We start from the raw sequence: 57,671 nt of genomic DNA, 5'->3' as shown, positions 1-57,671 counted from the left end.
GAAACTTAGCTCTGTTATAGTACTTCCATATCGTAAAAAATATTTTTGGCGGCAACAAGTTCAAATCATCAGCTTTTACATCTTTAATAGTTTGATAAAAAGCATCTGATGATATAGCGATTGCTGCTTTAAGCTCTTCCCAACAATCCTTAAGCTCAGATTGATATGAAAACTTAGGTGTTCGAAAAATTAAGCCTGGATATACGTTTACTTTCATGAAAGGAATTGATAAGCGAAAATTACAAAGATTTAAGTTAATACATAGAATTAACCTGGTAAAGTTTAGTAGGATTTTATTTTCAGAAAACAATAAAGCCCTGCAAATTTCTTCGCAAGGCTTTGTTATCACTTAAATATTTTACTTTATTAAATTATACAACTCATCTAATTTTGGTGAAAGTACAATTTCAATTCTTCTGTTTTTACTTCTTCCATCAGTACCAGTATTTGGGCCTAAAGGTTGATACTCGCCTTTGCCTGTTGCGGTCATTCTAACACTCTCTACTTTCTCAATTTCGGTTAAATAACGTACAACAGAAGTAGAACGCAAAACGCTTAAATCCCAGTTATCTTTTATTTGACCTAAATTATTAACCTTTTGATTATCTGTATGGCCTTCCACAGCGATATTAATTTCTGGCTGCTCTTTTAAAACCTTAGCCAATTGCGCTAATGCTTTCTTACCATTTTCATCTATAATTATACTGCCAGATGGAAACAAAAGCTTATCCATAAGTGAAACATAAACTTTACCATTCTTGATTTCAACCGTTAAACCACTTTTAGTAAAACCTAACAAGGCTTGCTGTAATTTTTCTTTTAACTGATTTGTAGCTTCATCACGCTTACGAAGCACTTCTTCCACTTCCTTCAAGCGCTTTTCACGAGCAGCTAAATCGCCAGATAATTTAGAGATTTCAGTAGAACTATTGTTTTTAAGTTTATTGTAACTAGAATTTACATCACTAAAACGACTTTGTAAATCTCTAAGATCCTCGCCCATTAAGGTTGTATCTTTTTTTAGTTTTTTAACTTCGTCTTCCAGATTTTCGATTTTAATTAAGCCTTCATTAAATGCAGTATACAAAGAATCTTTAGTGCCCAATAAAGCTTTATATTTTTTAGGAGAAAGAACTACACAAGAAGTGAATGAGGTTACAAAAAGGGAAATCGCGAAGGCTAAAAAGATATTTTTCATTTTATGTTTAAAGGTTATATCAAAATTTAACTTATTAAATCTGATCAGTTAAATTAAAAATTATTGCTCAATGGCATTTCGTAAAAATGCAACTAATGGGCTTACTGTACTAAAAGAACTTACTAACTTATTAACGATATCGGGTTTTAAAAACTCTTCATCGTTCAAATTCATCGAAGCCTCAAAGCTTTTCAGTTTCAAATATTCAATATTTGGGTCGGCTGGATCGTAACCTTTTGGTGCATTTTTTAATGCTGCTCCTCCTCCGAATTTAAACTGAGTCTTAAAATTTTTGTTATTAATTATGTCTTTAAAATCGCCAATATTATAATCTATTTCCTGGCGGATAAGTTTTAAATGTGCCGCATCTGGCATCCAGTATCCTCCCGCAATAAAGCTTAAGCCTGGCTGAATGTGTAAATAATAACCTGGCTCATTTCCACCTTTACTTTTAGATGAAAACCACATCCCAAAATTATTCTTGTATGGATCCTTGTTCTTACTAAAACGAACATCGCGGTAAATCCGCAATAAACATTTCTTTGGGTCTAAATCGGGAGAAATAAGTGGATCTATTTTAGAAAGTTCTGGAATAATTGAGGCAACTAACTCCAAAACGTTAGCTTTCGATTCTTCGTATCTGTGCTTGTTTTCGGCAAACCACTCTCTATTGTTATTTTCAGCAACGTCTTTAATAAAACTGAGCGTATCTTTCTTTAACATGTAATTCTGTGTTCTTTTAATATATAGCTTCTAGCTTAATCGAAACTATGGATTATCGTAATATGGTTTATACTTTATATTGGGCGATAAAACATGGAGCAAAATCATTCTGGAATATCTATAATTGAATGGGTAAAGAATAAAGCATCCAGAAAAAATTGCAATTAAATAAGTCCAGAACGTATTATCTTCTAATGGGCCCACACATAAATAAGTAATGAAACTAACGATAAGCATTTCGATAACGTTCATTGCGTAACTTACATACATAGCCGCATAAAAATAGCCAGGTTCTATTTCTATTCGCTGACCACAGTGACTACAAATTTCTTTGGTGTGTTGAATATTGAAACCGTACATACTACCTGTAAAAATATTCCCTCTTCTGCAATGCGCACATTTTGCATGAACTATTGCATACAGTTTGGAAGTTTTTTCAGACATAATTCTAATTCATATTAATAGAATCTGATTTCATATTCAAATGAACATTTTTCTTACGATATTTTTTATACCAGATTATACCTACAACAGTTGCAAGCAAATAAGGAATAGCCAGTAAATACAAAACGCCAGTGTTTAATCCAGCAGCTTGAGTATTACCATTTTTAACACCTTGTTCGGCATTAATTGTGCACATAGCACACTGTGCATTAACTTTTGGAGAAATTGAAAAGATTAATGCGAATACTAATAAGATAAAAATTGCTTTTTTCTTCATCACCACAAATATACAGATAAACGCTTTGATGGACTTAAAAATTGTGTCATAAAAAAAGTCCAACTATAAAGTTGAACTTATTATTGTCTTATAGTGATTAATACTGATAATACGGCGATATCATCAGATAAACTACAACTCCTGTCACGGCTACATAAAGCCATAATGGAAAAGTAATTCTGGCTATTTTTCTGTGCCGATCAAATCTTTCTGCTAACGCCCTTACATAAGTTACCAAAACCAGCGGTATTATTGCAATTGATAAAAGTATATGTGTTAATAAAATGAAAAAGTAAACATATTTTATAGCTCCCTCTCCACCAAATTTTGTTGAAGGCGTTGTCATATGATAGGCGATGTACATCACTAAAAACAGTAAAGAACAGCCTATTGCTGTTTTCATTAAATTTTGATGTAACTGTATCTTTCCGTTTTTGATCGCCCAAACCGCAACCACTAATAATACAGCTGTTACACCATTAATACCTGCATAAATTGGTGGTAAAAATGGAAGTGGACTCACATCAAAACCTAAATCTTTTAGTTTAACTACGAAGAGAGCAGCAACTGCTACAGGTATAACAATTGATAATACAATGATCCACTTATTATATTTTTTTTCTATTGAGCTTTTTTCCATCAGATTAATAAACTTCAGGGATTTGATATTAATAATTTTGTTGGTTTGGTTTTATCTACCATCTTTTAAATTCCGCAGGTCTTCTGCAACAAGAACTTTGATTTCGTCGTCTAGTTTTGCTAAAGCATCAGGATTAGTTGGCTCATAGTAACCTCTAATTCTATGCTGATTATCTAAAAGGATAATTTTATTACCATAAATAAATTTAGTCTCCCCTGCTTCTTCATGATATATCATATCTAGTAGCAATCCATGGCGAATAAATGGATAGGTTAGCAAAGTATCTCCACTTAAAATATCCCATTTACCTGACTTTGCTTCTAAAGAAGAAACTAAATCTTTTAAGTTAGACGGGTTATCTTTAGGATTTACCGACAGGCTTAAAAACCTAATTAATGGATTTTTCTGGTATCCGTCAGCAATGCTTTTAACATTTTTATTTACATCTTTTAACGAGCTCTCTCTATAAAAAAGATTTAGAATAACAATTTTCCCTTTTAATGACGTCCAATTAATAGTCTCATTTTCCTGGTTAACTAAACTAAAATCTGGAACTGTATGGTAAATGGTATCAGGAATTTGTTTCCCTTTTACCGAATGAAAAGTTTTGGCAACAATCTTTTCGCCATAAATTGGAAGGCTCTTGTACCTGTTTTTAGCAAATTTGGGCAATAGGTAGAAAAACAAAAATCCTGGTATAGCTAATATGCTTACCAGGATTAAAGTTTTTTTTATTGAAATAGGTCTCATTAAAAATTAGGAGAATGATGGAATATAAAACCACCTTCTATTAGCATTAAAACTAAAAAGTAAATAATAAAAATAAATGTTACCGTTAATGCAAGTTGCAAACCTAGCTTTTCAAATTTTAAGTGCATAAAGTAAGCTACAATATAAAATGCTTTTACTAACGTTAAAGCGATATAAATATAGTTACCTATGTGTTGAGGGATATGTCCACCTGGAATTGCCCAAAGTGCGATAATAAACTCAATACCAGTGATTAAAGATAAAATACCTGCAACTTTCCAGATTTTAGCCTTATTCATTCCACCATGATCATCGTGCTCGTGACCTTCTGCTGTATTTGGATGTTCTGACATGTTAAATATTTTTAAAAATTAAAATTAAACCAAATAGAAGAATGTAAATACAAACACCCATACTAAATCTACGAAGTGCCAATATAAACCAACTTTTTCAACCATCAAATAATGACCTCTTTTTTCGAACGTACCATTAATCGTCATGACTAGAATAATGATATTAATCATTACACCACTAAATACGTGGAAACCGTGAAAACCTGTAATGGTGAAGAATAAGTTAGAAAACTGCTGAGCAGCTACTAAAGAAACATCTCCGTTAAATAAATGATGTAACTTTTCCGTAGTAGGAATTTCTCCCCATCCAAAACCTTCGTGGAATAAGTGAGTCCATTCTAATGCCTGACAGCCTAAGAACATAAAACCACCTATGATAGTTGCTACCATCCACCAAATAACTTCTTTCTTTGCACGACGGTGACCAGCCTCTACAGCCATTACCATAGTTACAGAACTTAAAATCAGGATAAAGGTCATGATACCTACAAAAACTAACGGTGCACCACTATCCATTACACCTGGAATTGATTGGAAAACCAAATCAGGATCAGGCCAGGTTAATTTAGAAAAACGCTGAGCGCCGTAGTAAATCAATAAAGATGAAAATGTAAAAGCATCTGATAAGAGGAAAAACCACATCATGATTTTACCATATTCTACCGACCACGGAGAACGACCGCCACTCCAAGGTCCGGTTTTAACTTGATCTAATTGTGATACTGAATTCATTGGGAAAAAGTATAATAGTTTGTTAACAAATTTAACGGTTCAAAAGTAAAAAAACATACAGATATATCCATAATATATCTACAAAATGCCAAAAAATAGAAGTAATTTCCATACGGAACTTATTTCTAGCTAAAGAAATATTCTTGTAGCTACCTACTAAGCTACTGGTTATAAAGCCTAAACCTGCAATAATATGAAATAAGTGCATTAAAGGCACTACATAAATAAATGATATCGCAGCATTATTTCCAACTAAAGTTGCACCAGTTTTAACCATGCTACCCCATGCGGCAAACTGCATAAAGCCAAAACCGAAGGCTAAAATAATGGTTAGCCAAAGCATTTTCCTCTGTAAACCAAAATTTAACTTTCTTAATGCTCTCGAAGCTAATGTTAAGGTAACACTGCTTGCTATAATTAATAACGTACTGTAAATAAAAGCATCTGGAAGCACTAATCCATGTCCTTTACCTTTCGAAGCTGCAAATACCAAATAATAACTGGTAAAACCGCCAAACATAATGGTAGATGAAACGACAAAAAGCCATACAATAAACTTCTTGGGCTTAGGGTCGAATATATCTGTTGTATTTTCCATTGTTAAAACCATAAATAATTATTTTGCTATAAAATCAAACATTAATACCAACTGTACCGCAGGTATATAAAAAAAAGAACAAAACATCAGCTTCTTTGCATCAACAAGTTCTCTACTCAAAAACAATTTAAAAGCTAACCAGCTAAAAATAGCTCCAGCTAAAATTGATAGTGCTGCAATGTAATAACCACCAAAACCATAAAAGGTAGGAAGTAAACTTACAGGAATTAATATTAATGTACTTACAAAGGTAACCAATGCGGTTGTTTTATCTCTTTTCTTTGTAGGAAGCAATCTAAAACCTGCTTTCTTGTAATCATCATCCAATACCCATGCAATTGACCAAAAATGTGGAAACTGCCAAACAAACTGAATGAGAAACAATATACCAGCAATGTAGTAATCAATTTCGTGAAACATTTCAGCCTTTAAGCTTCCAAATGCTGCCAAATAGCCAATAAGTGGAGGTAATGCACCTGGAATTGCTCCTACAAATACCGCAATTGGCGACTTTCTTTTCAATGGTGTATAAGCAAAGGCATATAATAATATCGAAAAGACTGAAAGTAATCCAGTTTCTAAATTTAGTTGTCCTAAAAGCCATGTACCTAAAAAGGCCATAAAAATGCCTAAAATCAAACCTTGTCCTGTAGTCATTCTTCCAGCAGGCATGGGTCTGTCTTTGGTGCGACTCATCAGTTTATCCAAATCAACCTCAATAATTTCATTAAAGCAATTTGCTGCTGCAGTAACCAAAAATCCACCAGCAATCAATATCAGCCAATTTCCCCAATCAATAGCAGGAATATGCCCTCTCCCAACCTGCATTTTCTGACCTATTAAAAAAGAAATAGATGCAGAGAACACTACCGTAAAGGAGAGTCTGAATTTAATGAGCTTAGAAAAATCTGAAAAAATTTGTTTCAACTTTCTTATTATTATTGTTTGTAAGTTCTTGTTCTATAAACCAACAGGAACAGATAAAACTGTAAACTAAATAGCATTGTCGAAAATAATATATGCAATGCTTGTGCAAATGGTGGTAAAGAAATATAAGCTAATATAAACCCGCTCAATACCTGAATTAGTAATGTTAATAGTATAAATCTAGCCGTTAATAAGGGAGCTGCTTTCCCACTAAATCTATCAATTACCATTTTATAAATTATACCGTTTGATATTACAACCAAAATGGCTAGGTCTCTATGGTAATTAAAAACTGATCCTACTTTAGAAATCCAAGTATTTCGTTCATTAAATAATAGCGACTTGGCAATAACATCAATAGCTTCTCGAACTTCAGTACCTAAAATAATCTGAGCAATACTAACGGCTAAAGTAAAAAACATAAAGCCTTTTAACCATGCTATTCGATACATAATAACCGAAGGCTCTTTGTGCAACTGCTTGGCGTAGTTGTAGGTGTAAATAGAGATTGCCAAAATCACTAAAGCCAAAAGCATATGAACAGTAACAACCCACTGCATTAAATTAGTTGAAACCACTATTGAACCTAGCCAAGCTTGATACCCAACTACAAAAACATTTAATACACTTAAAACAATTATTCGTTTGGCTGTTTTTTTATAAATAAACGAATAAGCAGCTGTAAGAAATAAAAATATTCCAGCTAAAACACCAGCTAATCTATTCAAATATTCAGTCCAAGTTTTAGCAGGATTAAATTCTTCAGGAACCGAAATAGTTTGATCGTGTCTAATACTATCTGCTAATTCCTTTTTGCCCATGCTTTCTAAATACTTGGCAAACTTCTCATTCTTCTTAATTCTTCCTGCTACATACTTTTCTTTGTAGTTTGCTGGCAATTGAGAAATATCAGTAGGTGGAATATACCGGTCGAAACATTTTGGCCAATCAGGACAACCCATACCTGAGCCAGTACTACGTACAATACCACCCGCAAGTATAACCAATAGCGTTACGATAATGGTTATAAGGTTAATTCTAATAAAACGTTGCTCCGATCTGCTGATCATATATCTATTAAGATGAAAAGGGTATCCGGATAAGCAGAAACTTAATCAGATACCCCTTTTAAAATTTTGTTAAAGCTATCTAACTAGCCCTTATTTTGTGTCACAGGATTGGCAGCTTCCCAGTCTTGTTGAATTTTTTCAGCTTCAGTATTTCCTTCAAAGTCATGAGGTAAGTTAGAGCTCATTGTTTGAGAGAAAGGAACCGTTTGAGGAATAAAATCTTCATCATGACCTGGTTTGCTATAATCGTATGGCCATCTGTAAACAGTTGGAATTTCACCTGGCCAGTTTCCGTGAATATGTTCTACTGGAGCAGTCCATTCTAATGTATTTGATTCCCAAGGATTTTGAGGTGCAACCTTTCCTTTGAAAACTGAGTAGAAGAAGTTAAATAAGAACGCTACCTGAGCCAAAGCAGCCAAAATAGCAGCCCAAGTTACAAATACGTTAACAGTTAACCATTTCTTCATAAATTCAAATTCTGTAAATGCATAGTAACGACGTGGAACACCATCTAAACCTAAGAAGTGTAATGGGAAGAAAACCAGATAGGCAGCAATAAAAGTTAACCAGAAATGCAGGTAACCTAATTTAGGATTCATCATTCTTCCAAACATTTTAGGAAACCAGTGATAAACACCTGCAAGCATACCAAATATAGCAGCAGAACCCATTACTAAGTGAAAGTGGGCAACTACAAAATACGTATCGTGTAAGTTAATATCTAATGATGCATTACCTAAGAATAATCCAGTTAAACCACCCGAAATAAAGAATGATACTAAACCAATGGCAAATAACATTGCTGGAGTGAAACGGATGTTACCTCTCCATAAAGTTGCTAAATAGTTGAATGTTTTTACAGCCGATGGTACAGCAATAATTAGCGTTGTAATCATAAATACGCCACCCAATAATGGATTCATACCTGTTACAAACATATGGTGACCCCAAACGATGAACGAAAGTACGGTAATACCAATTAATGAATAAACCATTGCATGGTAACCGAAAATTGGTTTGCGTGAATTTACTGAAATAACTTCTGATGAGATACCCAAAGCTGGCATAATTACAATGTACACCTCAGGGTGACCTAGGAACCAGAATAAGTGTTGCCATAAGATTGGAGAACCACCTTCATTAGGTAAAATATTCGTACCCATTACGATATCAGATAGGTAGAAACTTGTTCCAAAACTTCTATCGAATACTAATAATACAACACCAGCAACTAATACTGGGAATGATAAGATACCTAAAATAGCAGTTAAGAAGAAAGCCCAAATCGTTAAAGGCATTTTCCATAAATCCATACCTTTAGTACGCATATTTAAGATTGTACTAACATAGTTAATACCACCCATTAAAGATGATGCCACGAAAAGTACCATACTGATCAACCACATGGTCATACCTGTACCTGAACCTGGTATTGCCGTTGGAATGGCCGATAAAGGCGGATAAACGGTCCAACCGCCCGATGCAGGGCCAGTTTGAACAAAAAATGAACCCATCATAATCACACAGGCAACAAAGAAGAACCAGTATGAAAGCATATTAAGAAACGGCGATGCCATATCTCTAGCTCCAATTTGTAATGGGATTAATAAATTACTAAAAGTACCACTTAAGCCTGCGGTTAATACAAAGAATACCATGATGGTACCGTGAATGGTAACCAAAGCAAGATAGAAATCTGATTTGATACGACCACCTTCTGCCCATTTACCTAAAAAAGTTTCTAAGAATGGAAAGTTTTTATCTGGCCAAGCCAATTGAATACGGAATAAAATTGATAATACCATTGCAATAACAGCCATAATAATACCTGTTATCAAATATTGCTTGGCAATCATTTTATGGTCCATACTGAAGATATACTTCGAGATTAACGTCTCCTTATGGTGCCCGTGATCAGCGTGATCGTGATTGTGTTCGTCGTGTAATGCTATTGTTGACATAATTCTTTTCGCTCTTCGGTATATTATTTATTTAAGGCCATTTTGTTTGTATTCGCAGCTAATGAATCTGTAGCTGTCGAATCTGCTTCTGCTTTAACAGCAGTAGGTGCAACTGGCAAATTAAATTGTTTTCTTAAATCATCGTTTAAATACGTTTTCTGTTCTGCTAACCAGGTTTTGTATTCCTCTTCAGAAACTACACGTACAACTTTTTGCATATTATAGTGACCAGAACCGCAAATTTTAGCACAATAGAATAAGTAGTGAAAATTTGGATCGTTTGTTTTTTGCTGCATCTCTGCAGTAGTAATTGTAGGTGTAAACTCAAAAATAGTTTGCATACCTGGTACAGTATTTAATTGCACTCTGAAATGAGGCATATAGAAACTGTGGATAACATCTTTACTTGCTAAAAGAAGTTTTATTGGCTTACCTACAGGAATAACCATCTCATCAGCCATTTGATCATCACGAGATTTTATATCCTTAAAATCGATACCTAAAGTATTTGTAGCAGTAGTTAACTTATAGTTTTTATGACCTACAACTCCATCAGCTCCTGGATAGCGGATAGACCACTTAAACTGTTCTGAGGTAACTTCAATTTGAATCGGCATATTTTTAGGATCATCTACTTTGTAGAAAATAGATCTCCATGTTAAAAAGCCCATTAACACTAACACAGTTAAAACTAAAGCAGGAACTATCGTCCAGATTTTTTCAATTGTATTGTTGTGTGGATAGTAGTATGCTTTTCTTTTAGCAGAATATTTATACAAATAAGAAAAACCGAATAATAAGATGTGTGTAACTACGAAAACAATTGTTGTTATAATTAATGTTAAGTTAAACATCTCATCGATCCGTTTTCCGTGTACAGAAGCTGCATCAGGCAACAACATTGCGCCGTGAACTGTATATTCCCAATAAACACCATATAAACCTAAAACTAGGAATAACGCAAATAAACTTGCGTGTACTCTGTTCCAGTTAATGCCTACAGGCTTTCCTTGTGCTTCGCGGCTTAATTCATAAACTCTTATCGATTTACCGATAATTGCGATGAATAAACATACGGCCAGGAATATCAGTATATAAAATATTACTGATTTATAAACCTCGCCCATATCAACTTTTGTTGCCGCTGCAGCACCTGCTGCTGCATCTTGAGCAAATACGCTCGTGTTTGCAAAAACAGTAAGTAATACTGCTAGAGCTGCGGTCGTTTTATTCGTGATTAACTTTCTTAAACTCATTTTCTTAAAAGTAGTACGCTGTACTTCTATATAATAATTAAAATATTCGCTTTTATAAAATCATCAATTAAAGCTGATGATGCAAACTTTCTTGTAGTAAAGGGTGATTTTTTGCTATTAATGGTTTTTTACTAAGCGCTGTTAAAACCGTAAAGGTAAACAATCCTACAAAACCTATAGCAGTACCAATCTCAACAATTCCAAAACCGTTATGTCCATCTTCTACAGCACCTGGCATAATCATTTGATAATAATCTACCCAATGGCCTAATAATACGATGATGGAAACAAATAGTAACTTAACATCTGTTCTCTTATTATCTCTATCCATTAATAATAATACTGGCGCCAAGAAATTCATTGCAAGGTTTAAGAAGAACCAAAACTTGTAATATTCAAAACGTCTGTAGAAATAAACAGTTTCCTCTGGCATGTTTGCATAGTAAATTAACAAGAACTGTGCGAACCATACATAAGTCCAGAAGATAGAGAAACCAAAAATAAATTGCCCCAAGTTATGTAAGTGGCTATTGTTAACCCATTGCATATAACCTGCTCTTCTTAATAGAATAAGTATAATTGCAATAGTTGCTAAACTACTTACCCACATTGCTGCAAAGTTATACCAACCGAACATGGTAGAGAACCAGTGAGCCTCTAATGACATGATGGTATCGAAAGCAAAAATTGGAGTTGTAAAACCGTAAATCACTAAGAAGATACAAGCATTCTTAAAGCTCTTTCTGTACGAATTTAATCCACCTGCTAAATCTTCATTATATGAAAGCTTAACAAAAAGCATAGCAAAAATACTGTAAACACCTAAAAACACAACCTGACGCCCTAAAAAGAATGGTACGTTTAAGAATACTGATTTACCAGCGATGATAGAGTCATAGTGTGGACTGTTAGGGTCAGTTAAACCTTCAGCATTCCAGTGGTGATATAAGTTGTGTGTGTATAAACCTGCAGAAATAATTACAACAAGTATTACAGCAGCAATAGGCAATGTTTTTGCCATAGCTTGCGGTACACGTAAAATTGAAGCAGACCAGCCTGCCTGAGCAACAAATTGAATTGCTAGGAAAAACATACCAGACATACAAACGCATGCAAAGTAATATCCCATAAGCAACAGGTTGGCAAAAGTACGCTCGTGCATAACTTTATCACCAGCGATGAAACCATAAGCAACAGCAGCGATACCTAAAGCGATACCAACTATACTTAAAGTTTTAACTTTTCCTGTAAACTCAAATTGTTCACTAAAATTAATATTGTGAGTTCCCATTTATATTCTGCTTTACTTATTGTCCTTTTTGTAATTGTTGAACATACATCACCACTTTCCAACGATCTGTTGGCGAGATTTGCGAAGCATGCGAGCCCATGTTATTTACACCATATGTAATGGTATGATAAATTTTACCAGCGGTAAGATCTGCCATATTTCCACCTCTTGATGAAGCACCAGTTTGATAAGCAGGAACACCGTTAAATTTCTCAATTTTAACTAAATGACCTTGTCCATCTCCTTTTTCACCATGACATGGCGCACAGAAAACTACAAAAGAGTGTTTACCTTGTGCAAGGTTTGTACTATCTACTGGTAATGGATTTACCATTTTTGCACCAGCTTCATTGTAACCTTCTAAAGTATTAGGATATTTATCATATTCTTCAAAACCTACTGGTTTTGTATTTGCAGGTGGTAATTGTGCAGTTTTACCATCTTTAAAATTTTTGTTTGGCTGATCTGGATTGTAAGCAATCGGATCATACATGTTTCTGGCATATTCTAAACCAGTACTGCGTTTATCTTTACAAGCCGAAAAAGTAGCTGCAAAAGCGATAGCTAAAAACGCGGCATAAACAAATTTATTCTTATTCATAGCTAATGTACTTCCTTTCATTATACTTTACTTCTAAAGCACCGGCATCTTTTAATAAACCATCAATTACGGTGTGAGCTGCATTTTCGTGTGCATCTACTGCAATAACAAAGCGGTCATCAGTAGCACGTAAATCCATTACTCTTGGTGCTCTACCTGGAAATAAGTGTGTAGAAGCATAGTAAGTTAATACCATACCGAAAGCACAGAATAATACTGTAAGTTCGAACATTATCGGAATAAAATCCGGCAATGCAAATGATGGTTTACCACCTATGTTTACTTTCCAATCGATTACTGCACAAAAATAAATTAATGCAAAAGCTGCGCAGGTACCTGTAATACCAAAGCAAAATGCAGCGATATCAATTCTCGATCTTTTAACTCCTAATTTGGCTTCTATTCCGTGTATAGGCATTGGGGTATAAACATCATAAATACTGATGTTATTTTCCTGAAGTTTATCGATGCCATGCATCATTTCATCAGGATCGCCAAAGCTGCCTAAAATATATTTGATATCACTCATTGTTATATTTTTGCGTAATCTTCTTGTTTAACACTATCAAATTTTTCTAAAGACTCTATGTATTCTGCTACATACTCTTTATTCTCATGTCCTTCTTTAATTTGTTTCATCTTAGCCTGCTCACTTGCAGTTTTCAATAATAACTTAACCTCTGCTATAGCGATTGAAGGTAATACTCTTAAGAATAATAAGAACAAAGTAAAGAATAGTCCGATTGAACCCACGAACACACTTACATCAACCCATGTTGGATAAAACATTGCCCAACTTGAAGGAATATAATCACGGTGTAATGAAGTAACGATAATTACGAAACGTTCGAACCACATACCAATGTTTACTACAATTGATAAAATCCATGTTGCTCTGATGCTTAAACGGATTTTCTTAAACCAAAGTAATTGTGGAGAGATTACATTACAAGTCATCATCATCCAATATGCCCACCAGTAAGGACCGGTAGAACGGTTGATAAATGCATACTGCTCATATTCTGAACCAGAATACCATGCAATAAAGAATTCAGTTAAGTAAGCCACACCTACAATTGAACCGGTTAAGATGATGATTTTATTCATCGACTCAATGTGGAACATTGTGATGTAGTTTTCAAGACCTAATACTTTACGTGCAACCAATAATAAGGTTAACACCATCGCGAAGCCTGAGAAAATTGCACCTGCAACGAAGTAAGGAGGGAAAATTGTAGTGTGCCATCCTGGAATTACTGATGTTGCAAAGTCCATTGATACAATAGTGTGCACCGATAATACAAGTGGTGTAGAAATACCTGCAAGGATTAAAGACACAGCTTCGAAACGTTGCCAGGTTTTAACACTTCCACTCCATCCGAATGAAAAAATTGTATAAACCTTTTTGCGCATGCCTGTAGCACGGTCGCGAATGGTTGCAATATCTGGCAATAAACCTGTATACCAGAATAATAAGGATACAGAGAAATAAGTTGAGATTGCAAACATATCCCATACAAGTGGCGAGTTAAAGTTTACCCAAAGTGATCCAAATTGATTTGGTAAAGGTAAAACCCAATAAGCTAACCAAGGACGGCCCATGTGAGATACAACATAAGTTGCCGCACATATTACCGCAAAGATTGTCATCGCCTCTGCCGAGCGGTTAATGGAGTTACGCCAGTTTTGACGGAAGAGTAAAAGTACAGCTGAAATAAGTGTTCCGGCGTGACCGATACCTACCCACCATACGAAGCCGGTAATATCCCATGCCCAACCCACTGTTTTATTTAAACCCCATGCACCGATACCATTCCAGAAAGTGTAGCTTACTGCTACAACCCAAAGTAAAGCACCTAGTGAGGCAAAAATGAACCCAATCCACCAAGCTTTGTTTGGCTTATTTTCTACCGGCATTAAAATATCGTCCGTAATTTTTGCATACGTGATATTATCGCCGGTAATTAATGGTTCTCTAAGTATTGATTCGTTATGTCCTGACATAATTTGTATTTTCTTTATACTAAAGCTTACGCTTGTACTGTTGTATCTGTATTTCTAATTTTTGTCATATATCCGATACCTGGTTTCACGTTTATCTCTTCTAAAACGTAGTAGATACGCTCAGAACGTAAAGCTTTTGAAACCTCAGAATTAGGATCGTTTGCATCACCAAAAATGATTGCATTTGCTGAACAAGCTTCTTGACAAGCCATTTTAATATCGCCATCCTTTAATGGACGTTTCTCAATTTTAGCTTGTAATTTACCTGCCTGAATACGTTGAACGCACATTGAGCATTTTTCCATAACACCACGTGAACGTGTAGTTACATCAGGATTTAAAACCAATTGAGTAAACTCGTTATTTAAATAGTTATCGAAACGTGAATCGTTCCAGTAGTTGAACCAGTTAAAACGACGTACTTTGTATGGACAGTTATTCGCACAGTAACGAGTACCTACACAACGGTTATAAGCCATTTGGTTTAAACCATCTGATGAGTGTACCGTTGCCAATACAGGACAAACTGTTTCGCAAGGTGCGTGATCACAGTGTTGACATAACATTGGCTGGTGAACAACAGAAACGTGATCTAAATCTTCTAGATTAGCAATTTCTTTTTCTTTTGTAACATCACCAGTTGGTGTTTCGTAGCTATAATAACGATCGATACGAATCCAGTGCATTTCACGACGACGGCGAACCTCATCACGTCCTACAACAGGAATATTATTTTCTACGTTACAAGCCACAACACAAGAACCACAACCTGTACAAGCATTTAAATCGATAGCCATAACCCAGCTGTTACCTGGTTTCTCGTATTCATCCCAAAGGTCATAGTTTTTATGATCGCCCTTGTGATTACCTGCAGAACTATCTTTTAAGTATGCTGCGAATGTAGCTTCTTTAATTACTGCACGACCTTCGAAAGAGTGGTGAGTTTGTGTTTGTGCTAATTCGTAATATCCACCAGTTGGTGTAATGGTTACGTTAGTAGCATATTGCATTGTTCCATTTACAAACGAAATGAAAGGGAATGCGTTTTTACCAACATCATTACCTGCTTTACCAACTTTTGTACGACCGTAACCTAAAGCGATTGAAGCTGTTCCTTGCGCCTGGCCTGGTTGAATAAGTACTGGTAAGTCAACTGAATATCCGTTGCTTCCTTTAACAGTAACAACATCAAATTCTTTTATTTTTAATTTCTCTGCGAATTTAGGTGCAAGAGCAACATAGTTATCCCAAGTTACTTTTGAAACTGGATCAGGTAATTCTTGTAAGAATGCATTATTTGCATTTTTACCATCACGCATTGGGATGTTTTCGTAAACCTGTAATTCGATATCTTTTGTTAATGCTTTACTGCTATTTACAATTGAAGTTGCAACTGCTGCTAAAGACAGACTGAAGCTATATGCAGCTGCTGGTTTAGCAGTAGAAGTAACAACACCTTTTTCTAAAACATCAGACCAAGACATACCAAGTGCTGGTAACATTTTAGCCTCCCAGTTGCTGCGTACAAACTGATAGTAATCTTTAACTGGTGCATCAGCCCATGTTAATAAACTTTCTTCTGCCTGACGGCTGTTGAAAACTGGGTTGATTGTAGGCTGAACGATTGAATAATATCCTTCGTAAGCACTTGCATCACCCCACGATTCTAAATAGTTATGGTTAATCGCAATAGCATCACAAAGTGAAGCTGTTTCATCAGCTCTATCTGCGAAAGAGATTTTTGCAGGAACTTTAGCCAAGGCATCAGTAAATGCTTTTGTATTCATGAAATCGTAAGCAGGGTTGCTGTTTAAGAATAAAACAGCGCCAACTTCTCCACGGCTCATTTCAGCAACTAAACCATTAAATTCAGCATCGTTACCTGCGTATAAATAGCAAGGATTATCTAAATCGATGGTAGTACCATAACTACCGATAGCAGCGTTAATGGCATTTACTAAAATTTGAGTTGAAACATCGTTAGAACCACAAACTACTAACGATTTGCCTTTAGCTTGTGTAAGTTCTTTAGCAACTAATTTAATTACTTTATCAGCAGTAGTATTGTTACCCAAAGTTCCGCCTGGTAAAGATTGACCAGTAATTGCGTTATATAAAGCAATTAAAGCAGGACCTTCTTCTGATAATTTGATTGGTACACGTGTATCTGCATTTGTACCTGTTAAGCTCATTCCACTTTCAAATTGAATGTGGCGGCTCATTTTTTTACCTTCTAAAGATTTATAGTCACGGTTGGCAGTATATTGAGAAGTAAATTCCTCACCGCTAATCCATGTACCTAAGAAATCTGCTGCAAAACTTACAATTAAATCTGCTTTATCGAAATTGTATTTAGGTAAAACTGCTTTACCGAAACTATTTTGATTAGCCTGAATGATACCAGTATAAGAAACCGCATCGTATTGAACCAACTTAGCCGCTGGATATTTAGCAACAAACTGCGCTAAAACAGCATTTGTTGATGGACTGCTTACTGTTGATGCAACAATACGAATCTTTTTACCTGAAGCTTGTGCTTTTGCCAACTCGCCTTTTACAAAGCTGTCGATCTTCGCCCAAGTTGTTTCTTCATTTTTAAGAACTGGTGCTTTTAATTTGGATACATCGTATAAATCTAAAACCGAAGCTTGCGCTCTTGCATCCGTACCACAGTTAAATTTACCTGCGTTTGGATTTGGTTCTATTTTAATCGGACGACCTTCTCTTGTTTTAACTAAAATACTCTGGCCGTTAAAGCTAGAAGTATAGTAGTTAGGAATACCTGGAGTAACCTCTTCAGGTTTTACCAGGTAAGGAATAGATTTATGAATCGGGGCTGTTTGACATGCCGCCAAAGTAACTGCACCTAAACCAAAACCTAACGCCTTTAAAAAGTCGCGGCGTGGGGTAACGGTACTTAACCCTGCTTCATTTAAAACATCTTCTATTGGAAGTGGCTCGGCGAATTCGTTTTTGCTATTTTTAACAAAATCGGGTGTATTGTTATACTCCTCTAAGCCTTTCCAGTATTTTTTATTGCTTTCCATTTAAGCTATATTACTGTTTATCGAACGTTCTTACTAAAACTCTAACTATTAATAGTGGCACTTACCACACTCTAAACCACCCAATAACGCTGGTGTAATTTTCTCGCCTTTTTTAATTTTCTCATGCGCTTCGATAACCTTAGCGTAGAAAGCATTATTTTTCTGACCAGAAATATCAGTTTCCTTATGGCAGTTAATACACCATTTCATGGTTAATGGAGAATATTGATAAATTTCTTCCATTGTATTAACAGGACCATGACAAGCGAAACATACAGGCTCTGTTGGTTGTAATCCTTTTGCTTTACGAATTGCATCTTCTGCAACAACTACGTGTTGAGAGTGATTGAAGTAAGCGAAATCAGGAAGATTGTGTACACGTACCCACTCCATTGGTTTTTCTTTACTCTTATCGTATTTCTGCGTTTCAGGATCGTAACCCAAAGCATTGTAAATTTTCTTAATCTCAGGAGAAACTTGACCATCTTCCGTTCTTGCTTGTACCGCTTTGTGGCAGTTCATACAAACATTTAATGATGGAATTGAAGCGTTTTTAGATTTAAATGCACCCGAGTGACAGTACTGGCAATCGATTTGATTGATACCTGCGTGTAACTCGTGTGAGAATTTAATTGGTTGTACTGGTTGGTAACCTGTATGAACACCAGTGTTCCACATACCCATCCAACCCCAAGAACCTAAAGCAATGATTAAACACAAAATGAAGAACATAACAAATTTCTTGTTTTTGAACATTTTGCGAACACCAACCTTTAATGGCACATCTTCTTCAATCTCGATACCTTGTTTTTGTAGAATTAAGCGTTCTAATAATTTAGAAGCACGACCTAAGATTACTAAAATCACGATTGCAACTAAAACTATTGCAACGATACCCGCAATAGATAAACCTGAAGTGGTATCATCTTTTGGAGCAGCAGCACCTTCAGCACCAGCTTTCGGCTTAGGCTCGCCTTCCTTAATGTAAGCTAAAATGTCTTTAACCTTCGCTTCGTCCAATTCTGGAAAAGCAGTCATTGCTATTTTACCATTCTCATTGAAAAGCTTAACAGCTGCAGGATCGCCAGAAGCAATTAATGCACCACTGTTCGGAATCCACTTTAAAAGAAAATCTTCAGGGTGACGATCGCTCACACCTGTTAAGGCAGGACCAATCATTTTTGCATCTAATGCATGGCATGATGTACACTTCGCCTTGAAAAGTGTTCGTCCAGCTGCAGCATCTTGTGCATTAACGGTAGAAACCGCAATTACAGAAATGGCTGAAAACAGGAATAACGACTTCCAAACGTTTTTTAAAATCATCGAGATATCTCTCATAATGAACACTTTATACTTATTTAATTTACTTTTTGTTGTGAAATTGATGCTTGGGATGCAATATCCCCATCAAAACTTGAACAAAAGTATAACTTATTAATAAATCCCATGACATAATACTGACTTGAAATACAATTTATAATCATTCTAAACAAATGCAGTTTCAAGCCAATCAGTAAACAAAAATGCCTATTTTCGAAGTTAATCTCCAATAGGCATACTCAAAACCAATTTGGTTTTGACATAAATTCTGATTATTGTTTTAATATCCAGGCAAACATTAAAGGCGCTACGATTGTAGCATCACTTTCTACAATGAATTTAGGTGTATGAATATCTAATTTACCCCAGGTGATCTTTTCGTTCGGTACAGCACCAGAATATGAACCGTAAGAAGTTGTCGAATCAGAGATCTGGCAGAAGTAACTCCAGAAAGGAATATTTTCCATTTCCATATCCTGATAAAGCATAGGAACAACGCAAATCGGGAAATCGCCAGCAATACCGCCACCGATTTGGAAGAAACCGATTCCTTTTCCACCGCTGTTAGCAATATACCAGTCGGCTAACCAACCCATATATTCAATACCGCCTTTAACCGTTGTAGCAGTTAGCTCTTTTTTCATTACGTAAGAAGCAAAAATATTACCCATTGTAGAATCTTCCCATCCAGGTACAACAATTGGCAAATTCTTTTCAGCAGCAGCAAGCATCCACGAATTTTTTGGATCAATTTCATAGTATTGCTCCAAATCACCGCTCAAAAGCATTTTATACATAAATTCGTGAGGAAAATAGCGCTCACCAGCCGCTTCCGCATCCATCCATATTTTTTGAATGTGCTTTTGTAAACGACGGAAAGCCTCTTCTTCAGGTATACAAGTATCGGTAACGCGGTTGTAATGGTTTTCTAATAAATCCCACTCATCCTGCGGACTTAAATCTCTGTAATTAGGTACACGTTTGTAGTGTGAGTGCGCAACAAGATTCATAATATCTTCTTCCAGGTTTGCACCTGTACAAGAAATAATAGCCACTTTATCCTGACGAATCATTTCTGCAAGTGAAATACCCAATTCGGCTGTACTCATTGCACCAGCTAAAGTGATCATCATTTTCCCACCCTCATCCAAGTGTGTCTCATAACCTTTAGCTGCATCCATCATTGCTGCAGCATTAAAATGGAGGTAATTACGCTCCATGAACTGAGATATTGGTCCTCTTGTATTACTCATTTTGTTTTGTATTGTTTGCCGCAAAAATAGGCAAACCGTTTGCAATTTGCAATTCGCTTTCACTTATTGGATTTAATGATCCATTTGTTACAAATAGAATTGGCAAGCAGCTCACCCAATACTCATAATTAGATTTTGATTGGGCTGACCTTAAAAACATATTCCATAATATCAATACCAGAGAAATCATCCGATGACAAACGAACTAAAATATTTTCTTTTCTTTGCACTATGAAAAAACTGGTTATTTTACTTTCTTTAAGTCTGTTTTCTTTTTCGGGTTGGGCACAAATGAAATTGATTAAGAAAATGCTGTCGAATGAGAAAGATACAACACGAAAAGCCAGTTTTTTACCAATACCTGCTTTTGGTTATTCTCAAGAAACAGGCTTTGAATTTGGTCTTGGCGCTATTTACTCTTATTATACGGATAGAAAGGATACAATCACTAGAAGTTCCAATTTCTCGGTAAATGGCACTTACTCAACAAAAAAAACCTATAATGTTGCCTTAAAAGGAGATGCTTGGTCGCCTGGAAATAAATACCATTTTATTGGCGATGTTCGTTTTAAAGAAATGCCTTTTAACTTTTATGGAATAGGAAATACAACGCAAAAAACGGACGAAGATAAATTGGTTATGAACCAGTTTAAAATGCTGTTTGATGCAGAAAAAAATCTTTTAAAAAATGCTTACACTGGTGTATCCTTGGGTTTTGAAACTTATAAATTTACTGATCAGGTAACTGGAGGAATTTTCAGCAACAACCCTGCAATTTTAGATAAAGATGGTGGCTCGGTTGCTTACCTTGGCTTAAGCCAAAGTTACGACACGAGAAATTCGAACAATTACCCGAGTAAAGGTTTCTTCGGTAGAGTTACTTATCAATATGCGCCAGATTTTTTTGGTGGAGATAGTTTTACAGGAAGCCAGATTAAGGTCGACCTTAGAAGTTTCTGGTCGATTAGTAAAAAGGTTATTTTAGGTGTACAAGGAATTTATTACACCATACAAAGCTCTAAAACACCATTCTACTTACTTCAGCAATTAGGGAATGACCAAATTATGCGGGGTTATTATGGCGGCCGCTACCGTGATGAGAATCTAATGGCATCGCAATTAGAATTACGTTATCGTTTTATGAACCGCTTTGGAATCGTAGCCTTCGCAGGTGCGGGTAAAGTTTTCAATAATGGAAATTTTGATTTTAAAAGCTTGAAACCTAATTATGGTTTTGGCGGAAGATATTTCTTCGACACTGCAAAAGGACTTAGCGTACGTGTTGATTACGGAATAGGTGAAAAACTAGTAAATGAAAAACGTCAAAGTGGCTTTTACATCAGTTTGGCCGAAGCATTTTAACAGCGGGATTTTCACATCAAATTATTGGCTTCTTCTTCGCTCCTCTTCGTTACCTGCTTTGGCAGTTCTCTGTTTAAGCTTATCGCTTCCAAAATTATACCTAATGGTTAATCTTAGCTGACGGCTATCGTAATAGTTGTTGTACTCCTGTTTAAGGTTATTAATCAAACTACTAAAACGATACTTATTCGTTTTTAAAACATCAGTAGCATTCAAAGCAATTTGCAGCGTTTTATTCATCAATATTGTTTTCAAACCTAAATCTAAATTATACTGACTTTTATTTTTATTCAAACCATCTATAGTTGGAAACTGATACCAGAAACTTACATCGCCCAAAAATGTTTTGGATTGGTTAAATCTGAATTGATTTATAGTCGATACGTAAGCCCCATAACCTTCTACCCTATTTAAGGTTTGCGGAATATTGGATTTAAAAACAGAGTAGAATACATCAAGCTGATTTGTACTATCAAACCATTTTATTTCGCTAAAAGTAACAGCATTACTAATTTGATAATTGTAACCCGTTATAAAGTTAACGGGCTTCAAAACCTGAATATTTGAATTCGCATTAATAAAATTAACATCGTTATAACCGTTGGATGTATGGCTATAAGTGAACGTAGTTGAAAAAACACTGGCGTAATTATGTGCTATTTCTATATTATTATTGTAAGATGGCTGCAATTGAGGATTACCTTCTGCATAAGCATATTGATTACTATACCACCTAAAAGGATTAAGTTTTTTATAAGCTGGTCGGTTAATTCTTCTGCCATAATTTACTGAAAATGTACTTTTATCATTTAACTTATAACTGAGGAAAGCGGTTGGAAAAAGTTTAAAATAATTGTTAGAATTAATGTTGTCTAACGAAACGCCTTTGATCTGCGTATGTTCTCCACGTAATCCAAGTTGAAAACTCCAATTTTTTACACTCTTATTCAGATCAAAATAAAGCGCCTGTGTATTTTCCTGGTAGTCGAATAAGTTGCTCTGTTCGGGATTTAATTTATAAATATCATTTACCGATTGATAAAACGCAACATCGCTTTCGTTTTTAATAAAACTGAGTTTGGAACCGAATGATAAAGTAAAAGGTTTGTAAGGCAAATCAACATCTATCTTTAAAGTAAATAAGTCTATATTTTGTTTACTTGTGGATAGATATTCAGCAAATGAACCAGGAATAACCAATCCATTTCCAGTATAACTTGTATTATCAAACTGTCTGCTTTTATCATCTTTATACTTAAACCAGTCGCCATTTATGGTAATTTGTTTACCTGCAGAATCTAAGGCTTGTTTAAAATAAATATTTACAGCATTATAATGAGAGCGAATTTTTGCATTTGCATCCGAATTAAGGAGTGAATCTAAACTTGATGCGTTATTAAAAATGCTGGTAACAATTTTCTCCTCTGAATGAAAATTGGTAAACCCGCCATTATAGGACAATCCTAAAATCGCTTTCTTAGATAGTTGATAATCTATTCCTATTTGGCCAGAAGGAACCGTCCTGAAATTTCGATCCTTATTAATAATGTTCCAGGTTTGGTTTGGGTAAAAAACATTACTTTGTTCAAAAGGAACAAGCGATCCCTTTCTAAAATTAAGGTTCGAAAAAATGGTAATTTTATTCTTTCGGAAATTTAAATTTCCTCCAGAAGAAAAAGTAGGATGAGCAGCTTGGTTAAAGCCCGCATTAACGGAACCGCTAAAAAGTTCAGTTGAAACCTTTTTTAATACGATATTAATTAAACCACTGTTTCCCTGGGCATCATATTTGGCAGGCGGATTAGTTATAATCTCTATTTTTGAAATATTATCTGAGGAAATAGATTTCAGATAATCAGATAAATCATCAGCGGTTAACTGAATGAGCCGATCGTTAATCATTACATTAACAGTGCCCTTCCCTACTAAAGAAACTTTATCATTTAACACCCTAACCCCAGGTATTTTGGCAAGTAGTTCTAATGCATCGGTTCCAATTGCTGCAATACTATTTTCGGCATTGAAAACAGTTCTATCTATTTTCCTTTCAATTATATTTTTCCTGAAACTGATGTTTACATCTTTAAGGTTGTTCGAAATTTCATCAACAGTTACATTGATAATCGTATCGCTTTTTAAATTGATAATCCTTTTCTTTTCCGTAATAAATAAACCTGAGTAGAGGACTGAATATGCTCCTTCTTTCAGATTATTTAAATTGTAAACGCCTAAACTATCTGTTTGGCTATAGCTTATTTGCTTATCCCCATTAAAAATTTTAACAATTACAAATGGCAAATCATCATTTTTAGCATTTGTAACCTTACCCGAAATTTTAAATTGCGCCTGAGCGTTTAAAATATTGAGAAATAAAAAAGATAGAAGTATAAATCCTTTCATTAACACTTCGTGGTCAAGGTTTGCATTGCCGTTAACATCCCGCTTTAAAGAAAGATTCAAAACCATCTAAAATTAAGTTGCTAATTCGACGTATGTTCTTCTCATTGTTAATATAATTTAAACTCTTTCCATCGGCAATATTGCCCATTTCGATTAAAACAGAAGGCATTTTAGAATCTCTTAACAAAAGTAAATTAACATTCCCTAAAGAATCTCTTACCGCCATTCCGTCAAGGCGATTAAGTTTACTCAAAATACCAGTTCCTAATCTTTCGGCACCTTTAATATTTCTATTTAATTTTGAAACATAAACTTCGATACCGTCAAAAGCTTTATTTGCAGTTATCGGCTTTGAATTATGGTGAATGGATATAAATGCAGTTCCCTGCTGCTTAGGTAAACGATCTCTCAGAGATAGAAATCTGTCGTCGCTTCTCGTTAACACAACCTTTATTCCTCTTTTTAACGCTTCTTCTTTTAAAAACATAACAGCCCTTAAATTCAAATCCTTTTCTTTTTGGCCATCTAATGCTACCGAGCTATTATCCTCGCCTCCATGTCCAGCATCAATAATAAGTACCTGCTCTTCCATTAAGTTATTGTTTTCAACAATACCATTACTTAGAAAGTAATTCGTTTTTGAAAAATCTACCTTTCGCGTGCTTTGTAGTTGGTTTGACATCCGTTCTTTTTCTACTATAACTTCTTTACGATTAACAAAAGCAAAAGAACAAACTAACACCAAAGGAATTACAGCAAAATAGGTAAGTCTTTTAACTGGATTGTTTGGCTTTTTGTACATCATCATAATTCGATTTTTTAGTGGAAGTTTACTAAAGTTATTTGCAACAGAATTATTAGTTTGACTCGCCAGATTTAGCAATAATGAAGCATAAACATTTTTATCAATGGTTTCAGAAGCCTCTTCATCAGCTAAAAACTCATGATTATTATCTATCGCTATTCTCCATAAATAAATTATAGGATTAAACCATAAGATACAACAAGCTATATTGACCAGTAACTTATCGAAGCCGTGCCCTTGCTTAACATGTACCGATTCATGCCTGATAACCATTTTTTGTTCTTCTATAGTAAGCGAAGAATCGATAATTATCTTATTTAGAAAAGTGCAGTTTTTTATTTTCGAATTCTTTTTAACAAAAACAACTGAACCTAATTTCAACATTTCGAACTTGTTAATGGCATACCTGATGTAACCCATTGTGAGCAAAATCCTTAATAGAAAAGCGATTAAAACTGCATAATAACCATATTCAACGATCTGTTTCCAGTTATGAGGTTGAGCGACATTGGCATTATCATCATTAATATTTTCCTCGAAAGAAATATAGTTGCCGTAAGCAGCTTTTAATTCAGTCGCTTTATTATCAACACTCACTTCACGTTTGTTCTCGATGGTTAATGCTGGAATAATGAAACTAACCATAAGCGCAAACAGCAAATATGTTCTGTTTAACTTAAAAAAGGTAAGCTTTGCCAGCAGCAATTGGTAAGCTGCGAAAAATATTGCGATACAAGCCGAAACTTTTAACAGATAAATTAACATCATAACATAGAATTTTGGTCGATAATTCTCTTTATTTCTTCAATATCCTTTTCATTAAGCTTTTCTTCTTTTACCATAAACGATAATAAACTAGCTGGTGAACTATCAAAATAGCTCGAAAACATCTTAGAAAAAGTTGTCTTAGCATATTCATCTTTCGTAATAGCAGGAAAGTATTCGTAAGTTTTTCCGTAAGCTTTATAGCTTAAATAACCTTTTTTTTCTAAAAGCCTTACTATCGAAGAAATGGTATTGTATGGTGGCTTTGGCTCTTCATCGAGTTCTTCGATTACATCTTTAACAAATGCCTTTTGCAATTTCCAAAAAACCTGCATAATGCGTTCTTCGGTTTTGGTTAATTCTTCCATAACCCAAACTTATAACTTATTTTTCAGGTATACAACTTAAAAATAAGTTACATTACTGATTTTTAAGTTAAAAAAATAATAAACTGATATTTAGATAATTAATTTGAATATTTAGAGAACGAAAGAACATGTAATTCTTCGCAGCTGTAGTCCTGCCATTTGCTATAGCCCTGGAAAAAACCAGGGGCTGCCACTTCTGTCCCGTAGGCTTGAGAAAGATTCTTCTACTGGTTGGTGCCTCAACAACCGAAAAATTAAGAGGCCTTATCCCGAAAAAAAAGGCAAAAGCCAAACTATGCGTATCATCTATCGGTTGGTGTCTCACTAACCGAAAAATTAAGAAGCCATCATCCCGAAAAAAGCCAAAAATCGAACTGTAGAAGCTAAACCTTTTAATAAGAAATCAATATATTAAAAGACTTATAACTGTGAGCGAGAAGATAAGTTAAAGCCAATTACTTACTTAAACCAGCAAGTGCGTTTATAGTTAACGCAACAATAACAGTATTAAAAATGAAAGCAATTAAACTATGCAAAAGTGAAAGTCTGCGGATTTTTCTGGAAGAAATCTCCACGTCGGAAACTTGAAAAGTCATCCCCAAAACAAACGAGAAATACGCAAAATCGATAAAATCAGGCTCATCGTTACCTGGAAAATCTAAACCAGAGCCTTTGTTTGTTTTGCTATCGCCATAATAAAGATGAGCGTATCTCATACCAAAAGTTGTATGAACCAAAAACCAAGATAAAAACATACCAGATATGGCGACAATAAGATCGATCGGTTCTATGTCTTTATTAATCAGCAATAAAATTACAGCTAGTAATCCTGCAAAAGTTGATATTAGCACGATTGCAAAAATTTCACTCCGTGTTTCATCCTGCATTTTTGCCTTTATATGTGTTTCGGCGGCCGAAGTATGAAAAAACATATACCAATGCAGGCTAATCAACAGGATGCAGAATACATCCCACCCTAACATAACATGGGTTAGCGTACCCATAGTGATAAAAAGCGAACCAAAATAAACAGTAATCCCTACAAAAAAGCTTAACAGCAAAATGCGCAATGCCGATAATTTTTGAATACCTTTTAATTTTGGTTCCATCTTAATGTTTAAATTTTCAGCTTAAAATGTTCTTTTGCCTGTCCTTTTTTGAAATAAACCAATCCAATCCAAAATAAATCGACGGTAATGGTAACGTCGGGATGATTTTTAATCTCTTCCCATGCCTCCTTCATCCCCTGGCTCCAATAAATATCATCAAAAATCAGCAATGAATCTTCAGTTATTTTGGGCAAGCACCATTTAAAATAATTCAAAGTTGCTTCTTTTCGATGGTTCCCATCAATGTATACAAAATCTAAAGTTGCTTGCTTCGCAATAATTTCTGGCAAAATTAAATCGAAGTTACCAACGTGCAAGTCTATATTATTTATGTCTAAATCTGTAAAATTTTTCTTTGCAACACCAGCAGTTTCAGGGCAACCTTCAATTGTAATAATTTCTGCATTAGGGCAAGCCTTCGATAAATAAGCAGAAGTAATACCCAGACAAGTACCCAGTTCGATAGCCGATTTTGGTTTAGTGTGTTCTGCTAATCGATAGATTAGCTGAGCTAGTTTTGGGCTTTTTAGTGCATTTTCAGCAATCTGACTAACTTTTTTTGTGCGGTTTTTATTTAAATGAGAGCCCGCACCAAGGTCTGTAACCGTGATTGTAGAATCGTCATTAAAAAGTTTTTTTCGCTGAGCTTCTATATTTTTATATTCAGATTTGTTGGTAAAATCGTAAATTACCTCGTCTGCTAGCTTGTAAACGAATGGTGAATGCGTTCCGTGCCGAGTTTTAGCAGTTAAACGGTGTTTTAGGTAGTCTGTAATAAATTGAATTATCATATATATTGCAAAAGTAATTAAACACCGCAAACGTTGTATATTTTATGGAAAATAACGCAGAGATAAGTGCCTTAGTTAAATTGCTTGATGATCCTGATGAAGAGGTTTACCACCATGTTGAGCAAAAACTGCTGGAATATGGCGGAGAAGTTATCAATTTCTTAGAAAATGCCTGGGAACAATCTTTTGATGGGCTCTTGCAAGAACGTATTGAAAATATCGTTCATCAAATTCAGTTTAAAACGGTTAAAGAAGATTTAAATCTGTGGCATTTAAGTGGCGCTTTTGATTTATTGCATGGTGCTTTGATTATTAATCGCTACCAATACCCCGATTTGGATGAACAAAAAATCATTATTCAGTTAGAAGACATTAAGCGTGAGATCTGGCTTGGCCTACAATATGAAATGAGTTCGGTTGAAAAGGTTAAACTGATCAACCATGTTTTATACCAGCAATTTGGCTTTGGCGGAAACACCAAAAATCATCACGATCCTCAAAACTCTTACCTGAATCAGGTTTTAGAAAGTAAAAAAGGAAATCAAATTTCGCTTGCCATAATTTATTCTACAATTGCTCAAAAACTCGATTTGCCAATTTATGGCATCAATTTACCCCAGCATTTCATATTGGGTTTTATTGATGAGAGTAAACAGGAAAGCACTGAGTATGGCGTTTTATTTTATATAAATGCATTTAATAAGGGCAATATTTTTGGCAAACATGATGTAGATCAATTTCTTCGCCAGTTAAATTTAGACCCAATGCCAGAGTATTATCGCCCTTGTACGAATACCGATATTATTCGACGTGTAATCAGAAATTTGATTTCGGCTTATGAGAATGCTGGAGCAACAGAAAAAGTTGCAGAACTTAATGAACTACAAGAGATTATAAAAGAAGAGCACAAACCAGAATAAACCCCATCGGAAATGCAAATTAAACTGAACAACGCCCTATTTATTCCAATAGTAATAATTTGCACCTTGCTATTTAGCTTAAATCTAAAGGCACAGAAAACAATTAAACCCAATGTTATTGCTTACTACACAGGCGGCGGCGGAACAGTGATCGATAGTTTCCCAGTTGAAAAAATTAGCCACCTGATTTACAGTTTTGGGCATTTAAAAGGCGATAGCTTAAATATCCATTCTGCTAAAGATTCTGCTTTAATTACCCGTATGGTTGGTTTAAAAAAACGTAATCCAGAATTAAAGGTTATGATTGCTATGGGCGGTTGGAGTGCCTGTCAAAATTGCTCTGAAGTTTTTAGTAGAAACGATGGTAGAAAAACTTTCGCAAAAACGACTAAAGACTTACTCGATTACTTTAATGCCGATGGTATAGATATCGACTGGGAATATCCTGCGGTAGTTGGTTATCCTGGGCATCGATATACCGAGGCGGATAAACAAAATTTCACTTTATTAATTAAAGAACTGAGGAAGAAATTGGGCAAGAAATCCGAAATCAGCTTCGCAGCTGGCGGCACAAAAAACTGTCTGGATTCTTGTTTTGAGTGGAGTAAGGTAATGCCTTTGGTAAATCGGGTTAATTTAATGAGTTACGACTTAGTTAGTGGATATGCTACAACAAGCGGGCATCATACACCGCTTTACAACTCGACCCAACAAGAACTTTCGGCAGATTACGCGATTAAAGTAATGAACAATTACGGTGTACCATCGAATAAAATTGCCCTTGGTGCTGCTTTTTACGCAAGAGTATTCGAAAATACAACGGATGCAAACCAGGGCTTATATCAACCAACTAAATTTATCAGGGGCGTTTCTTATAAAAACTTCAACACTAATTTTGCAGTAGAAAATGGCTTTAAATATTACTGGGATGACACTACAAAAGCACCCTATTATTATAATGCCACTACTAAAAATTTAGCAACATTTGATGACCCCAAATCGATAGATTTAAAAACAAAATATGTTATTAAAAATAAGCTTAATGGCATTATGTTTTGGGAATTAAGCGATGATGCTTACTCGAATGGTTTATTAGATGTTATAGATCGTACAATTAAAGAGTAGTATATCTTCAAGTCCAACAACATGCTTATTTGTTGGCACCTATATCAATGAACTGGCGAGTGAGTTAGATTAAGCTATAGGCAATTCGTAAAGCCTTTATTTTATACCTAATTAATACTTGAAGCAACTATCATTAATTATATTACACCTAAACTATAGTGTTTTATGAGTATTTGTTAACCCTTTGTTAACCCTCAGGGTAAGCATAGGGTTAATAAGGGGTTAACAAAGGGTTAAAAATGGGTACAGAAAGGGTAAACAAGGGGATAACAAATCTGCACCAAAGGGTTAACAAATTTAGAAGTATTACTTTTCTTTAATACATAACTCTTTAGCTTATAATTAAATGGATGAATTTGTTTCAGGGCTTTGATTTGATGAATATGCTGAAATAATTTCAGCATGGCCAATGAACGGATTGCGATCAAAAAAACAGAAAAAAAAGGTCAATTCCTGCTAAAGAAATTGACCCATTTTTATATTTTGAATCCGATGCTTAAAATTTATTTCTCTTCAGCCATTCAGCTAATAAATTAAACCAATCTACATCAGAGGTTTTATTTTTTAAGCCAAAGCCATGGCCACCTTGTTCGTAAAGATAGATTTCAGTTTTAACACCATGGCTTTTCAAAGCATCATTTAATAAAATACTGTTGGCCACTGGCACCGATTTGTCGTCTTTTGCATGAACCAAAAAAGTGGGTGGTGTTTTTTTATTTACATTTTGATCAGCAGAAAAATAATGCTTCAACTGCTCTCCAGGATTAGGGCCTAATAAATTTTTCATCGTTCCAGTATGTACCGATTGTTCGAAACTGATTACAGGGTAAATTAATGCAGCAAAATCAGGTCGAAGATTAATCTTTTCCGCATCCGTAATTTTAATATCGGTATAATGAGCTAATAAGGTAGAAGCCAAATGCCCTCCAGCCGAAAAACCCATTATGCCGATTTTATTTGATTTTATACGATACTTTTTCGCATTTTTTCTAACCAGGTAAATCGCTTGCTCCGCATCCTGTAAAAGTGCATAGGTTTTATCTACCATGATTTCATCACTTGGTAAACGATATTTTAAAACGAATGCGGTAACGCCAATTTCACTGAATCGTTTTGCAACATTATAACCTTCATGATCGATTGCAAGAATGCCATAACCACCACCAGGACAAATGATCACTGCCGTTCCATTTGGTTTGTCGGCCGATGGCGAAAATACCGTTAATGTTGGCGTAACTACCTTGCTTACTCTCGAAATTCCATCAGTACCTTTAACCGTTTCTTCAATATAGGTAGCAGAATTTTTAGCACCAGGAATAGCACCATCATAAAGCGGAATAACCTCCTGAGCTTTTAAAGAAACCGTTACCATAGTAAATAAGCTTAAGATAATTGATAATTTCATCGTGAATATTATTTTTAAAACTCCATTAAATACGCTTTTAAGAACTCGTCAATATCACCATCAAGCACCGCTTGTGGATTAGAGGTTTGATAATTTGTACGGTGGTCTTTTACACGTCGATCATCCAGAACATAACTTCTGATTTGCGAACCCCATTCAATTTTCTTTTTAGAACCTTCTATTGCAGCAATTTCTTCATTACGTTTTCTTTGCTCAATTTCGTAAAGCTGCGACTTTAATAAACGCAGTGCATTTTCCTTATTCTGTAATTGCGATCGCGATTCCTGATTTTTGATGATAATACCAGATGGTTTATGATATAAGCGAACGGCTGTTTCAACCTTGTTCACATTTTGACCACCTGCACCACCAGCTCTGAATGTTTCAAATTCAACATCGGCAGGATTGATGTAAATCTCTATGGTTTCATCAACCAAAGGATAAACATATACCGATGCAAAAGAGGTGTGCCTGCGGGCATTCGAATCGAAAGGTGAAATACGCACTAAGCGGTGAACGCCGTTTTCGCCCTTTAAATAGCCGTAAGAAAACTCACCGTCGAACTGTAAAGTAACGGTCTTTATACCTGCAATATCCCCTTCCTGGCTATCTTGCTCGGTAATTTTGTATCCATTCTTTTCGCCCCACATCATGTACATACGCATGAGCATATAGGCCCAATCGCAACTTTCAGTTCCACCTGCACCAGCCGTAATTTGCATTACCGCAGAAAGCTGATCTTCTTTTGTACGAAGCATATTTTTAAGCTCCAGATCGGCAACAGCTTGTTTGCTTAAATCAAATTGCTCTTGCAGTTCTTCTTCCGAAGCATCGCCAGATTGAAAAAAATCAAACATTACGGCTGCATCTTCTACCGCATTGTTTGTTTTTTCAAAACCATCCGTCCATTTTTTCTTTGAACTTATTTCTGCAAGAATTTTTTCTGCCTTTTTAGGATCATCCCAGAAATTGGGCGCCATTGTTAATTTTTCCTCTTCGCGAATAGCGTAAAGTAGCTCTTCGACGTCAAAGATGCCTCCTCAGAGACGTTATTCTGTCTCTTAAATCCTGTATTTGTTCTTTGGTCATAATGGCAAATGTAACCAATTAAAAATTTTATCTATTGTTATAATTAGATAGTTGTCGTTTTGAGCCTGTCTAAGACCTTTTAAATTACCAACAAGGCAGTTCGACAAACCCAATGTGACACTGTATTAAACAGCTTATTCACACTAATATTTTTTACTTTTTCATCGCCATATAATCCAAAGTTAGATTTGATAACAGCTTAACTCCCAAAACAAAACCACTTTCATCCAGGTAAAAATCTGGGGTATGGTGCGAAGGTGCTTTTAAAGGATCTTTTCCTTTAGGCATCCCCCCTAAAAACACAAATAAACCAGGGATTTTTTCCTGAAAGAAAGAAAAATCTTCTGCACCAGTTACAGGCGGTTTCAGTTTCACATGATCTTTTCCTGCTGTAGCTTGCATGCTTGGTAACATTTTTTCTGTTAAAGCCACATTATTAAAGGTTACGGGATAATGGTTGCTGTAAGGAATTTTAACTTCCGCCTTTCCACCACCTGCTTCGGCAGTTTTAATAGCAATGGTTTTAATCCTTTCGATAAACATCGCCTCATCTTCTTTGCTGAAGTTTCTAACGGTACCGAGCATTTCTACCTTTTCAGGTATGATGTTCGAACGAACACCCCCATTAATTGCACCGATGGTTACAACACCTGGGTTCTCTGTTACGTTTAAATTTCGACTAACTATAGTTTGAAGATTATTTACAATTTGTGCTGAAATTACTATCGGATCGATACTACTCCATGGATAAGCACCGTGGGCCTGGCGACCAGTAACCGTTATTTTCATATCATTTACCGCAGCCATTGTTCCGCCAGGGCGATAGGTTACATCGCCAACTTCTGTTTGCGAATTAATATGCAGGCCGAAAATGACATCAACTTTAGGATTTTCTAAAACGCCTTCTTTTATCATTAAAGCAGCTCCACCCTCTTCACCTGCAGAAACACCTTCTTCGGCTGGCTGGAAGATAAACTTCACAGTACCTGCTAAATCCTTCTGCATAGAGGCCAATACTTCTGCTACGCCCATTAAAATGGCTACGTGACTATCATGACCGCAAGCATGCATAACGCCAACTTCCTGCCCGTTATATTGTGTTTTTACTTTGGATGCGAAAGGAATATTAACACGTTCAGTAACAGGTAAGCCATCCATATCTGCTCTTAAAGCAACTACTGGTCCAGGTTTGCCCCCTTTTAAAATCCCAACAACTCCTGTTTTTGCTACACCTGTTGTAACTTTCAAACCTAATCCTTCTAAATGTTTTGCAATAATACCAGCCGTTCTAACTTCGTTATTGCCAAGTTCTGGGTGTTCGTGAAAATCTCTGCGCCAGGAAATCACTTTTTGCTCAATTGCATCCGCTTTTTTAGAAACGATTGGCTTTAAATCTGATTTTTGTGCAAAAGCACCTGAAGATATTACAAGAAGATAAAGAATGTAGATTTTTTTCATATTGGATAATTTCTTTAGTGGTTAAGTTATAAAAAAAGCCTTATGCAATGCATAAAGCTTTTAATTATTTTAGTTAAATAAGCCTTTTAGCTTATCCATAATCCCGCCCGATTCAGCCGTTTCACCAGCTTTAGCCTGGCCGCCACCATTAAACATTCCGATCACATCGCTAACATCGAATTTACCGTCGGAACCACCTGCAAGTTTTCCTAAAACATCTTGAATGTTAAAAGAACTATCATTTGGGTCGGCCGTTTTCTGCGTTAGTTTCCCTAAAATCACTGGAATTATCGATGCGGCTAAGCCTTTAGCTGTTTCTGCATTTATGCCTAATCCAGCCAATTTATCAGTGAAATTTCCAGCAGCTTGTGCCGTAACAGCCGAACCTTCGGTATTACCTGTATTAAAAATCTCTGCCAAGCCACCAACATTCCCCGATGATAACTGATCTTTAAGCGTGTCGAAAATAGAACCTGATGCCGCTTGAATTACTGCTTCATTTTGCTCATTTGGTACAGCAGCATTATTTACAACTGTTTCTTGTACGTTTGCACGTACTAATTCATTTAAGTTTTCTAACATAATTTCCTTAATTAATAATTACAAAACAGGATGCTCAAATTAACGGGATGTTATATGCAAGTTAACTGCTTTAAAAGAAATAATGAAATGAATTTTTTGAACATTAAAAAGACGATTTTAACTATTTGCTTTATTACTTTTACAAAAACGAAAAGATTATGTTACCAAAAATAAATTTTACAGAAACCGAAGCCTATAAATATTTGGCCGATCATTTTATAGATATTAACCAGAAAAGCATTAAAGATCTTTTCTCGGAAGATGCAGATCGTTTTAACAAATTTTCAGTTTTTTTTGAAGACATTTTATTGGATTACAGTAAAAACAGAATTACTGACGAAACTTTGGCTTTATTAATTCAACTTGCCCGCGAGTGTAAATTAGACGAAGCGATTAAATCTATGTACAATGGAGATAAAATCAACGAAACAGAAGATCGTTCGGTGCTTCACATCGCTTTGCGTAATTTAAGTAACACGCCAATTTTAGTAGATGGTAAAGATGTAATGCCAGATGTGAATGCTGTACTTGTTAAAATGGAGAAGTTTAGCAACAGTATTATCAGCGGCGAATGGAAAGGTTATACTGGAAAAGCAATCACCGATATTGTAAATATTGGAATCGGCGGTTCTGATTTAGGCCCAGTAATGGTTACTGAAGCTTTAAAGCATTATAAAAACCACTTAAATATTCATTTCGTTTCTAATATTGACGGAACCCATATTGCAGAAACACTTTCTGATTTAGATGCTGAAACTACTTTATTTTTAGTTGCATCGAAAACTTTTACTACACAGGAAACCATGACAAATGCGCATTCTGCACGTTCATGGTTTTTAGAAAAAGGTGGTAAAGAAAATGATATTGCAAAGCATTTCGCAGCCCTATCTACTAATGCAAAAGATGTTTCGGCATTTGGTATAGATACCGAAAATATGTTCGAATTCTGGGATTGGGTTGGCGGTCGTTACTCTTTATGGAGTGCCATTGGCCTATCTATCTCTTTGAGTATTGGTTTTGATAACTTTAAACAATTGCTTGCTGGTGCACACGCAACTGATAACCATTTTAAAACGGCAGAATTTGAGAGCAATCTACCTGTAATTTTAGGTTTATTAGGTGTTTGGTATATCAATTTCTACAATGCAGAAACGCAGGTTATTTTACCTTACGATCAATATATGCATCGCTTTGCAGCCTATTTCCAACAGGGCGATATGGAGAGTAACGGTAAACATGTAGATAGAAATGGTAATGAAGTAGATTATGAAACTGGCCCGATTATCTGGGGTGAACCAGGTACAAATGGTCAGCATGCATTTTATCAGCTAATTCACCAGGGTACGAGAATTATTCCTGCTGATTTTATTGCTCCTGCGCAAAGTTTAAACCCGCTTGGCGATCATCATCCAATTTTATTATCAAATTTCTTTGCTCAAACAGAAGCCTTAATGAATGGGAAAACCGATGAAGAGGTTTCATCAGAATTAAAGAAAGATGGCAAAAACGAAGGAGAAATTGCAAAACTTGCGCCATTTAAAGTTTTTGAAGGAAACAGACCAACCAATTCAATCTTGCTAAAAAAAGTTACGCCTTACACTTTAGGCAGTTTAGTTGCCATGTACGAGCATAAAATATTTGTTCAGGGGGTGATTTGGAATATTTTTAGTTTCGACCAATGGGGTGTAGAATTAGGCAAGCAATTAGCTAAGAAAATTTTACCTGAACTAGAAGGTGATGGAAAGGTTTCTAGCCACGACAGTTCAACCAATGGCCTAATTAACCAATATAAAGCCTGGAGATAATTAATAAATAAAAGCGAGCTAAACACTCGCTTTTTTTATTAGAATTATTACTTTAGCAAAAATCTCCTGCATGTTTAGTTTTCAACTCAAACAAACAATAACTTATTATTAAAAAACTAGATTCAGGGCAATGTTATGCCTGTTTTTAAAAACAAATTATCTAATGAAAAAAAGAATTCTTTTTGCTCTGGCCATTTCTGGTTTGTGCTTTAGTGCTTCGGCCCAGAAAGTGCAATTTACCGAATACGATTTGGACAACGGTCTTCATGTTATTTTACATCAAGACAAAACTGCTCCCGTTGTAGCTGTATCTGTTATGTACCATGTTGGTTCGAAAGATGAAGACACCACACGTACAGGTTTTGCTCACTTCTTCGAACACCTTTTATTTGAAGGCTCTAAAAACATTAAAAAAGGTGAGTTTATGAAACTGGTAAGTAGCAATGGCGGACAAAACAACGCTAACACGAGTCAGGATCGTACTTTTTATTACGAAGTTTTTCCGTCGAACCAATTGGAGTTAGGTTTGTGGTTAGAAAGCGAGCGTATGCTGCACCCAATTATTAATGAAGGTGGTGTTAAAACACAAAATGAAGTTGTTAAAGAAGAAAAGCGTTTACGTGTAGATAACTCGCCTTATGGTAAGTTTACAGAAAAAATATTTACGCACTTATTTGAAGGTCATCCTTACAGATGGCAGCCCATTGGCTCTATGGAGCATTTAGATGCGGCAAAGCTTGATGAGTTTATCGCATTCTTTAAAAAATATTATGTTCCAAATAATGCTGTTTTAACCATTACTGGCGATTTGGACATCGACAAAACAAAAGGATTGATTAAACAGTACTTCAGTGAGGTTCCAAAAGGTGCGCCAATTGTTAGAAAAGAGTTTATATTGCCAGAAATCAAAAAAGAAATTATTGATACGGCTTATGATGCAAACATCCAGATACCAGCAATTTTTGCAGCCTACCGAGTTCCTGGTATGAAAAGCAGAGAGAATAAGGTTTTGGGTATGATTAGCTCGATCCTATCAGGTGGTGGTAGCTCGAGATTAAGCACTAAAATGGTTGATGAAAAGAAAACTGCATTACAAGTTGCAGCATTTAATTACACGCTTGAAGATTACGGCGCTTACATCACTTTAGCACTCCCAAACAAGAATACGCCACTTAACGATTTGTTAAAGGATATTGATGAAGAAGTTTTACGCTTGCAAACGGATTTGATTAGTGAAAGCGATTATAAAAAACTACAAAATCAATTTGAAAATAGTTATGTAAGCGCTAACAGCAGAATGTTAGGTGTTGCAGAAAATTTAGCAAATGGTTATACTTTCCACAATAAGGATACCAATGATATTAACAAAGAGCTTGATGTTATTAAATCCATTACTCGCGAAGAAATCAGAGAGGTTGCTAAAAAATATCTAAACAAAAATCAAAGAATTGTTTTGTATTATTTACCAAAAAAATAACCGCAGTTTCATATTACATTATTTAAAAACATGAAAAAATTATTCATAATAGCTGCAGTTTCCTTATTAGCTCAAGGTATTTCAGCTCAAACAATAGATCGTAGCTATAAACCAAAACCTGGTCCAGCGCCAGTAATTACCATTGGCGACCCAGTTATTTATAAATTAGCTAACGGAATAACTGTTTTGGTGGTCGAAAACCATAAACTTCCAAAAGTATCTGCAAATTTTAGCATCGATGCTGGTCCGATTACAGAAGGTGCAAAAGCTGGCGTAATAAGTTTAATGGGTAGTATGTTAAACGAAGGAACCACAACTAAAACAAAGGCACAATTTGACGAAGCTGTAGATCAGCTTGGTGCCGATGTTAATGCCAGTTCAAACGGTGGTTCGGTATCTGCATTAACCCGCTACTTCAGCCCTGCGTTTTTGTTAATGGCAGAAAGTATTCGCCAGCCTTCGTTCCCTGCTGCGTCGTTCGAAAAACTTAAATCGCAAACAATTACGGGTTTAAAATCAAGCGAGAAAAGTGCAAAGGCAATTTCAACCCGCGTTGTTAATGCTTTAGCTTATGGAAAAAATCATCCAAATGGAGAATTTACTACTGAGGCTTCGGTAAACGGAATTACTTTAGACGATGTTAAAACTGCCTACAAGAAATACATAACACCATCGAGAGGTTATTTAACTTTTGTTGGTGATATTAAGCCTGAGGCTGCTAAAGCACTGGCAGAAAAAGCTTTCGGCGATTGGAAAGGTACAGCTTTAACTTTACCTGTTTTGGCAAAAGTTAGTAACCCAGCTAAAACAGAAGTTGATGTGGTTAATGTAAGTAACGCAGTTCAATCAGAAATTACAGTTACTAATCTTTTAGATTTACCATTAACCAGTCCTGATTATTTTGCTGTTCTATTGGCAAATCAAATTTTGGGTGGTGGTGCAGAGTCGAGGTTATTTATGAATCTTCGTGAGAAACATGGTTTTACATACGGCGCTTATGCAAGTACAGGATCTGGTCGTTTCCAATCGAAGTTTTCTGCTACGGCTGCCGTTAGAAATGAAAAAGTGGATAGTGCTGTTGTAGAGTTTCTAAAAGAGATAAATATTATTCGTACTGTAAAAGTTTCTGCCGAAGAGTTACAAAATGCTAAGAATCTTTACAACGGTTCATTTGCATTAGGTTTAGAAAATCCTGCCCGTACAGCTAGCTTCGCAAGCAATATCTTAATTAATGGTTTACCAAAAGATTTCTATCGTACTTATTTGCAAAAGCTAAATGCAGTAACTACTGATGATATTTTAAGAGTGGCTAAAAAATACTTTAACCATGATAACACCCGTGTTGTTGTTGTAGGTAAAACCGATGCCTTTGTGGCGGGTTTAACTAAAGCTGGTTTTACGGTTAATGCATACGATAATTATGCAACTCCAGTGTCGGCAACAGCAGCTACCGCAACAGCTCCAGCTAAATCTGCAAAAGATATAATTAACAGTTATATTACAGCTATTGGAGGCGAAACTGCCTTGAAAAAAGTTACTGCAATACAGCAAAGCGGAGAAATGGATATGCAAGGAAATAAATTAGGTGTTGCTTTTAAGAAAATGGCACCAAATTTAACTAGCATGGAAATGTCGATGGGCGGGCAAACCGTGGTTAAGCAAACTTTTAATGGTACCTCAGGTTATCAAATGCAGATGGGTCAGAAAGCCGAAATGAAAGCTGATGAAATTGCAGAAGCGAAAGCAGATAAAGGACTATTTAACCAATTGTTTTACACAACCGACGGCAGTAAACTTGAGGTTGCAGGCATAACAAAAGTTGGCACTGCAAATGCTTATAAGTTAGTGGTAACTTCGGCATCTGGTAAAAAGAAAACTGAATACTATGATGTAAACTCGGGATTGCTATTGAAAGAAGAAAGTACTACAACTAAACAGGGTACAGAAATTACACAATCAACAGAGTATGCTGATTACAAAAAAGTGGGCGATGTTTTGTTTCCTCATTCATTAGTTCAAAGCATTCAAACTGCTAAAGGCGGACAAGAATTCAATATTGTAATTAAAGAAATTAAGGTTAATCCAGCTTTACAAGCTTCAGATTTTAACTAAAATTATTTTTATATCGAAAGCCGTTCTGAATTAATTTTCAGAACGGCTTTTTTATGTCAAAACTTGAAAGTCCTGCATTAAAATTGGTTATATTTATATAGGTATTTGAAACAAAACACTGTCAATTTATGGAAATAAGCAAACTCCGTCATCTTTAAATTGTTAAACATTCAAAACACCAAAAATGAAATACACTAAATTATTTTTGAGTTTATTTTTCACAGTAATTATAACTCAGGCATTTGCCCAAACAGATAAAGAAACTACCGCTAAAATAGTAGGTAATAAAAACTATGTTTTTGTAGCAAATTCTGCCACGCCATTAGCCAATAACGAAGTAAACCAAGTGCTGAGAAGTTTTCCTGGTGCACAGGGTGGCGGAACGATTAATCTTTCTGGCGCTCAATATGATCTTGTTGTAAAACCAGATAGTTTAATTGCTTATTTACCTTATTATGGAAGATCATTTTCTGCGCCGTATAACCCATCCGAAGGAGGAATTAAGTTTACATCTAAAGATTTTACCTACAAGGAAACCAAGAATAAAAAGGGTGGGTACACTATAAATATCCGTACTAACGATTTAAAAATAGAGAACTACCAGCTGGTTTTAAATATTTCTCAAAACGGATATGCAACCTTAATGGCTTACAGCAATAATAAACAAACCATAAATTTTAATGGCTATCTGGATGAGGTAAAGAAAAAATAAACAAGATTTTTAGATTTAAGGATAAATAAGATTTTAAGACTGATTTATCCTTAAATTGATTTATTTAACCCTGGAGATTTGGATCTGGAAAATATACGGCCATTTCTTGCCCGCTACAAAAAGTCGCTTTCCAGCTTGATCGTAAGCAATACCGTTTAATACATTATTACCTCTTGCATCGTCTGTTTTAAAATAATCTGCAACGGGGAACAGCCCAGTTAAATCTATTTTGCCTTCAACAGCTCCGTTTTCTGGATTGATAATTACAATCGTATTGGTTTGATAAACATTTGCGTAAATTTTACCGTCGATATATTCCAATTCATTTAAACTTCTTATTTCTCCTTTGTCATCATAAACATCAATTGAACCTATTTGTTGATAGTTATCTTTATCCAGGAAATAAATGGTATTTGAACCATCAGAAGTTAGAATTTTCTGCCCGTCAAATGCCAAACCCCAACCTTCTCGGTTATAGGTTAGTTCAGCTAATTGCTTGAAAGTATCCTTGTCGTAAACAAAGGCTTTTTTATCCATCCAGGTTAACTGTAAGATTTTGTTGCCAATTATGGTTATTCCCTCACCAAATAAAGCCGTATCCAATCTTGCCCTTTGTAAAACTTTCCCATTTTGTACATTAACCTTACGCAAATCAGAACTCCCCTTTTCTCCTGTTCCTTCGTAGAAAAATCCATTATGATACTCTAAACCTTCTACGTAGGCAGAAGTATCGTGAGGAAGTTTTGAAATAACTTTATACGTATACAAATCGGGTTCTTTAGCTGCAAGGATATTAATATTCGACGTTAAATCTTCCGATTCGCCAGCATTGTAAATTTTAGCTGTTAGCAAATGGTTTCCAAGTTTTAAATCCGTTGTTGTAAGCTTAATTGCCGTAGTATCTGTTTTCGAAATTGCTTTAACAGTATCAATTAAGTAAACTACAGAATCTACCTTATTTTCTTTACCAAAGAGTATTTTTACATCAAAATCGTTTCCAGATTTTACGTTTAATCCTACTAATGGCGAAATAAAACTTCTGTAGGTAGCTTTTGTAGAAGAGTTGCTACATGAACTTGCAAGGCTAATTACAATTGCAATAAAGAGTAATGTTTTAAGTTGGTTAATCTTCTGGCCAAAATGCATCTTCAATATGGTTTAAAATGTAAGTACTATCTTTTCTAAATGTTATTGCAATAATATCAAAACGAATTTCATTTTGATGATTCATAATTTCGATATAAGCTAATGAAGCTATTTCCATTTGTTTTTGCTTTGCTTTCTGTACAAATTCTTCAGGTTGCCCAAAAGCAACCGAACTTCTACTTTTTACCTCAACAAAAACCATGATGCCTTCTTTATAAACAATCAAGTCAACTTCGGCCTTTCCAGATACCCAGTTCTCATCAAGAATTTCATATCCATTTTTCTCCAGATATGATTTGGCCAGTTCTTCGCCCTTTCGTCCTAAATCGTTGTGAACCGCCATGTGTATAAATGAGTGAATTTAGATTTTTGAATGGTTAAAATAACGGCTAAAACCCCTTATTTCTATTTAACGATAACAGAGCCAAGGAACTTTGATATTTCACGCTCAACGCCTTTAATTACGCCATAACGCTGCATTAAAATCATTTGATTGTCGTTATCCTTTTCATCTTTAATTTCCTTTAAAAGGTTTGATAAAATTTTATCGACCTTACGTTTTTTTAAGTGAAAAATACCACCCAAAATAGTTGCTTTTAAATGCATGGATTCATCTTTAACATAAATCTGATGTTTATTTAACCAGTTCTCACTTAAAGCATATTCTGACGTGGAAAGGGTAATTGCCAAATCGGCAATATCTCGATCTTCATGTTTAACAAAGTGATTTGCAGTAGGCAAACGGCCATTGTCGATTTCCGACTTATAATACTCTATAATCTTCTTACAAAGAAGATTTTCAAATTCTACATCAGCCAGATTTTGCATGATGAAAGAACCGATCACCATATCATCAATATTATCCCAATTTACAAATTCATGGCCATAAGCTAACAATAGGCGAATGATTTCCTTTTCCTGGTTTTCATCCGTTTCAACCGCCTGACCAGGAATAGAAGGCCCTGCCTGGTCATCCCATAAATCATCTGGTGGACCAAGTGGCTCTGGCGGACCCGATGAATATGGATTACCGCTGTTATTATTATTTGCTCTTTGATTACTTTCGAAAGTCTTTTTACTTTTAGCTGAACGCATTTTATTGAGCTCAGAGAGCAAAATACTTTCTTCAATTTGCAACAAGCTGCTACTTTCCCTTATAAAAACCGATGCTTTTATCGGATCGGGAATTTTAGCAATACTTTCTACAATATCACGAATAATGCCTGCCCTTTTTATTGGGTCGTTTCCAGCTTCTTTAAGCAAAACATTGGCTTTATAAAGGATGAAATCTTTGCGATTATCTTCTATATAAGTTTTAAAAGCACCAGCGCCTACGTGATGCATATACGAATCGGGATCGTGACCATCGGGAAAAGAAACGATTTTTACGTTTAATCCTTCTTCCAAAATCATATCTAAACCCCGAAGTGAAGCCTTAATCCCCGCTGCATCACCATCAAAAAGAATGGTTACGTTTTGCGTAAAACGACCAATTAATTTAATCTGCTCAACAGTTAACGATGTTCCTGATGAGGCTACAACGTTTTCTATGCCCGCCTGATGAACGGAAAGTACATCGGCATAACCTTCGGCCAGATAACAGTTATCCAAATCGCGAATTGCTTTCTTAGCATGAAACAAGCCATAAAGCACATTCGATTTATGGTAAATTTCGCTTTCTGGAGAATTTACATATTTGGGAACATTTTTATCTGTTTTTAACGTTCTTCCTCCAAAACCAATTACTCTTCCCGTAAAGTTGTGAATTGGGAACATTACACGACCGCGAAAGCGATCGTAAATTTTGCCATTATCGTTTTTAATGGATAAACCTGTTTGTTCTAAAAATTCTAATTTATGACCTTCTCTTATAGCACTTTGTGTCATTGCATCCCAAACATCGGGCGAATAACCTACTTCGAATTTCTTTAATATATCTTCTCTAAAACCTCGCTCTTTAAAATAGCTTAAACCTATGCTTTTACCTTCGTCGGTTTCCCAAAGTTGCTTTACAAAAAAGGCTGCTGCAAATTGAGAAACGATATATAAACTTTCCTTTGCATTTTGAGCTTCCGCATCCTGAGGAGATAATTCTGCCTCTTCAACTTCTATATTGTATTTGTTAGCTAAAAACTTAAGTGCTTCGGGATAAGAGTATTTCTCATGATCCATTATAAAACGGACAGAATCGCCCCCTTTACCACAACCAAAACACTTATATATCCCCTTAGTTACCGATACGTGAAATGACGGTGTTTTCTCGCCATGAAAAGGACAGTTTCCGATTAAACTTGTTCCGCGTTTTTTTAAGTGCACAAAATCCCCTACTACCTCCTCTATACGGGCGGTATCCATTATCTTATCTATTGTTTCGCGGTTTATCAAAATAGTATCAAGTAGTTAGTATCAAGACTGGGCTTTTAACACCGCTCTGTCTTTACATCAAATCCCTAAAAGGGCTTTTCTTTTATATGTTTATTTTTAATTGTGAAAAACATGCCTCCGATTTGTATTAACCCCCTTCGGGGGATTAGGAGGTTACTTTACTAGAGGCAATAACTGATCTGCAACCAGCTTATTACCAGTTTCATTTAGGTGTACCCGATCAACGGTTAAAATACCCTTCTCTTTATCTTCTGGATTATTTTTGGCTTCGTACTCGGCAAATACCTTTCTTAAATCGCATACTGGTAAATTGTTTTTAGCGGCTAGTTGTCTGATTCCTTCTGCGTATTTATTTAAGTCAGTATCAAGTTCATTTGTACCGTCTTTTTTTTCGCCAACAACCGAAGGCGTTACCAATACAACTTTACTTCCAACGCCTTGAATTTTGTTAATCAGTGCCTGGTAGAATTTTAAGTATTTATCGTAATCGGTTCCTGTATGCGAAGACTGCTTATGCCATACATCGTTAATACCAACATAAATTACCACTAAATCTGGTTTTTTATTCAATACATCATCTTCCAAGCGCAGGTATAAATCATAAACTTTATTACCACCAATACCCGCACCAATTACATTGTATTTGGTAGAATCAAGTGCTTTTTTAATTAACGTAACATAACCATTGGCCGATACACCTTGTTGTGTTATTGAATCGCCAAAAAAGATAATGCGTTTCGGTTTAAATGTCATTGAGGTTAAAAATAGGACGCATACAGAAAAGAATAATGTAATTTTTAGTGTGGTTCTCATGGTATGATTATTTGGTTTTTTTAAAATCTAAATCCTGGAAATCAAAGCTAAAATCTGTTAGCGGCGAAATTGCTGCTATTTTAAATCCGTTTGCGTTTGCGTTATTATCAAGCGTGAAATTCACAAAAGCATCGGCATCTAAGCTTCTATCGTACCATTTTACAATAAAAGTATTGCCTTTATAAAAAGTCAGATCTCCTTTTAGCTTTGGTGCGTTTTTAGCTTGAAAATGCATTTTTCCATTAACTTCACTAATGATAACCTGCCCAAACCAGGCGTCATTATAGGTACCAAAATAGCTTTTTACATCTGGCTTAATGGTATTATTCTTTTGTTGTGATTCAATATCGCTAGAAACTTTAGCTACCATTTCACTAGCCTGCTTCTCATTTTTAAGTCTGTTATCGTTATAGGTTTTAATCCTGTCTTGCCCTTTAATACCTAAATAGCCATCTCTAATGGAACTTGTTATTGAATTAAATGCAGCTCCAGATTGTTGATTGGTTAAGACTATAATGCCCAACTTCATTTCAGGAATAATGGTAACCTGTGTTACAATACCCGATAAGCCGCCAGTATGTGTGGCCTGAAATTTTCCGTTAACATTACTTAGAAACCAGCCTAACCCATAACTACTAAAGCTCGATGGATTTCCTCCGGCAATAATGGTTTGTGGTGTCCACAATTCTCTGTGTATTGCAGAACTAAAAAGTGATTTATCCAATTGATCACCATATTTACCACCATTAATCATAGCGGTAACCCATTTACTCATATCGGTTACGTTAGAATAAATTCCGCCAGCAGCATTTGCAACCTCACCAAAGCTTAAACCTACAGGGAGTAACTTTCCTTCGTACGGTGCATGTCCGTCGATTACGTTCGACTTATCCTTTAAACGATACCAGGATGCAGCAGTTTTGCTCATTCCAAGTGGTTTAAAAAATCTGGTTTCTATAAAATCTTCGTAAGTGATGCCCGAAACTCTTGCAACTACATCGCCTGCTACAATGTACAATAGGTTATCGTAATCATATTTTGTACGGAAAGATGAAACAGGTTTTAAATATCGAAGATTATGGATAAGTTGTTTTTTATCAACAGTTGACGAATCTGGCCAAATCATCAAATCGCCAGCACCTAAGCCTAAACCGCTACGGTGTGTAAGCAAGTCGCGAATGGTAAATTCTGAAGTTACAAATGCATCATACATCTTAAACTCGGGGATTACATCGGTAACTTTTGTATCCCAGGTAATCTTTTTTTCATCAACCAACATACCTAATGCAGCTGCTGTAAATGCCTTGGTATTCGATGCTACACCAAAAAGTGTATTTTCATCAACTTTCTGGTTGGTTTTGATAGAGCGAACACCATAACCTTTCAAATGAACGACTTTGCCATCTTTAATTACAGAAACAGCAATTCCAGGGACATTAAAAGTGCTTAAGGTTTTTTCTACAACACTATCAATCTGTTTTGAAGTTAAAACCTGTGCCTGTAAGGTAGTTGCTAAAATAAAAGCTAATAGAAATGTTAGCTTAATTTTAGAAGAAATGAATGAATGCATTTATCGATTATTTTGAAGGTTAAAGATAATAAATCTTTTTATCCGATAAACGATCCTACTTTCCGAGCTTGTAATCTTTATGTACAATTAAAAAACTGGCCCGTTCTTCCTTTTTAAAAGGATAATCCCAGTTGCCCTGATAAGTAATTTTGGTTGGCAATTTATCCTCCCCAAAATAACCCATTTCAATGTTCATCTGCACATTAAAATCGAACAGCATATTGCCATACTTCATATCTACATAGCGACCAAGAATATTGAAATTACGTTTATCAAAAATGGTTACCAATTCCTTAATCATAATTCCATCTTTAGTCCAGCTGCTCAAATCGGGCTTAACTGCAACTTTAAAACGATATACAGGAATAGAATCCAGATAAGTTCCGCTAGTAAAAGAGTAATCGTAATACTGACGCATATTCGCGGTGAATATTTCAGTTTTACTGCCTATAAATGGAACCTTAACTGGTCGGCCAGGATTAAAAATTAAGGTTTTCAATTTTGCTTTATAACCTTCGTTTGTTCCACCTTTACCATCTTCTGCTGGTGCGTTGGGTACAAAATCGGTATTATAAGCATTCATGAAGATATAATCGAACATTTCAACGGTATAAAGCTGATATTTTCCATTCTTCTTATACATTTTCCCTTCATCTTCTTTAACAAGGTATTCCATTTTATAAGGACCATTGTTATTGTGTCTTATTTTACGGTAAATTCGGCCATCTACTTTGTTCTTTTTATCGTAGCTGTAAATTCTGTTTTCGGCAATAAAACTGTAACGCTTCATATCTCTGAAAGATTGATAGAACGACGTATCGTTAATTACCTTATTTATAAAAGTTTCAATATTCAGCTTTTCTGCTTTAATATTAACACTCGAATCGAGGGTAATGGTTTTAATGGTATCGGGATTAAAACGATCGATTATCTGACTATATCCTGTAAAGAAAAATGATGATAATGCTATAATTAACAGTAATTTTTTCATGTAGTGCTCTGTATTCAAAAATGATGCCCTTTTTGAGATTGAAAATGGATGATGGGATACGGATGATCGAGAAAGTCAGGTTGAAAAAGTAATGTATTGATTCAACTAATTATACCATCTCCAATTTTACATAATTCTCTCTTTATATTAATTCCCCAGCTGTTTAAGTGCAATATAAGCCATTAAACCTGTTGAAATTTTAAGTGCATCTTCATCAATATCAAACTTAGGTGTATGTACCGAATATTCTGTGTCTTTAATCTTGTTTCCTGTTCCTAAACGATAAAAACAAGCGTCTGTTACTTGTGAGTAGAAAGAAAAATCTTCGGCAGCCATCCAGATATCTAAATCAACAACATTTTCCTTGCCCAAAAAATCTTCGGCAAAACCTTTGGCATTTGCGGTTAATTTTTCTTCATTGATTAAAAATGGATAACCTTTATGAATATCAAAATCACAGCTTCCGCCCATGCTTTCGGCCATACCTTCAGCCATTTTTTTCATTCGCTTATGTGCTTCTGCTCTCCAGTTTTCATCCAGGGTTCTAAACGTACCTTCTATCTTAACTTCGTTTGGAATAATATTAGTTGCGCCATTTGCGGTAACTTTTCCGAACGATAAAACAGATGGTAAACGTGGATCTGCATTGCGACTTACAATTTGCTGTAGTGCAACGATGATGTGTGAAGCAATTAAGACTGGGTCGATGTTTTGGTGCGGTTGTGCGCCATGACCACCTTTGCCTGTTACGGTTACATATAATTCATCTGTTGATGCCATATATATCCCCGAGCGGAAACCAACTTTGCCCGATTCGATTAAAGGCATAACGTGCTGACCGACGATGTATTGTGGCTTTGGATTTTCCAATACACCTTCCTTAATCATAATACTCGCACCACCTGGTAATAACTCTTCTGCTGGCTGGAAAATTAATTTAATCGTGCCTCCAAATTCATCCTTTAACTGATTAAGGATATAGGCGGTTCCTAAAAGTGATGAAGTATGAACATCGTGGCCGCAAGCATGCATTACACCATGGTTTTTAGAGCGATAAGGCTTATCATTATCCTCATGAATTGGAAGCGCATCCATATCGCCACGAAGTGCAATGACTTTATCTGATGGAAGATTTCCTTTAATTAACCCAACAACACCAGTATTGGCGCAGCTTGTAAATTCAATTCCCCATTTTGTTAATTTCTCTTTAATAAATAATGAGGTTTCAAATTCTTTAAAAGATAATTCGGGATTTGCATGTATATGACGACGATAACCTACTACATCGTTAAAAATGTTTTCGGCTAAGTCTTTAATTTTATTTTTGATCATCTGTTGTGCTATCTAATACTGGTGCGTTAATTTTTTCCCTGAAAATAAATAATGTTGGGAAAGTTGGTCTGAGTTCGCTCATCAAACGTTGGGCTTCGAGCCTTGTTCTAAAATCGCCAACACGTAAATAATAATTGGGTTCCTTATAAATGATATAAGTATTGATTTTGGGATAACTGCCTTTAAATTTGGCTTGCTGATTAAACATTTCCCGCCGATCGGAACCATAAAAAACCTGAACCCGATAACCATAATCAGAAACGACTGGTTTATTTGGTTTTGCAGAAACATCGCCGCCTGTTCGGTATACTTCAATCCTTTTAGCAATCAAACTATCTATCATCGGATCTTTTACCACCGTTACCTCGCCCTTTTGAGCAAAAGAAGCTTTAAATAAAAAAAGGAAGCAGGCAATGGTATAAATTATTTTCATGACTATTTGGATTCGATTAGGCTAAAAGTAAGAATGCCGAAATCTTTACAAAAATCGGCATTCTTTATGGGTTGTGCAAATGTTAGCTATTCTTAATCGATGGTATCAATTTATTCGAATTTTGATTTAGCACATCTTTTTTGATTTTGATAATATCAAAATCTTTAATAAACTGTTTTACCATTAAACTTTTATCATTGGAATTTTAATCAACAATGTTTCCTTATATCAAAAATATCGAATTATTAGCAAAATATAGGTAATCTAACAGACCATATTTCTTTACACAAAAAAAGCCCCGACTGTTGTCAAGGCTTTGATTTATAAATTTATTTAATTCTTATTAGCTCGCTCCGTGGCAGTTTTTATATTTTTTACCGCTACCGCAAGGACAAGGCTCGTTACGTCCAACTGTTGCTTCTTTACGAATCGGTTGTTGAGGAAGTGCTTCGCGAGTATCTCCAAATTCAACACCTGGTTGCTCTGCGCCAAACTCTTGTTTAGTAGTTTGCAACTTTGGTTGTTTTACCGGAGCTGGTGCTTCTCTAACCTGATCTGGTTCTTGCTGAACTGGAATACCACCTTTATATAAGAAACTTACCACTTCTTTATTAACTGCGTTAAGCATGTTTTTAAATAAGTTGAAGGCTTCCATTTTATAAATCACCAATGGATCTTTTTGTTCGTAAACTGCATTTTGAACAGATTGTTTTAAATCATCCATTTCACGTAAATGCTCCTTCCAGCTATCATCAATTAAAGCAAGAACAATAGTTTTTTCGAACGAACGAACAACTTCTTTTCCTTTATTATCAATTGCTTTTTTCAAATCAACTGAAACTTGAATACCACGAATTCCATCCGTAAAAGGAACTACAATTTGTTCGATATGCTGACCGCGTTCTTCGTAAACCTGAGTTAAAACAGGTAACGATTGCTGAATAATTGCTTCAGATTTACGGGCATAAAATGTTTCAGCCTCATCGAATAATTTTTCGGTTAAAGCCGTGATATTACTTGTTGAGAATTCCTTTTCTGTAATTGCGGTATCAACAGAGAAGTTTTTAATTACTTCAAGCTTAAAGCCTTCGTAGTTACCTTCAGTTTTGTATTCGGTAACGATATCTTCTGCAACATCAAAAACCATGTTGTTCATATCAACATCTAAACGTTCGCCGAATAAAGCATTTTTACGCTTAGCATAAATTACCGTACGTTGCGAATTCATTACATCATCGTACTCCAATAAACGTTTACGAATCCCAAAGTTGTTTTCTTCTACTTTCTTTTGCGCACGTTCGATCGATTTTGTAATCATCGAGTGTTGAATCACTTCTCCATCTTCAATACCCATACGAACCATAATGCTTGAGATTCTTTCAGAACCGAATAAACGCATTAAATTATCTTCTAGCGATACAAAGAACTGAGATGAACCTGGATCACCCTGACGACCAGCACGACCACGTAACTGTCTGTCGACACGACGAGACTCGTGACGTTCAGTACCTACAATAGCCAAACCACCCGCTTCTTTAACACCTGCTCCTAACTTAATATCGGTACCACGACCAGCCATGTTGGTTGCAATAGTTACCTGACCAGCCTGACCAGCTTCGGCAACGATATCGGCCTCTTTCTGGTGCATTTTAGCATTTAATACATTGTGTTTAATTCCGCGAAGTTTAAGCATACGGCTCAATAACTCTGAAATTTCAACTGAAGTTGTACCTACTAATACTGGGCGACCAGCTTTTGATTCTAATTGACCAGTTTGAGGATTTACTGCAGGAATTAAAGCTCCTTTAGCATCTAACTTAGGTACAATTCTACCTGTAGCATCGAACTTAACAACTGGCTTGCCATCTTTTTGTTTAACGTTACCTTCTTTATCAAGCTCGTACTCTGGCTCGTAATGTGTGTAAGGGAAAACTAAGAATTGTATTTCGGCAGCAACTGCGTTGTATTTCTCACGAACGGTACGGTAAACGTAATCCTGGTCATCAATTCTTGAAATATTTCTATTGGTTGGAATTTCAACTACATCTAATTTATAGATAGACCAGAACTCACCTGCTTCAGTAGTTGCTGTACCCGTCATACCGCAAAGTTTGTGGTACATACGGAAATAATTTTGCAAGGTTACTGTTGCATAAGTTTGAGTAGCATCCTCAACCTTTACATTTTCTTTAGCCTCAATTGCCTGGTGTAAACCATCAGAGTAACGGCGGCCATCCATAATACGGCCCGTTTGCTCATCAACAATTTTAATTTTTCCTTCATCGATGATGTATTCCACATCAATTTCGAATAAAGTATATGCTTTTAATAACTGGTTAACCGAGTGAATACGTTCTGCTTTTACAGAATAATCACGCATTAAAGCGTCTTTAGTTACTACTTTTTCCTCTAAAGGCAAATCAGATTTCTCTAACTCAGCAACTTCTGTACCTACATCAGGCAAAATAAAGAACTGAGGATCTTCACCTGATTGCGTAATTAACTCGATACCTTTCTCTGTTAACTCAACCTGGTTATTTTTTTCATCGATATAGAAGAACAATTCAGAATCTACCTTTGGCATATTCTTAGATTGATCTGCCATATAGTAGTTTTCTGTTTTCAACAACAAACCACGAACGCCGCTTTCACTTAAGAATTTAATTAAAGCTTTGTTTTTTGGTAAACCACGATAAGCACGTAATAATGCTAAACCACCTTCGCCTTCTTCGGTTCCAGAGTTACCTGCATTTATTAATTTTTTCGCTTCGTTTAAAGCTTGTGTAACGTATGCTTTCTGTGCATTAACCAAACGTTCGATGCGTGGTTTCAACTCATAAAATTCGTGTTGATCGCCATGAGGAATCGGACCTGAAATAATTAAAGGTGTACGGGCATCATCAATTAATACTGAATCGACCTCATCAACCATTGCAAAATGAGGCTTGCGTTGTACCAATTGGTCTGGTGTTTGCGACATATTGTCACGCAGGTAATCAAAACCGAACTCATTATTTGTTCCGTAAGTAATTCCAGCAGCGTAAGCTTGTCTTCTTTCTTCCGAATTTGGTTCGTGCTTATCAATACAATCTACACTAATTCCGTGGAACTCGAATAAAGGACCATTCCATTCACTATCACGACGGGCAAGGTAATCATTCACGGTAACGATGTGAACACCTTCGCCAGCCAATGCGTTTAAATAAGCAGGAAGCGTACTTACCAAGGTTTTACCCTCACCTGTAGCCATCTCGGCAATTTTACCGCTGTGCAAAACAACACCACCAATTAACTGTACATCGTAATGAACCATGTTCCAAACAACTTCAGTTCCGGCAGCATCCCAACGGTTAGCCCACTGTGCTTTATCGCCAACAATTTTTACATTGCTTTTGCGAGCTGCGTAATCTCTATCAAATTGCGTTGCTGTAACTTCTAAGAAATCGTTTTCGCTTAAACGACGAGAAGTTTCTTTAACTACAGCAAAAGCTTCTGGAAGAATTTCTAAAAGCACTTTTTCTAACTCCGCATCACGGTCTTTACCTAAAGCATCAACCTGATCATACAAAGCTGTTTTTTGATGAAGATCTAAATCTCCATTCTCTGCATCTGCTTTTAAAGCAGCTATTTTTCCATCGATATCGGTTAAAAATGCAGAAATTCTGCCTTTAAACTCTATCGTTTTAGCACGTAACTCATCATTGCTTATAGAAGATAACTTAGCGTATTCTTCATTTATTTTAACAACTAATGGCTGTATGCCCTTTATATCTCTTTCTGATTTACTTCCGAAAACCTTCGCTAAAAATCCTAACATTATATTTTATTCGTATTTATTATTTAAAAAAACAGGTGTATTACAACAACCAAGCCATGCCTTATTACAAGTCATTTTGGCTGTTAATGGTATAAATGGGGTCAAAATCTTATTGCAAGATTTTTTGTAAGAAGAGATTACGGGCTATTATTTTTTGGCTTTTTACGGATGGTTAAATCGGCAATAACCTGATTTGCACTCACATATTTCTCAACTTTTAATGGATTTTGAGTTCCAATTAAAGCAAGACTGGTGTACGATAACAGATAAGGATTGCGATCTTCATTAAGTTGAACGGAATCTTTATCAGCCGTATTAGTGCTAATTTTATGCTCATTACAATATTCGTTTAATATCCTTAGCCCTTCAACACGTTCGGCCTTTGCCAAATGTGTTAAGCTAAAAAATACAAGAGATATGGTAACTAGGTGTTTCATTATTAAGCGGCAAAGCTAATTTTAATCTTTTACAAAAAGAAATTAGATTATTGCAAAAACTGTTCCTCATTTTTTAACCACTCCGCATTTCTGCTATTATCTTATCAATAGTTTATAATCATAAAGATATTTTTACAGATAATTTTGGCTGCTCTTTCCTTAAAATTCAAGCATTTAACGTTTCAAAACATTTGTTTATCGATACATTTGTTATAGACAAATTCTTTCTGTGCACCTTTAAAATAGGTAACCAACTAATAAAAACATATTACCATGGAAAGAAAGAATTTCATCAGGAGTTTAATGATTGGAGCAATCTCAACTCCAGTTATTATCGAAGCCTGTAAAAAAAGCAGCATCACAGATGGCACAACTTCGGGTTCAGGTTCAGGAAGCGCAGGCACAACGACTAGCACAAACGGAAGTTGTACGGTGGCTCCAACAGAAACTGAAGGCCCTTTCCCAACAAAAGTTCCAGCATCTTATGTAAGAAGCGATATTACCGATGGAAGAACGGGCTATAAAATGACTGCAAAAATCACAATCGGCAATATAAATAATAGTTGTGCAGCTTTAGCAGGTGCAATTGTAGATATTTGGCACTGCGATGCAGAAGGTAATTATTCGGAGTATGGAGGCTCGGGTATGCAAAGTACCAACTACCAATCCGTACATTTTTTACGTGGCCGCCAAACTACCGATGCGAACGGGCTGGTAACTTTTACGTCGATTTTTCCAGGTTGGTACAGCGGTAGAGCAACACACATTCACGTTCATGTTTATAATGCCGCAGGAACATCTTTAATGGTTACCCAAATTGCTTTTCCCGAAGGCTCGGGTTCGTCTGTAGCATTGGTTAATGGCTATAGTAAAGGCCTAACTGGTTATACCTATAATAATGCAGATAACGTTTTTAGCGACGATAAAACAGGTATTGAAATTGCAACCGTAAGCGGAACTTTAACCGCTGGTTTTGAACTTACCTTTAAAGTAAATGTAAAAGCATAAGAATTATAATTGTTTGTTTATTTTTATCGAGGCGTTAGGAATTGATTTCTTAACGCCTTTTTTTAACTCGTTATGACTGAAAAAATAATCACACTGTGCTACCGAAAAATAATTGATATCACTAATTACAACCCATGGGATAAGTTTGTACATAAAGATAGCTTCATCGAGTTTAAAATGCAATCGCAGTTATATAATCAGGAAAAACAATACAACACATTTGCTGAAATGAATTTGAATGTTCCTGGTGCTGATAAATTACATTTCTTGGTTGGCGGCTCAATTGTGGGTTATTTACAGCAGCTTAATGGTGTTATTCCAGATATTTTAGATGATTTAGGGAGACGTTTCCTAACATTTGAAAATTTCAAATTCGAGTTAATCAATTCAGATATCAATAATATAGAAAAGCATAAAATTGCAATAAATTTCTTTTGCAAACCATTGCTGTGGCACGATACAATTGGAGAGCACCTTTTAGTTTCTCAATTTAAAGAAAACCTTGAGGAAGAGATTTTTACTAATTTATTTCAATTACAACCTTTCTTAAGCATTCATTCTATCAAAAACATTTAATATGGATTCGCCAGGCAAAATATATTTAGCAGACCAACGTGGGCTGACCGAGACTTCGATTTTACGAAGATATAGCACTTTTAATTTCGAAAAGTATTTTAACGAGTTTAAAGAACCTTTTGGCAGCTTGTTTCTTTGTAATGATGAATTTATTGCAGGAGGAAAATTAACGTTCTTCTTATGTAAGGCAAACTCTACTCAAATTTTTATACCAATAACTGGTGGAATCGATATTGTTGCAAAAACAAAAGAGTACGCTGTTGAAACGGGCCAAGTTCAAATTTTGAATATGGAAAAAGGAGAGGTTTTAGAAATCAGTAATCCTTATAAAGATGATACTATTAATTACTTACAGCTTGGAATTAGTAATGAAGATTATTTCTTCAGCAAAAACACATCATTCGATTTCGACTTTGAGAAAAACCCAAATCAACTTATAGAGATTATTAATGATGGTAAGTTACCTTTTAAATTAAGTGTAGGTCTTTTTGCTGGAAGAAAAGAAGCTGTTTACGAAATGAAAAGTTCTGCAAACAGCCTTTATACTTTAATTGTTGATGGTGCTTTTGAAATTGAGGGAAGACTAATGCATGCAAGAGATGGATTAGCACTTTGGAATACGGAAAAAATAGAATTAGAAGCGCTTAGCAACAATGCAATTGTTGTGGTTTTGGAACTATTCTCAATATTCTAAATCAGTTTTTAAGTTCTTTGCGTAATACTTTTAATGCATCGTAAATGGTATTGTAAGCCGTTTTTATGGTTTGACTGGTTTGCTCTGCAATTTGCTCGTAAGTTAATCCATCAAAAAACTTAAGGTGTATAAGTTGCTTTTGCCTGAAAGTTAATTTTTCCAATGCATTTTTAAGTTGATGCTTAACCAGTTCATCACTTTGTACCTTAACGATAAACTCTTCGTAACTCATTTCCATCCACTCGCCATCTGCGCCAGCATTATTTAATGCAATGCTTAACTTTTTCTTACGCTCGAGGATTCGGAGTAATTTCCTTTTAAGAAAAGTCCTCAAATATGCCTCAACATTATCTACCCGATTTAAGGTTTCGTGCTTCTCCCAAATGGTTGTAAAAACCAGATCAGTAGCCTCGCTTGATAAATCGGCATCAGCACAAACACGAACTCCAAAATTTACCAGGGGATAATAAAGCGCTTTATAAAGATCAAAAAAAGCATCCTTATCTCCAGTACGTAATCGTTCCCATAGCAAGTGATGCGTTAATTTGTTCTCCATATTTTAGTTAGTTGTAAGGCGGTAATGACAGCTAAAATAGACAATAATAACACAAAAAAACCTCCGATAATCAGATTTCTTTTATAAAATCTGATTATCGGAGGTGAAGGCAAGATAAATCAATTATTATTTTAATGCCTGTTTGCTAAATATATGATATTCGCCTGGAGCAAGTGTTGCTAAATAGGTGTTTGACGATAAATTTAGTGTGCTTCCAACTGCATCAATCCAGGTTCCTGACGAACCAAAATCGATATTTGCAGTTTGATTTACCACATCAAAATTCCCAACCACAACAACGGTATTAGCGCCTTCAACCAATTTAATATATTTAATTCCTCCGGCTAAATTATAAGTCGAACTGGTTGAATTAAAAATTGAGTTATTCTTTTTTAAACGGATGAATTTGGAATAAGCATCGTACAAAGCTTTACGATTTGGATCACTGTAATATTCCCATCTTATCGGTTTCTCGCCTGTTCTTCCATTGAAATCGATATTAACATCGTAGCCCAATTCTCCAAATTGCCAAACCATTTTCGGTCCTGGGATAGCGAATAAAAATGCTGCAGCCATTTCTTCTCGTTTTAAGGAAGTAGCCAAATTGCCTTTTATCAAATAACTTCCAGACATATTCCCGAAAGATATATTTTTATAATTCAATCGCTCTTCATCATGACTTTCGCCATAAGTCACTAAATTTTCTGATTTCGAAAAACCATGATTTACGTAAAAACCCCATTGAAAATTAGAGTTTGTTAACCAACCCATTGTTGCCTCATTCATATTATAATTTAGATTATTCCAAAGCATCATACCATCATCTGCCAAAACCTTTTCTTCTGATTCTTCGGCGAAATGTTCTAAAATAACATAGAAATTATTTGGGTCGATACTTTTGATATAGCTGTTGTAATCTTTCCAAATGGCTACTCTGCCAGCATCGTATTTTCTAAAAACGGCATCATCAGCAGATTGAGTTTGTGTAAATCCCTTTGATAAATCAAAACGGAAACCATCAATTTTATATTGCTGCATCCAGAATTTCATCACATCTTTCGAGAACTTTTTAGTAGCAGCACTTTCATGGTTAAAATCGTAGCCAACATTAAACGGGTGTTTTGCATCAACATTAAACCAAGGGCTATTCGCTGTTGGTTTCGATCCATCGAAATAT

General features: G+C 35.5%; 52 protein-coding genes (2 of these 52 running past the window's edge). 10 read left to right on the top strand and 42 right to left on the bottom strand.

Annotated features, from left to right (window positions below; all coding sequences use genetic code 11):
- From ABD692_RS05485 to ABD692_RS05385, 21 genes are all read right to left on the bottom strand, one after another.
- Positions 1-217 carry the start of a lantibiotic dehydratase gene (locus ABD692_RS05485; RefSeq protein ID WP_344765667.1) on the bottom strand. It extends 2,576 nt beyond the left edge of the window, so only the first 217 of its 2,793 coding nucleotides appear in the window; it begins with the start codon at positions 215-217; its stop codon lies beyond the left edge, outside the window.
- Positions 218-358: 141 nt separating this feature from the next.
- The gene (locus ABD692_RS05480) at positions 359-1,198 is read right to left on the bottom strand and encodes an OmpA/MotB family protein (protein ID WP_344765665.1); all 840 of its coding nucleotides are present in this window, start codon (positions 1,196-1,198) and stop codon (positions 359-361) included.
- Positions 1,199-1,258: 60 nt separating this feature from the next.
- Complete coding sequence (locus tag ABD692_RS05475) at positions 1,259-1,921, bottom strand: DUF2461 domain-containing protein (protein WP_344765663.1); 663 nt, start codon at positions 1,919-1,921, stop codon at positions 1,259-1,261.
- Between the two features lie 45 nt (positions 1,922-1,966).
- On the bottom strand, positions 1,967-2,365 hold the full coding sequence (locus ABD692_RS05470) for a DUF983 domain-containing protein (protein ID WP_316761750.1): 399 nt from the start codon (positions 2,363-2,365) through the stop codon (positions 1,967-1,969).
- Positions 2,366-2,369: 4 nt separating this feature from the next.
- Complete coding sequence (locus ABD692_RS05465; protein WP_344765661.1) at positions 2,370-2,642, bottom strand: hypothetical protein; 273 nt, start codon at positions 2,640-2,642, stop codon at positions 2,370-2,372.
- 97 nt (positions 2,643-2,739) lie between these two features.
- Entirely contained in the window at positions 2,740-3,282 is a 543-nt protein-coding gene (locus ABD692_RS05460) for a DUF420 domain-containing protein (protein ID WP_344765659.1), read from the bottom strand.
- A gap of 51 nt (positions 3,283-3,333) precedes the next feature.
- On the bottom strand, positions 3,334-4,032 hold the full coding sequence (locus tag ABD692_RS05455; RefSeq protein WP_344765657.1) for an SCO family protein: 699 nt from the start codon (positions 4,030-4,032) through the stop codon (positions 3,334-3,336).
- Positions 4,032-4,385, bottom strand: coding sequence for a cytochrome C oxidase subunit IV family protein (locus ABD692_RS05450; protein WP_316761760.1), 354 nt, complete (start codon positions 4,383-4,385; stop codon positions 4,032-4,034). The genes ABD692_RS05455 and ABD692_RS05450 overlap by 1 nt, the downstream gene beginning before the upstream one ends.
- A gap of 24 nt (positions 4,386-4,409) precedes the next feature.
- The gene (locus ABD692_RS05445; RefSeq protein WP_344765655.1) at positions 4,410-5,117 is read right to left on the bottom strand and encodes a cytochrome c oxidase subunit 3; all 708 of its coding nucleotides are present in this window, start codon (positions 5,115-5,117) and stop codon (positions 4,410-4,412) included.
- 31 nt (positions 5,118-5,148) lie between these two features.
- Positions 5,149-5,715, bottom strand: coding sequence for a cytochrome c oxidase subunit 3 (locus ABD692_RS05440; protein WP_344765653.1), 567 nt, complete (start codon positions 5,713-5,715; stop codon positions 5,149-5,151).
- An 18-nt stretch (positions 5,716-5,733) separates the two neighbouring features.
- Complete coding sequence (cyoE, locus tag ABD692_RS05435; RefSeq protein WP_316761768.1) at positions 5,734-6,642, bottom strand: heme o synthase; 909 nt, start codon at positions 6,640-6,642, stop codon at positions 5,734-5,736.
- 11 nt (positions 6,643-6,653) lie between these two features.
- On the bottom strand, positions 6,654-7,712 hold the full coding sequence (locus tag ABD692_RS05430; RefSeq protein WP_344765650.1) for a COX15/CtaA family protein: 1,059 nt from the start codon (positions 7,710-7,712) through the stop codon (positions 6,654-6,656).
- 83 nt (positions 7,713-7,795) lie between these two features.
- Positions 7,796-9,676 (bottom strand): cytochrome c oxidase subunit I, encoded by a 1,881-nt coding sequence (locus ABD692_RS05425; RefSeq protein WP_316761775.1) that lies wholly within the window; start codon positions 9,674-9,676, stop codon positions 7,796-7,798.
- Between the two features lie 23 nt (positions 9,677-9,699).
- A complete protein-coding gene (locus tag ABD692_RS05420) occupies positions 9,700-10,932 on the bottom strand; it encodes a cytochrome c oxidase subunit II (protein ID WP_344765646.1) in 1,233 nt (410 codons plus the stop codon).
- A gap of 67 nt (positions 10,933-10,999) precedes the next feature.
- A complete protein-coding gene (locus ABD692_RS05415) occupies positions 11,000-12,223 on the bottom strand; it encodes a quinol:cytochrome C oxidoreductase (RefSeq protein WP_316761783.1) in 1,224 nt (407 codons plus the stop codon).
- 16 nt (positions 12,224-12,239) lie between these two features.
- Positions 12,240-12,845, bottom strand: a complete 606-nt coding sequence (locus ABD692_RS05410; protein WP_316761785.1) for a c-type cytochrome — start codon at positions 12,843-12,845, stop codon at positions 12,240-12,242.
- Positions 12,817-13,353: a DUF3341 domain-containing protein gene (locus tag ABD692_RS05405; RefSeq protein ID WP_316761788.1), complete on the bottom strand. Its 537-nt coding sequence runs from the start codon at positions 13,351-13,353 to the stop codon at positions 12,817-12,819. Before ABD692_RS05405 ends, ABD692_RS05410 begins: the two co-directional genes overlap by 29 nt.
- A 2-nt stretch (positions 13,354-13,355) precedes the next feature.
- On the bottom strand, positions 13,356-14,828 hold the full coding sequence (gene nrfD, locus ABD692_RS05400) for an NrfD/PsrC family molybdoenzyme membrane anchor subunit (RefSeq protein ID WP_316761791.1): 1,473 nt from the start codon (positions 14,826-14,828) through the stop codon (positions 13,356-13,358).
- A 26-nt stretch (positions 14,829-14,854) separates the two neighbouring features.
- Positions 14,855-17,875 carry a TAT-variant-translocated molybdopterin oxidoreductase gene (locus ABD692_RS05395; protein ID WP_344765641.1) on the bottom strand — a complete coding sequence of 1,007 codons (3,021 nt, stop codon included), beginning with the start codon at positions 17,873-17,875 and terminating at the stop codon, positions 14,855-14,857.
- A 48-nt stretch (positions 17,876-17,923) separates the two neighbouring features.
- Positions 17,924-19,216, bottom strand: a complete 1,293-nt coding sequence (locus tag ABD692_RS05390; protein ID WP_316761798.1) for a c-type cytochrome — start codon at positions 19,214-19,216, stop codon at positions 17,924-17,926.
- Positions 19,217-19,470: 254 nt separating this feature from the next.
- Positions 19,471-20,451 carry a deoxyhypusine synthase family protein gene (locus tag ABD692_RS05385; RefSeq protein ID WP_057931708.1) on the bottom strand — a complete coding sequence of 327 codons (981 nt, stop codon included), beginning with the start codon at positions 20,449-20,451 and terminating at the stop codon, positions 19,471-19,473.
- A gap of 231 nt (positions 20,452-20,682) precedes the next feature.
- On the opposite strand from ABD692_RS05385, the gene ABD692_RS05380 reads away from it, so the two are divergent.
- A complete protein-coding gene (locus tag ABD692_RS05380) occupies positions 20,683-21,813 on the top strand; it encodes a BamA/TamA family outer membrane protein (protein WP_344765634.1) in 1,131 nt (376 codons plus the stop codon).
- Between the two features lie 21 nt (positions 21,814-21,834).
- Here the strand turns inward: ABD692_RS05380 and ABD692_RS05375 are convergent, their stop codons facing one another.
- The 5 genes from ABD692_RS05375 to ABD692_RS05355 form a co-directional block, all read right to left on the bottom strand.
- Positions 21,835-24,273 (bottom strand): outer membrane beta-barrel protein, encoded by a 2,439-nt coding sequence (locus tag ABD692_RS05375; RefSeq protein WP_344765632.1) that lies wholly within the window; start codon positions 24,271-24,273, stop codon positions 21,835-21,837.
- On the bottom strand, positions 24,245-25,786 hold the full coding sequence (locus tag ABD692_RS05370) for an N-acetylmuramoyl-L-alanine amidase (protein ID WP_344765630.1): 1,542 nt from the start codon (positions 25,784-25,786) through the stop codon (positions 24,245-24,247). The genes ABD692_RS05375 and ABD692_RS05370 overlap by 29 nt, the downstream gene beginning before the upstream one ends.
- Positions 25,783-26,151, bottom strand: a complete 369-nt coding sequence (locus tag ABD692_RS05365) for a BlaI/MecI/CopY family transcriptional regulator (protein ID WP_344765628.1) — start codon at positions 26,149-26,151, stop codon at positions 25,783-25,785. The genes ABD692_RS05370 and ABD692_RS05365 overlap by 4 nt, the downstream gene beginning before the upstream one ends.
- 455 nt (positions 26,152-26,606) lie before the next feature.
- Positions 26,607-27,260, bottom strand: a complete 654-nt coding sequence (locus ABD692_RS05360) for a DUF1345 domain-containing protein (RefSeq protein WP_344765626.1) — start codon at positions 27,258-27,260, stop codon at positions 26,607-26,609.
- Positions 27,261-27,268: 8 nt separating this feature from the next.
- Positions 27,269-28,051, bottom strand: a complete 783-nt coding sequence (locus ABD692_RS05355) for an O-methyltransferase (protein WP_344765624.1) — start codon at positions 28,049-28,051, stop codon at positions 27,269-27,271.
- Positions 28,052-28,095: 44 nt separating this feature from the next.
- Here ABD692_RS05355 and ABD692_RS05350 point away from each other — a divergent pair, with 44 nt between their 5' ends.
- Both ABD692_RS05350 and ABD692_RS05345 read left to right on the top strand, forming a co-directional pair.
- Positions 28,096-28,971, top strand: a complete 876-nt coding sequence (locus ABD692_RS05350; protein WP_316761824.1) for a transglutaminase-like domain-containing protein — start codon at positions 28,096-28,098, stop codon at positions 28,969-28,971.
- Positions 28,972-28,983: 12 nt separating this feature from the next.
- Entirely contained in the window at positions 28,984-30,096 is a 1,113-nt protein-coding gene (locus ABD692_RS05345; protein WP_344765621.1) for a glycoside hydrolase family 18 protein, read from the top strand.
- Positions 30,097-30,592: 496 nt separating this feature from the next.
- Here the strand turns inward: ABD692_RS05345 and ABD692_RS05340 are convergent, their stop codons facing one another.
- The 4 genes from ABD692_RS05340 to ABD692_RS05325 all read right to left on the bottom strand — a co-directional run bounded on the left by ABD692_RS05340 (position 30,593) and on the right by ABD692_RS05325 (position 34,630).
- Positions 30,593-31,501, bottom strand: coding sequence for an alpha/beta hydrolase (locus ABD692_RS05340; RefSeq protein WP_344765619.1), 909 nt, complete (start codon positions 31,499-31,501; stop codon positions 30,593-30,595).
- 14 nt (positions 31,502-31,515) lie between these two features.
- Positions 31,516-32,590 (bottom strand): peptide chain release factor 2 gene (gene prfB, locus ABD692_RS05335; RefSeq protein WP_316761831.1). Its coding sequence is split into 2 segments (ribosomal slippage): positions 31,516-32,529 and positions 32,531-32,590, totalling 1,074 coding nucleotides; the frame shifts between segments, so codons are not numbered across the junction.
- A gap of 153 nt (positions 32,591-32,743) precedes the next feature.
- Positions 32,744-34,048: an amidohydrolase gene (locus ABD692_RS05330; protein WP_316761833.1), complete on the bottom strand. Its 1,305-nt coding sequence runs from the start codon at positions 34,046-34,048 to the stop codon at positions 32,744-32,746.
- A 69-nt stretch (positions 34,049-34,117) separates the two neighbouring features.
- Positions 34,118-34,630, bottom strand: a complete 513-nt coding sequence (locus tag ABD692_RS05325; RefSeq protein WP_344765616.1) for a hypothetical protein — start codon at positions 34,628-34,630, stop codon at positions 34,118-34,120.
- 158 nt (positions 34,631-34,788) lie between these two features.
- Between ABD692_RS05325 and pgi the strand changes: the two genes are divergently transcribed.
- From pgi to ABD692_RS05305, 4 genes are all read left to right on the top strand, one after another.
- A complete protein-coding gene (pgi, locus tag ABD692_RS05320) occupies positions 34,789-36,435 on the top strand; it encodes a glucose-6-phosphate isomerase (protein ID WP_344765614.1) in 1,647 nt (548 codons plus the stop codon).
- 163 nt (positions 36,436-36,598) lie between these two features.
- Positions 36,599-37,912, top strand: a complete 1,314-nt coding sequence (locus tag ABD692_RS05315) for a M16 family metallopeptidase (RefSeq protein WP_316761841.1) — start codon at positions 36,599-36,601, stop codon at positions 37,910-37,912.
- A gap of 30 nt (positions 37,913-37,942) precedes the next feature.
- Positions 37,943-40,024 carry a M16 family metallopeptidase gene (locus tag ABD692_RS05310; RefSeq protein ID WP_344765612.1) on the top strand — a complete coding sequence of 694 codons (2,082 nt, stop codon included), beginning with the start codon at positions 37,943-37,945 and terminating at the stop codon, positions 40,022-40,024.
- A 184-nt stretch (positions 40,025-40,208) separates the two neighbouring features.
- Positions 40,209-40,736 (top strand): DUF4251 domain-containing protein, encoded by a 528-nt coding sequence (locus ABD692_RS05305; protein WP_316761845.1) that lies wholly within the window; start codon positions 40,209-40,211, stop codon positions 40,734-40,736.
- A gap of 60 nt (positions 40,737-40,796) precedes the next feature.
- Here ABD692_RS05305 and ABD692_RS05300 read toward each other — a convergent pair whose 3' ends face one another.
- The 10 genes from ABD692_RS05300 to ABD692_RS05255 form a co-directional block, all read right to left on the bottom strand.
- Positions 40,797-41,882: a glutaminyl-peptide cyclotransferase gene (locus ABD692_RS05300; protein ID WP_344765609.1), complete on the bottom strand. Its 1,086-nt coding sequence runs from the start codon at positions 41,880-41,882 to the stop codon at positions 40,797-40,799.
- Complete coding sequence (locus ABD692_RS05295; RefSeq protein ID WP_316761853.1) at positions 41,860-42,225, bottom strand: YraN family protein; 366 nt, start codon at positions 42,223-42,225, stop codon at positions 41,860-41,862. Before ABD692_RS05295 ends, ABD692_RS05300 begins: the two co-directional genes overlap by 23 nt.
- Before the next feature lie 62 nt (positions 42,226-42,287).
- The gene (dnaG, locus tag ABD692_RS05290; protein ID WP_425567324.1) at positions 42,288-44,237 is read right to left on the bottom strand and encodes a DNA primase; all 1,950 of its coding nucleotides are present in this window, start codon (positions 44,235-44,237) and stop codon (positions 42,288-42,290) included.
- 183 nt (positions 44,238-44,420) lie between these two features.
- On the bottom strand, positions 44,421-45,080 hold the full coding sequence (locus ABD692_RS05285) for an SGNH/GDSL hydrolase family protein (protein WP_344765604.1): 660 nt from the start codon (positions 45,078-45,080) through the stop codon (positions 44,421-44,423).
- A gap of 7 nt (positions 45,081-45,087) precedes the next feature.
- Positions 45,088-46,650: a serine hydrolase gene (locus ABD692_RS05280; protein ID WP_344765602.1), complete on the bottom strand. Its 1,563-nt coding sequence runs from the start codon at positions 46,648-46,650 to the stop codon at positions 45,088-45,090.
- A gap of 55 nt (positions 46,651-46,705) precedes the next feature.
- The gene (locus ABD692_RS05275; protein ID WP_316761860.1) at positions 46,706-47,641 is read right to left on the bottom strand and encodes a hypothetical protein; all 936 of its coding nucleotides are present in this window, start codon (positions 47,639-47,641) and stop codon (positions 46,706-46,708) included.
- Between the two features lie 147 nt (positions 47,642-47,788).
- Complete coding sequence (locus tag ABD692_RS05270; protein ID WP_344765600.1) at positions 47,789-48,973, bottom strand: M20 metallopeptidase family protein; 1,185 nt, start codon at positions 48,971-48,973, stop codon at positions 47,789-47,791.
- Positions 48,960-49,406, bottom strand: a complete 447-nt coding sequence (locus ABD692_RS05265; RefSeq protein WP_316761866.1) for an SPOR domain-containing protein — start codon at positions 49,404-49,406, stop codon at positions 48,960-48,962. The genes ABD692_RS05270 and ABD692_RS05265 overlap by 14 nt, the downstream gene beginning before the upstream one ends.
- A gap of 343 nt (positions 49,407-49,749) precedes the next feature.
- Positions 49,750-53,223: a preprotein translocase subunit SecA gene (locus tag ABD692_RS05260; RefSeq protein WP_344765598.1), complete on the bottom strand. Its 3,474-nt coding sequence runs from the start codon at positions 53,221-53,223 to the stop codon at positions 49,750-49,752.
- 137 nt (positions 53,224-53,360) lie between these two features.
- Positions 53,361-53,660, bottom strand: coding sequence for a hypothetical protein (locus tag ABD692_RS05255; protein ID WP_344765596.1), 300 nt, complete (start codon positions 53,658-53,660; stop codon positions 53,361-53,363).
- Between the two features lie 273 nt (positions 53,661-53,933).
- On the opposite strand from ABD692_RS05255, the gene ABD692_RS05250 reads away from it, so the two are divergent.
- The 3 genes from ABD692_RS05250 (at position 53,934) to ABD692_RS05240 (ending at position 55,938) form a co-directional block, all read left to right on the top strand.
- Positions 53,934-54,668 (top strand): dioxygenase family protein, encoded by a 735-nt coding sequence (locus ABD692_RS05250; RefSeq protein ID WP_344765594.1) that lies wholly within the window; start codon positions 53,934-53,936, stop codon positions 54,666-54,668.
- A gap of 72 nt (positions 54,669-54,740) precedes the next feature.
- Positions 54,741-55,244 carry a hypothetical protein gene (locus tag ABD692_RS05245; RefSeq protein ID WP_344765592.1) on the top strand — a complete coding sequence of 168 codons (504 nt, stop codon included), beginning with the start codon at positions 54,741-54,743 and terminating at the stop codon, positions 55,242-55,244.
- A gap of 1 nt (position 55,245) precedes the next feature.
- Positions 55,246-55,938, top strand: coding sequence for a pirin family protein (locus tag ABD692_RS05240; RefSeq protein ID WP_344765590.1), 693 nt, complete (start codon positions 55,246-55,248; stop codon positions 55,936-55,938).
- A 1-nt stretch (position 55,939) separates the two neighbouring features.
- Here the strand turns inward: ABD692_RS05240 and ABD692_RS05235 are convergent, their stop codons facing one another.
- Positions 55,940-56,494 carry an RNA polymerase sigma factor gene (locus tag ABD692_RS05235; RefSeq protein WP_316761886.1) on the bottom strand — a complete coding sequence of 185 codons (555 nt, stop codon included), beginning with the start codon at positions 56,492-56,494 and terminating at the stop codon, positions 55,940-55,942.
- Between the two features lie 126 nt (positions 56,495-56,620).
- A protein-coding gene (locus ABD692_RS05230; protein ID WP_344765586.1) for an alpha-amylase family glycosyl hydrolase crosses the window boundary here: on the bottom strand, positions 56,621-57,671 show its 3' portion. Its footprint extends 833 nt past the window's final position; 1,051 of the gene's 1,884 nt are visible here — the last part of the coding sequence; its start codon lies beyond the right edge, outside the window; it ends in the stop codon at positions 56,621-56,623.

The sequence above is a fragment of the Pedobacter ginsengiterrae genome, from assembly GCF_039537385.1.
Classification (GTDB): Bacteria; Bacteroidota; Bacteroidia; order Sphingobacteriales; family Sphingobacteriaceae; genus Pedobacter; species Pedobacter ginsengiterrae.
Note: the sequence above shows the minus strand (reverse complement) of the source record. Positions and strands in the feature narration are given on the sequence as shown.

Bases quoted from the DNA above. Each gene is read 5' to 3' on its own strand.
- ABD692_RS05255 (WP_344765596.1), bottom strand. From the start codon at position 53,660: ATGAAACACCTAGTTACCATATCTCTTGTATTTTTTAGCTTAACACAT.
- ABD692_RS05415 (WP_316761783.1), bottom strand. From the start codon at position 12,223: ATGGGAACTCACAATATTAATTTTAGTGAACAATTTGAGTTTACAGGA.
- ABD692_RS05295 (WP_316761853.1), bottom strand. From the start codon at position 42,225: ATGGCGGTTCACAACGATTTAGGACGAAAGGGCGAAGAACTGGCCAAA.
- ABD692_RS05480 (WP_344765665.1), bottom strand. From the start codon at position 1,198: ATGAAAAATATCTTTTTAGCCTTCGCGATTTCCCTTTTTGTAACCTCA.
- ABD692_RS05330 (WP_316761833.1), bottom strand. From the start codon at position 34,048: ATGAAAAAAATCTACATTCTTTATCTTCTTGTAATATCTTCAGGTGCT.
- ABD692_RS05340 (WP_344765619.1), bottom strand. From the start codon at position 31,501: ATGAAATTATCAATTATCTTAAGCTTATTTACTATGGTAACGGTTTCT.
- ABD692_RS05260 (WP_344765598.1), bottom strand. From the start codon at position 53,223: ATGTTAGGATTTTTAGCGAAGGTTTTCGGAAGTAAATCAGAAAGAGAT.
- ABD692_RS05425 (WP_316761775.1), bottom strand. From the start codon at position 9,676: ATGTCAACAATAGCATTACACGACGAACACAATCACGATCACGCTGAT.
- ABD692_RS05470 (WP_316761750.1), bottom strand. From the start codon at position 2,365: ATGTCTGAAAAAACTTCCAAACTGTATGCAATAGTTCATGCAAAATGT.
- ABD692_RS05405 (WP_316761788.1), bottom strand. From the start codon at position 13,353: ATGAGTGATATCAAATATATTTTAGGCAGCTTTGGCGATCCTGATGAA.
- ABD692_RS05315 (WP_316761841.1), top strand. From the start codon at position 36,599: ATGAAAAAAAGAATTCTTTTTGCTCTGGCCATTTCTGGTTTGTGCTTT.
- ABD692_RS05430 (WP_344765650.1), bottom strand. From the start codon at position 7,712: ATGATCAGCAGATCGGAGCAACGTTTTATTAGAATTAACCTTATAACC.
- ABD692_RS05240 (WP_344765590.1), top strand. From the start codon at position 55,246: ATGGATTCGCCAGGCAAAATATATTTAGCAGACCAACGTGGGCTGACC.
- ABD692_RS05475 (WP_344765663.1), bottom strand. From the start codon at position 1,921: ATGTTAAAGAAAGATACGCTCAGTTTTATTAAAGACGTTGCTGAAAAT.
- ABD692_RS05245 (WP_344765592.1), top strand. From the start codon at position 54,741: ATGACTGAAAAAATAATCACACTGTGCTACCGAAAAATAATTGATATC.
- ABD692_RS05410 (WP_316761785.1), bottom strand. From the start codon at position 12,845: ATGAAAGGAAGTACATTAGCTATGAATAAGAATAAATTTGTTTATGCC.
- ABD692_RS05385 (WP_057931708.1), bottom strand. From the start codon at position 20,451: ATGAGTAATACAAGAGGACCAATATCTCAGTTCATGGAGCGTAATTAC.
- ABD692_RS05305 (WP_316761845.1), top strand. From the start codon at position 40,209: ATGAAATACACTAAATTATTTTTGAGTTTATTTTTCACAGTAATTATA.
- ABD692_RS05440 (WP_344765653.1), bottom strand. From the start codon at position 5,715: ATGGAAAATACAACAGATATATTCGACCCTAAGCCCAAGAAGTTTATT.
- ABD692_RS05360 (WP_344765626.1), bottom strand. From the start codon at position 27,260: ATGGAACCAAAATTAAAAGGTATTCAAAAATTATCGGCATTGCGCATT.
- ABD692_RS05460 (WP_344765659.1), bottom strand. From the start codon at position 3,282: ATGGAAAAAAGCTCAATAGAAAAAAAATATAATAAGTGGATCATTGTA.
- ABD692_RS05250 (WP_344765594.1), top strand. From the start codon at position 53,934: ATGGAAAGAAAGAATTTCATCAGGAGTTTAATGATTGGAGCAATCTCA.
- ABD692_RS05310 (WP_344765612.1), top strand. From the start codon at position 37,943: ATGAAAAAATTATTCATAATAGCTGCAGTTTCCTTATTAGCTCAAGGT.
- nrfD (WP_316761791.1), bottom strand. From the start codon at position 14,828: ATGTCAGGACATAACGAATCAATACTTAGAGAACCATTAATTACCGGC.
- ABD692_RS05420 (WP_344765646.1), bottom strand. From the start codon at position 10,932: ATGAGTTTAAGAAAGTTAATCACGAATAAAACGACCGCAGCTCTAGCA.
- ABD692_RS05285 (WP_344765604.1), bottom strand. From the start codon at position 45,080: ATGAGAACCACACTAAAAATTACATTATTCTTTTCTGTATGCGTCCTA.
- ABD692_RS05355 (WP_344765624.1), bottom strand. From the start codon at position 28,051: ATGATAATTCAATTTATTACAGACTACCTAAAACACCGTTTAACTGCT.
- ABD692_RS05455 (WP_344765657.1), bottom strand. From the start codon at position 4,032: ATGAGACCTATTTCAATAAAAAAAACTTTAATCCTGGTAAGCATATTA.
- ABD692_RS05380 (WP_344765634.1), top strand. From the start codon at position 20,683: ATGAAAAAACTGGTTATTTTACTTTCTTTAAGTCTGTTTTCTTTTTCG.
- ABD692_RS05270 (WP_344765600.1), bottom strand. From the start codon at position 48,973: ATGATCAAAAATAAAATTAAAGACTTAGCCGAAAACATTTTTAACGAT.
- ABD692_RS05265 (WP_316761866.1), bottom strand. From the start codon at position 49,406: ATGAAAATAATTTATACCATTGCCTGCTTCCTTTTTTTATTTAAAGCT.
- ABD692_RS05390 (WP_316761798.1), bottom strand. From the start codon at position 19,216: ATGAGAGATATCTCGATGATTTTAAAAAACGTTTGGAAGTCGTTATTC.
- ABD692_RS05395 (WP_344765641.1), bottom strand. From the start codon at position 17,875: ATGGAAAGCAATAAAAAATACTGGAAAGGCTTAGAGGAGTATAACAAT.
- dnaG (WP_425567324.1), bottom strand. From the start codon at position 44,237: ATGGATACCGCCCGTATAGAGGAGGTAGTAGGGGATTTTGTGCACTTA.
- ABD692_RS05300 (WP_344765609.1), bottom strand. From the start codon at position 41,882: ATGCATTTTGGCCAGAAGATTAACCAACTTAAAACATTACTCTTTATT.
- ABD692_RS05465 (WP_344765661.1), bottom strand. From the start codon at position 2,642: ATGAAGAAAAAAGCAATTTTTATCTTATTAGTATTCGCATTAATCTTT.
- ABD692_RS05345 (WP_344765621.1), top strand. From the start codon at position 28,984: ATGCAAATTAAACTGAACAACGCCCTATTTATTCCAATAGTAATAATT.
- ABD692_RS05275 (WP_316761860.1), bottom strand. From the start codon at position 47,641: ATGAAAAAATTACTGTTAATTATAGCATTATCATCATTTTTCTTTACA.
- ABD692_RS05445 (WP_344765655.1), bottom strand. From the start codon at position 5,117: ATGAATTCAGTATCACAATTAGATCAAGTTAAAACCGGACCTTGGAGT.
- ABD692_RS05350 (WP_316761824.1), top strand. From the start codon at position 28,096: ATGGAAAATAACGCAGAGATAAGTGCCTTAGTTAAATTGCTTGATGAT.
- ABD692_RS05370 (WP_344765630.1), bottom strand. From the start codon at position 25,786: ATGATGTTAATTTATCTGTTAAAAGTTTCGGCTTGTATCGCAATATTT.
- pgi (WP_344765614.1), top strand. From the start codon at position 34,789: ATGTTACCAAAAATAAATTTTACAGAAACCGAAGCCTATAAATATTTG.
- ABD692_RS05280 (WP_344765602.1), bottom strand. From the start codon at position 46,650: ATGCATTCATTCATTTCTTCTAAAATTAAGCTAACATTTCTATTAGCT.
- ABD692_RS05450 (WP_316761760.1), bottom strand. From the start codon at position 4,385: ATGTCAGAACATCCAAATACAGCAGAAGGTCACGAGCACGATGATCAT.
- ABD692_RS05325 (WP_344765616.1), bottom strand. From the start codon at position 34,630: ATGTTAGAAAACTTAAATGAATTAGTACGTGCAAACGTACAAGAAACA.
- ABD692_RS05365 (WP_344765628.1), bottom strand. From the start codon at position 26,151: ATGGAAGAATTAACCAAAACCGAAGAACGCATTATGCAGGTTTTTTGG.
- ABD692_RS05235 (WP_316761886.1), bottom strand. From the start codon at position 56,494: ATGGAGAACAAATTAACGCATCACTTGCTATGGGAACGATTACGTACT.